Below are 57,671 nucleotides of genomic sequence, written 5' to 3'. Positions count from 1 at the left end.
GCGCGGCGCCTGTCGCGCTCACCGAGACGGAAGACACGCTCGAGGCGTGGGTGCTCGACCTCGTCGCCGACGACGCAGCCGCTTTCGACGGCCTGGTGGCCGGCGTCGAACAGGCCGCAATCGAGGGGGACGCGGACCTGATGCTGCTGGTCTCCGAGGTAGACCCCGGAACGACGTGGGCCCGGATCGACAAACAGGTCATGATGTGGACGTCCTACGGGAGCGACACGCGACCGCTCGAAACCGACTCGCTGTTCATGGGGCTCTACGACGTCGTCTGACGCCGTCCCCCGCGGAGCCGGTTCGGAGGTCGACGCTCCGGCGACTACCGCGACGCCTCGGCCATGGCGCGGAACCACCCCCACGCCGGCAGCACCGTCTCCCTGAACGGGCGGTAGTCGTAGCCGAGCTCCTCGCTGGCCTTGGCGCTGGTATAAAAGTGCGTGTCCGTCGCCAGCTCCGCCATCTCGGCGTTGAACGGGAAGATCCGTCGGCCGGTCCGGCGGTTCACGACGCCCACGGCGGGCCCGGCCGCTCTGATCGCGGCCGCCGGGACCGTGATCCGGGGGGCCGACCCGCCGATCTCCTCGGCGATCACCTCGAGGGCCTCCCGGTACCGCAGGTTCTCGCCCCCGAGGACGTAGTGTTCGCCCGGCTCTCCCCGTTCCATCGCCCGCACGATCCCGTCAGCGACGTCCGCGACGCCGACGAAGCTCGCGCCGCCGGGGGGATGCGCGAACAGCTTCGGGTCGCTCGCGAGCGCGAAGAACCGCGCGGTGAACCCCTCGTCTCCCGGACCGAAGATCGACGTCGGGTGCACGGTGACCGCGTCGAGGCCGCGACCGGTCGCCGCGTCCACGATCCGCTCTGCCGCCGCTTTCGACTGCTGGTAGGCGCCGATCGGGGGCGCCACGTCCGTCTCGTCGGCGACGCCGTCGGCCCGCCGCGTTCCGGCCGTGCTCGTGAACACGAGCCGTTCGACCCCGGTGTCGAGGCACGCCTCGACGACGTTTCGCGTCCCGATCTCGTTGACCGCCCGGACGGTCCGCTCGTCGGCGCTCTGTAATCCGGTCCCGGCGAGGTGGTACACCTCGTCGTGACCGTCGACGACCGCTCGCACGGCCGCCTCGTCGAGCACGTCCAGCCGCTCCCACCGGACGGCGTCGTCGGACTCGTCGGGCGCAGACGAGCGGTGGCGGGTGGCGGTGACGGTCCCGTTCTCGTCCCCTTCCTCGTCCGCGAGCCGTTCCAGGAGGTACGAACCGAGGAACCCGCTCGCGCCCGTGACGAGCGCGTCGGCGGCTCCGGTCATCGATCCATCAGCTGCGGCGGCAGCTGATCCCCCGTGACGCGAGCGTACAGCCGGTACCCCGACTTCATCAGCCTCGACGGCGACCCCTCGCTGACCGACTCGTCCGGGAGCTCGTCGGCCAGCGCGCGGGCGTCGAGGCCGCGAACCCGAGCGGGTCGGTCGTCGCGCGCGGCCCCCCTCGGGAGCGCGTCTCGATCCAGACCCAGCAGATACGCCGTGACCCGTTCGACCTCGAACGGGTCGGCGCTCGCGAGCAGCGCCCGCGTCCGCCGCGGCGCGCCGACGTACGAGTAGGTCGCGTCCAACACCGCACCGATCGGGTCGGCCGCCGCGGCGAAGGAGTCCACCTCGAAGGCGGTCGGGTCCCGACCCAGCGCGGTCGCCGCGAGCCGGTCGAAGCAGCCGGCGAGCGTCGGCTCCTCCCGGCGGCGGAGCGCGGGCACGACGAGCGCGTCGTCCAACAGCCGTTCGGGCGCCGTCACGACCGTCTCCTGGTCGTCGACGGAGACCGTCCGACTCGCCTGCGGCCCGGCGTCTGGGTCGAAGTACTCGACGCCGGACCGCTCGACGAGCCGGTCGTAGCCGAGATACGTCGCGCAGGACGCGTCGTCGGACCACGCGGTCGCGGCGCGGGCGATCTCGACCCCGTCGACGGCCTCCGCCGCGAGCAGGCGATCGACGAGCGCGGAGACCGTGTCCGGGTTCGTCACCGTCCCCGTGCTCGGGTGGTAGGGGTAGTGGAGGTCCGGGACGAGCACGACCCGACCCTCGAACTCGACGTCGGCGTCACCGAGCACCTCGGCGACGCCCTCGGCGATCGCGTCGGGCTCGCAGTCCGGGAGCCGCGCGCCGTGAACGAGCGTCATCGCGTCACCTCGATCGGTTCCTCGACCCCCTCGGCCATCCGGTACGCCTCCGTCACGAGCTCGACGGCTCGCGCGCCGTCGGCGCCCGTGACGGGCGGCTCGCGTCCCTCCTTCACCGCCGAGACGAACTCCGTCAGCGCGTGATAGTGCGCCTGGTAGAAGTACGTCGGCTTGAATATCTCCGGTTCGCGGCCGCGGACCCGGTTCCCGACGTTCTCCAGCGCGGACCGGGCCGCGTGGCCCACGAAGTTCGACGGCATGAACTCCTCGCTCGAAAGCGAGTCCGCGATCCCGTCGAGGCGCATCCCGCCGGTGACGTTCGGCGGGTCCTCCCACTGGAAGAAGCCGCAGGACAGCGTCGCGGTCGTTCCCGACTCGGCCGAGACGACGAGGGTCGCGGCGTCCTCGTACGGGAGCGTCAGCGTCCGGTCGAGGCTCGCGTGCTCGACAGTCAGGTCGCCGAAGAACCACGCGAGGACGTCGAGCAGGTGGACGCCGAGGTCGAGGAGCGCGCCCCCGCCCGTCGCCTCCGGGTCGAGCTGCCAGCCCGCCGGCGTCTCCCTCGCGGGGGGACTCGAAAACGGGCCGTTGTTGAACCGCCAGATCGAGCAGGTCGGCACGTGACCGATCGACCCCTCGTCGTACCGCTCTTTGACCCGGCGAACCTCGGGGCGGTACCGGCTGGTGTGGTCGACGCCGAGGGAGACGCCCGCGCGGTCGGCCGCTCGGAGCATCTCCTCGGCCTCGTCGGGGTTCCGCGCGAACGGCTTCTCGACGAAGGCGTGACAGCCGGCTTCGGCGGCCGCGATCGTCGCCTCCGCGTGCAGGAACGGGGGGAGCGCGACGACGACGACGTCCGGGTCGGCGGTCGCGAGCAGCTCCTCGTACTCCTCGTACGCGTTCGTCGCGCCGAGCGCGAGCGCCCGCTCCCGGTTCTCGTCGACGACGTCGGCGACGGCGACGCGGTCCACGTCGTCGCACGCCAACAGCGTCTGCAGGTGGACGGTCCCGATGTTCCCGACGCCGAAGACGCCCACGTCGACGGCGTCGGTCATCGGCCGTCGGACGACGCCGGCTTCGGCGGCGGTCCGTCGCTCCGGTTCCGGTCACCCGAGGGGGCGCTCCGCTCCGTGGCTCCGCGAACTGTGCTGGGTCGTCCGCCCGGACCGGGGTGTGGACCGCTCGGGTCGGCGTGCGGTCCGTCCGCATCGCCGCGTGGCCTGTTCGGGTTCATCTGTCGTGGAGTAGCGATCGGACCGTATTTGGTATGCGGTGCCTGTGAGGCGGCGATCGGTCGACGGTCCCGTTATATCGCTGCTAACTCCGCGCGGCCGACCTCCGAAGGCACGGCGGGATTCGTGGGTGAGCGACTCACGGTGACGAGAAGACCGAGCCGCGACGGCGGAACAGGTCCTCGTTCTCTCGGACCGCCGCGTCGACCGAGCCGACGGCGTCGGTCCGTTCGACGATGTCGACGATGAGCGCCGTCAGGTTACACTTGTCAGCGAGGAACTCGCGCCGCTTACGCTCCCACTCCGCCGCCGTGTCGTCCCTCGTGAGCAGCTCCTCGGCGGTCGAGACGACCGAGTCGAACTCGGAGAAGTTGTAGACGAGCCCGGCCCGTTCCAGCTGCTTGAAGTTCCCCATGTCGTCGTCGCCGACGAAGGAGTTCGAGCGGATCCCGGGCGTGCCGAGGAGCGCGGCCTCGGTGATCATCGTCTGGGTGTCGGCGATGAGCAGCTCGGCCTCCGCGAGCGCCTCGTGCATCAGGGCCGGATGCGCGTCGTACGGCTCCGCCGCGCTCTCGCCGACGTCGAGCGCGCCCGTCTCGTCGGAGACGAACACCCTCGCGTGCTCGGAGAGCCGGGCTATCAGCTCCTCTTTCTGGGCCGGCGTGAACCCCCGGCGACCGACGTCGTGGTGGCCGTTGAACGCGTTGAACCGGACGAGAACGAACGGGTCGTCGCCGACGCCGAGCTCCTCTCGGACCGTCCCCGTGCTCGCGTAGACGTCGGGGTGGAGGTACGCCGTCTCTTTGAGCCCGGTGAACGCGTAGTGTTTCGGTCCGAGGTTCCGCGTGAACGCGTCGGGCGTGAGGAACGCCTCGACGAACGGTGACATGGCGACGTGCCGCCACGCCATCGGCTCCGAGTCGGTCACCGAGACCGCGGGCGTCCGCGAGACCGCGCCGGCGAACGCCGAGTAGAGACCCATCCCGAAGACGAGATCGAGGTCCTCTTTCTGGAGAATTCGGTAGATGTTTCGCAGGTGGCTCGGGAGCTTGAGGAACAGGTTCCGCTTCGTCGCGTCCCGCCTCGCGTACCGGTAGTGGTCGATTCCGAAGTACTCCAAGAGGTCGAGCGCGCAGCCGTCGTCGCGGGCGAAGACGACGGTCTCGTGGCCCCGCTCTTCCAGTTCCCCTATCGCGTTACGGTACAGGTGGACGTGCGCGGGGGTGTTGGTGAATATGCCGACTCGCATGCTGGTTAGGGTGCCTACGGCGCTTTCGCGTATAGTTACGAAGAATCTACTGTCGGTTGCACGCGTGGTCTCGCCGCGATAACCCACGCGAGGAGTGGCGATCGAAGCGGGTCGCGAGGGAGCGGCACCTGCCGGTTGTTCCGCCCGAGAGACAGAGGAGACGGCCAGTTCCTGCGGTGGTCCGGCCGGGTATGCGAGGTATAACAAAGCCCGCAGGTCGGTTGGTGTCTGGTAATGAAGCGAAGGGCCCTCCTCGGATCCCTCGCGCTCAGCTGCGGCACGCTCGCCGGATGTGGCGGGCGGGAAGACACGACGGAGACGACGGAGACGACGGAGAACTCGTCAGGGGAGCAGCCGAGCGCGGGTTCAAGCGGGGGAGCAACCGAGTGGGAGACGCTACAAGAGCAGTTCGGCTTCGAAGAGCGGGTGGACGCCGTCGACGACCTCGGATGGGATCCGAACGGGCTGTTCCCCGTCGACGACTCCTTAGTCAAGAGCTTCGATCGAGACATTCTCGTCGAAGTTCCGCCTGGGGAGTACAAGCTCCTTGAGACGATCGAAGGCGAGAACGTCTCCAACTGGGGGATGCGTGGAGTAGGCGAAGAACGTACCGACGTGCGGTTCACGACAAACGAGGGCTCTCGCGTTGAATTCCAGTTGATGTATGGGAGCGATTTGCTCCTTGAGAACTTCTCATTTGACCTAGGCGGCCAGTTCGATCGCACGATGGGGATGAGGACCATTATAGAGGACAACCTGCTCATCCGCAACGTAGAGAAAGCCGGCGCGAATCCGACGGAAAACCCAAGCGGGGTCAGTGCCCTCATATTGAGCGTCACCGACCCTAACGGGGCCGCGGTCGTTGACACGTTCATTCGGACGGGACCGCAAATATTCCTCCCTTTTCCGAAGAACGAACTATGCGTCTTTTCTGGACGAACACACAAGGGAACGGTAACATATCGGGATCTCGAGATCCACAACGCCGGAGAGGGCGGCGTCTACGCGTCGAAGTGTCCCGGTGACGTCCACGTAGAAGGGGGGTTCTATAAGAACAATCGTAACGACGGTATTCGTATCTCTGGAAACGGATCGTATATTAAAGACGCGACCGTCGTTATCGATTCCGACGACTTCCACCCAAAGAACGGAGGGGTGGAAGGCCAGATGCGCGGGATCAGAATGCAGTCCGGTGATCAAGGCTTTACTGGCGGCTTCATAGAGGACACGACCTTGGAACTTCGCTCGACTTTTTTGACGCAGTCGCTAGTACACATCACGAACAACCAAGGAGGAATGCAGCTCAGAAACTCGGAACTAAAAAACTGGACGGATCGCTTCTCATTTCGAGCGGTACCACCGTTGGATCACGTCGCCGAACCGTGGAGCGTTACCCTAGACAACGTCCAAATGAAAGAGCATGGGAATAGTGGGTCCGCACTCAAAATAGATGGTCGTCCGAATTCAACACTACGAAACGTAACCATTGAAACGCCACGAGAGTCCGGCCAGCGTCACGGAGTCACCGTTGTTGATAGCCATGGTACCGTCTTCGAGGACGTGACGGTAGAGACCACCGGGGTCCCGCTCAGAATCGAACGGCCCTCCGGCCCGCTCGACGACTACGCCCTCGAGTTCAGAGGTACGAACGAGTTCAGCACGCGAGGGAACTTCGGACTCGGTTCGTCCTCGGTCGAACTGCCGATCGGCGACGACCGGACCGTGTTTCCGTTCCGAGACGCAAGCGAGGACGTGAGCGTGCTTCTTGTTACCGGAGTGGAGGAAGATCGGCTCAAATTCCGCCAGGTGTATGAGTGAATCGAGGCGGAGTTCTGGCGCGCGGGGATCGCGACCGATTATTGTTGCCTTACCGAGCAATTTACTCGACTGTCTCTCTCGGTTTATTGGATGTTAGAGTGAGATGTTAGAGGCACTAGCGGAGAGTTTCATCCTAGTATCGGCGTTAATCAGTGATTAACAGCCTAAGAACACCATAATAAGATTGCTTAGAGACGTTCATGTGTCCGTGAATATCATTTCATATTCAATGAATTAAACAGAAGGTCACAGAAAATTATACATATAATCTAAGAAACAGTTATACCGATTAATGCTCGATTAACAGTTGCGATGGATTCGAAAGCACGACCTAACGAGTGCGAGAACGAAACGGAGCAGCATACTGGTTGCTCGGAAGACGGGCTCCTCAATCGACGCAAATACCTCATGCTTAGCGCAGCGGCGGTCGGCGCCGTCGGCACCGGTGCGAGCGCGACGACCGCCTCCGCGTCGGGGGCTGCGGAACGCAACGGGATCACGTTCGACCGGGTCCTCGACGCGAACGCCGATCTTGGCCTCTCCGACGGCGATCGAGTTGACGGCGTCCTAAACGACGTCGCGGCCGAGGGTAATACCCTCGTGCAGTTCCCCCCGGGAGAGTACCTAGTCGGGGACGACATCGACGTTCCGGCGGACAACTTCGGAATCGAGAGTGAGACCCGAAACCAGGAGGACGTCGTTTTCAAGGCGGTGTCGGGGACGTCGCCCACGCTGGTCATTGCGAGAAACAGACCGTCTGGGCTATACGTCGGGGACGTCACGCTCGATCAACGCGACGAGTGGGACAGTACATTTAGAATCGTTGGAGGAGCTGTATCAGATAAGCTCCATATAAAAAACATTCTCGTAGAAGGGTGGGCCCCCGCAGGCGGCGGGCGGTTACTCACGTTCAATATCGTAGATTCGGACGGTTCCGCGCTCGTTGACGGGGTAACCCGTCGAGGGCCGACACAGTTTATGCGAGATAAAACCTCAATCGCCATTTGGAATGGAAGGGGAACAAACGGCACCATAACGTACCGAAATATTGAGATACATAACGCCACGGAAAGCGGCCTCTACGCCGGGAAAGTGAATGGTACTGTCCGAGTGGAGGATAGTTTCTTTAAGAATTGCTCCCACTCCGGCGTCCGTGTCTCTGGTAACAACTCCTGGATCAAGAATACGACCATCGTAATGGACGTTGACGACATCCACCCGGAAACTGAGGTCATTGATCCGAGAGGGATTGTGCTAAACCGTGGTATCTGGACTCAAACATACGATCTTGAACGGGGCGGCCCGCTCGTTGAGAACTGTGAAATCATCGTTAACAGTGTCGGGCAAGGAGTCGCAGGCATTCTCAACCACGGCGACTGCGGTGGGATCGATATTCGCAACACCCGGGTCGAGTGCAATGAAGATGATATTTATCCGATTCTCATCCAAGACGAATCAACGGATAAAGCTGGGAAACCGTACGAGGCGAATCTGGACGGCGTGTCAGTCACGGGTTCCGGGAGCGGAAGACCGGCTATCACGATCCGTGACCGCGACGGGACGACGGTTAATAATAGCTGTATCCAGATGCCGAACACCGACGGGATCAAATTCAATGGCACGTCGGACGCCACGATCGAGGACACGAACGTGAACGTCGGCGGCCGAGCGACCATCTTCGAGAACGCGGACGTCACGACGACGAACCTCACGTCGACCGAGAGCTGTCCCGCTCCGAACCTCGACTCGTGGCGAGACGGTGACTCGACCTCGGACGGCACCGACTCGGACACCACTGACGACTCGGGGACAACCGACGGGTCGGGAAACGAGGACACGACGACGGACCCCGTGACGAGCGGGAACCGGATCGTCGTCGCGCAGGTGCGCGAAGGCGAAGTCGTCAGATACGATCTGACCGCGAGCGACGGACTCGTGAGCGGCGAGTACGCCGGCGAGGAACCCGACGGCAACACCGTGAGCGGCCGCACCGGGAGCCTCCGCGGCGTCGACGACTACTACCTCGATGGCTACGTCACCGCCTTCAGCGGTGGCAGCTTCGACTACGCGAACGTCTACTTCGCTGACGACGGCGTCGACGTCGACGTCGACAACTACGTCCTCCAGAACCCCGAGGACCTCCGGGAAGTCGACCCCGCCGTGCTCGGCGAAAACGTCCTCACCGTCGAATCCGACGTCGATCAGGCGATCGAGTTCGAGTTCGACGTCACGGGCGACGTGGAAGCCGGCGCGACCGCCGGCGGCGCCGCCGTGGCCGACGGCACTGCGAGTGGGTCTACGACGGACCTCGCGGCGTTCCACTTCACCGGCTCCGTCGGCGAGGTCTCCGTCACCGACCCCGACACCGCCACCGTCACCGTCAACGGCACCGCGCTCCCCGCCGACGAGCTCTCGACAATCGGCGGGTCCGCGGACGACTCCGAGACGGGCAAGAATCGGGTCGTCGTCGCGCAGGTTCGCGAAGGCGAAGTCGTCAGGTACGAGATGACCGCGAGCGACGGGCTCACGTCCGGCGAGTACGCCGGCGAGGAACCCGACGGCAACACAGTAAGTGGTCGCGTCGGCAGCCTCCGCGGCGTCGACGACTACTACCTCGATGGCTACGTCACCGCCTTCAGCGGTGGCAGCTTCGACTACGCGAACGTCTACTTCGCTGACGACGGCGTCGACGTCGACGTCGACAACTACGTCCTCCAGAACCCCGAGGACCTCCGGGAAGTCGACCCCGCCGTGCTCGGCGAAAACGTCCTCACCGTCGAATCCGACGACGGCCGGGCCAGCGGGTTCGAGTTCACCGCGTCGGGCGACGTGGAACCCGGCGCGACCGGCGACGGCGCCACCGTCACCGACGGCACCGTCAACGGCTCGACGACCGACCTCGCCGCCTTCCACTTCACCGGCTCGGTCGACGACGTCGCCGTCACCGACCCCGAAACCGTCACCGTCACCGTCAACGGCACCGCCGTCGACGATCTCTCCACGATCGGAGGGGAAGAGCTTCCCCACACGCTCAGCCTCGTCGGCACCGGCAGCGCCACGAGCTACCGCTTCACCGTGTCGGGGGAGATCGAGGCCGAGAGCAGCCCGAACGACGACATCGCCGACAACATCTCCAGCTCGAGCGCCGAGGGGGCGATCGAGACCGGGACGCACGTGTACGACTTCTCCGGCGAGCTGACCGACCTCACGGTCACCGGAGACGTCGAGGTGTACCTCGACGGCGAGCCGATCGACGGTGACTCCTCGGACCGTCACCTCATCGTCTTCGACGGGTCGAACGACGACGAGGTCAGCTCGTACAAGTTCGCCGTGTCCGGTTCGGTCGAGTCGAGCCCGGAACACACGGTCGCGGCGGACGGCGAGTGGGACGCGCTCGAATCGAAGATCGAGACCGACTCGGCCGTCGGTCTCGTTCACAAGGGGAGGGACGCGTACTGGTTCTCCGGCTACATCGAGGAGCTCGAACTCCGCGGGTCGGCCGTCGCGACGTTCGAGACCATCGATTGAGGACCGGCGAGCCGTCTCTTTTTGAGGAATAACAGGGTGCTTCTGCGGTCGAGTCACGAGTTCCCGCATCGGCCGTTCACGGAAATCGAAGCTACCGGTTGGTCCCCGGCCGTTCCTACCGAAAGTGTGCGACGATCTCGTCGACCACCCGCTCCGCAGCGCGGCCGCCGCCGTACAGCGAGGGTTTCTCGGGGAGGTCCTCCGTCCGCCGGAGCGCCGCCCGGATCGCCTCCGCGTCCGCGCCGACGAGCTCGTTCCAGCCAGCCTCGACGGTCTCGACCCACTCCGTCTCGTCGCGGAGCGTCACGCACCGGGTGTCGAGGTAGAACGCCTCCTTCTGCACGCCGCCGGAGTCGGTCGCCACGCGTTCCGCCCCGTCGAGGAGCCCGACGAAGTCTAGGTAGCCGACCGGCTCGATCACGCCCAGCTCCGCCGTCGCCCGGTCCCAGAGCTCGTGTCGCTTGAGCGCCTCCTCGGTCCGCGGGTGGAGGGGCGCGACGACCGGGCGGGGCGACGACGCCAACCCCTCCACGACGGACGCGAGGCGCTCCGGGTCGTCCGTGTTCGCCTGCCGGTGAACCGTCGCGAGGACGTACTCGCCGTCGCCGTACCCGAGGTCGTCGAGGACCGAAGCTGCCGGGGGGGCGCGATCGCGGACCCGGGTGATCGCGTCGTACATCACGTCGCCGGTGACGGCGACGCCGTCGGTGATCCCCTCTGCGGCCAGCGTCTCGACCGCCCGCTTGGAGGGGACGAACAGCAGGTCGGAACACCGGTCGGTGAGGACGCGGTTCACCTCCTCGGGCATCGCCCAGTTGTCGCTCCGCAGGCCCGCCTCAACGTGGGCCACCGGAACGTTCCGCTTCGCCGCGACGAGGGCCCCGGCCAGCGTCGAGTTCGTGTCGCCGTAGACGAGGAGGAGGTCGGGCCGCTCCGTCTCGACCACTTCGTCGATCCGGCGGAGCATCTCAGCCGTCTGGATCGCGTGGTTCGCGGAGCCGACGCCGAGGTTGTAGTCGGGCTCGGGGATGTCGAGCTCCTCGAAGAACACGTCCGACATGCCGAAGTCGTAGTGTTGACCCGTGTGAACGAGCACTTCGGAGAGACGCTCGCGGAGGAGCCGCGAGACGGGAAACGCCTTGATGAACTGCGGACGAGCGCCGACGACCGAGAGGACGGTTGGATCACTCATCGGTCGGTCCGCCTCCGGTAACATCGGTCAACGCTGGCGGTTCTGACGCCGGTCCGCAGGACGGCCGCCGCCCGCTGAATCGGTCGGTCGACGTCAGGCCGGGTTCGGTTCGCATTACCCCGGCCGTCGTCCGGGAGGCGGATAGTTCATCAGTTCATAACCCGCGTCGGAGGTCGTGTCCGTGTCTGTCAGTTAGCAACTCTCGTCGCGCCGGCGACTCCGAGGGGATGGCCGTAGATCGGCCCCTCGCTGGTTCGAACCGCCGCTCGGCTCCGTTCTGGCGGGGCGAATCCGACAGACGTCTCACAGAACCCTCAGACCGACAGCATTCGAATCGATGACAGCCGTTTTACGCGTTTCGAGCCGCTAAAATACCTTTTTGCGCGTCGAACGCACAGAATGGACGGTTGGAGTTTAAAATAGCACCGGTATCTCAGGTCGGTATATACATTATTACTAAATGACACCGGGGTCGTGTTTCCGGTCAGGGCTACAGGATGTCGACCCAGCGCTGCTCAGTCGCCTGTCCAGGCGTCTTCGACGACTACGAGTTCGGCGTCTGTCTCACCCACGACGTCGATCGAATATATAAGACGTACCAGTCGGTGTACTACGCCCTCACTGAACGGCGACACCACCATCTCAAGTCGCTTTTCTCGAGATCGAAACCCTACCAGCAGTTCGATGAGGTCATGGCGCTCGAAGACCGCCTCGACATCCGGTCCTCGTTTTATTTCTTGAACGAGAAACGCCTTCTCGGGGATAAATCTCCGTCGACGTGGCTTCGGCCGACGAACTGGATCCGGTACACCGGGTACTACGACGTCACGGAGCCGACTGTCGTCGACGCGATCCGAAAGCTCGACCGAGGAGGGTGGGAAGTCGGCCTACACGGATCGTTCGATTCGTTCGCTGAGCCCGATCGACTCGTCTCAGAGAAACAGCAACTTGAGGACGTCCTCGGCCACCCCGTCACGGGCGGCCGACAACACTATCTCAACCTGAACGTCCCGGAGACGTGGCAGAATCACCGCGACGCCGGGCTGCGGTACGACGCGAGTTTCGGCTCCAGTTCGACGGTGGGGTTCGACGCGCCGGTCCCCGCGGCCGAAACCGAAGGCGTGCAGTCGGAGGCCGCGGATACAGATCAGGTCGGAACCGGGGTTTTTCGTCCGTTCGACGACGATTTCCTCGTTTTTCCCCTCACGGTGATGGAGGCACCGCTCGTCGAGGAGGCGGGGAGTATCGGTGCCGCGTGGGAGAAGCTGCAGCGACTGCTCACCGAGGCTCGCGCCAAGGAAGCGATCGTCACGGTCCTCTGGCATCCGCGACTCTTCAACGAGACCGACTTTCCCGGATACCGCCGGTTGTACGAGCGGCTAATCGTCGAAGCGAAGTCGCTCGGCGCGTGGGTCGGACCCGTCGAAGAGGCGTACCACGAACTCGTCGATCATCGGGGGTGTGGTAACGAATGAACGCCGCCGCTCTGCGGACTTACGCGAATACAGCCCTTCATTTCGGGTTGGAGCGCAACTGGGACCGAACGGTCACACCGGCATCGGCCGACCGATTCGAACGACTCGTCGCGGAGTTCGACGACTACGACACGGTTTTCGTCCACGCCGGCTTGAGCGACGTCAAACGGGCGTTTCAGTGTGACCCGTACGAGTTCTTGCTCGAGACGCTCGAAGCGAACTTCGACAGTATCCTCGTGCCGGGGTTCACCCCGTCGTTTCGAAGCTCTGGAGTCTACCACAAGGAGTACTCACGTCCGGAGTTCGGGACGTTCGCCAAACTGTTTCTCGACGACGCGGAGTACCGAACGGACGATCCGATCCATTCGATCCTGGTTAAAGGCGACTACCGGTTCGACGGCTGTGACCACCACGATTCGTTCGCCGAAACCGGTTGCTGGGCGAAGCTCGACCGAGACGACGTGCTCATTCTCAACGTCGGTACCGATTGGATAGTGAGCACGCAACACCACTATATCGAACACTGCTTCGACGTCCCGTATGTCCGGTCCGCTACTCACGACGGGGTCATGTTTGACAGTTCCGGCGATCGACAATCGGTTACACAGACGAATTACGAGTACACGATGCCGATGAAACGGAATGCATTGGGTATTCAATCGTATCTGACGGAGACAGGCGCATTAACGAGACACACCCTCGGGGGACTCAATCTGATGATGATCTCCGCGCGAGATCTGCGAGAAAGTCTGGAGCCCGTGATTGAACGCGATCCGTACTTCATGGTCGCTTGCTCGTCCGAGACGCTTCGATCCGACGAGCTCCTCTCGGCATGTGTAAATTCGCTGTATAACCTCGCGAGATAGGACGTTGCCCGGCGATCAAAGTGGAATACATCGTGTTACAAAAGTCTGTCAAATGGCGCCTGTCACCACTTCGATCTCTTCCAGTCGTCTTCGGAAGGCTAGGTGCCGGGCGTGGGTGGCAGATACCTCTCCGAGTTCGCCTCGCTTCGGGCGACAACATACGATCATAACGAGGGGAACGCCGCAGTTTGAGTGTTCTGCCGGATGTCGAGAAAGCGTACCCCGAGTTGGGATCAGGAGTCCACGACGTCGTACCGTGTTTTAGGAATGACATTACATTGTACCGAAGGCCGTTTCGTACTGCCCAATGAGACAGATAGTAATGTCAAATAATATAATATTACCGGTGGATCCGGTCACTGTTTCCGAACGTCATCGATGAGTCTGCTCGACCGACTGCTTGCGCTGATCAAGCGGATGAAACCGGGGGGCGGGACCGTCGAACGAACGGTCAAGAGCGCGGCCTGGCTGATGAGTCAGAACGTCGTCGGCCGAGCGCTCCAGCTCGGGATGCTGGCGGTGCTCGCGCGGCTCGTCGGCCCGGCCGAGCTCGGGCTGGTGGGGATCGCGATGCTGACGCTGAGTGCGACGAAGAATTTCACCACCATCGGGCTGAACAAGGCGCTGATCCAGAAGGTAGAGGAGAACGTCGACAGTCACCTCAACACGACGTGGGTGCTCGAGATCGGGAGGGGCGTCCTCATCGCCGCGATCCTCTTCGCGATCGCTCCCCTCGTCGGCGAGCAGTTCTTCGGGGAGCCCCGCGCAGTGCAGATGATACAGGCTATCGGCCTCTCGCCGCTGCTCCTCGGGTTCCGAAACCCGGGCATTGTCTACTTTCAGAAGAACCTCGACTTCCACAAGCAGTTCGTCTACAAGGTCGGCGGGGACACCACTCAGTTCGTCGTCGGCGTCGGATACGCGCTGATCGAACCGACCGCGTGGGCGTTCGTCTTCGGCTTTCTCGCGGCCGACGTCGCCAAGCTCGTCGTCTCGTATGCGATTCAGAGCTACCGGCCGTTTCCGTCGTTCGACCTCGAGATCGCCAAGGAGCTCGTCGACTACGGGAAGTGGCTCACGGCCTCGTCGATCCTCTACTTCCTTTACAGCGAGGGCGACGACGCCTTCATCGGGTGGCTGTTGACCCCAACGGCGCTGGCGTACTACCAGTACACCTACCGGTTCTCGAACGCGCCGGCGACGGAGCTGTCACAGGTACTCACAGGCGTGATGTTCCCCGCCTACTCGAAGTTGCAGTCGAACACGGAGGAGCTACGGAACGCGTTCTCCAAGACGCTCCGGTTCACTGCACTCCTCTCGTTCCCCGCAGCGATCGGCATCGCCGCGGTCGCGCCCGACTTCGTCATGACAGTGTTCGGCGAGGACTGGATGCCCGCGGTTCCCGCCATGCAGGTCCTCGCGTTCTACGGACTTATGCGCGCGCTCGCCAAGACGGTCGGACCGGTCTGGCACGCACTCGGAAGGCCGGACTACATCACGAAGCTGTCAGCACTTCGCGTCATACTGATCGCCATCTTCATTTACCCGATGACCAACGCGTTCGGCATCGTTGGGACGGCTCTTACTGTCACCGGAATCTTCGTCTTCCCGATGCTTCCGCTTGACATGTACATCATGTCGCGTTCCGTCGACATACCGATGCGCGAAATATACTACGAGTTCGTCTATCCGATGCTCGCGAGCGTCCCGATGGGGCTCGTCGTCTGGTATCTCGGAGATATTTCCCCGTTCAGCCCGCTCGTCAATCTCGTGCTTCTCATTCCCACCGGGGCGATTATTTACGCCGCACTGGTGTTACTCTTCGAGTTCGCGACAAAGTGGACGGTCACCGACAACTTCGAGATGATCTACCGGAAGCTGGCAACCTAGCTCCCAATGCGCTCGAACTTGGCGGACAGACATTCACGCACTGATCGCCGGAACCGGCCGTGAACCATTAACAACTGCGTTACAATACCCGCGCCGACGCACCGGTCGGGTATGTCACTGCAGGACGAGCGACGGTTGCGGCTCGAACACGAGTGTATCGACGACAGCCCGCCGACCGCTCGAATGAGTTTCTGTCTCACTTCCGACCTCACGGGTAACGGTCGCCCCGACGTCATCGTCGGGGCGGTCGGGAGGAAAGCCCCCGTCACCATTCCGGTCATCGACAAGGAGATATTCCTCGGGAAGCTCGTCGGCACGCGGGAGATCATCAACCGACTCGAGTGGAACGTCTTCTGGTACGAGAACCCCGGCTGGGAGCGACACGAGGTCGCGAAGTCGCCGGAGCTGTCGGTCGGCGCCGCGCTCGGCGACGTCGACGGCGACGGCCGGGTCGAGCTCGTCACCGGACAGAACCTCAACGAACACGAGCTCTACTGGTTCGAACAGGGGGCGGACCCGCGCAGCCGGTGGACGCGCCGGCTCATCACCGACGACTTCGAGAAGTACCACGACGTGGCGGTCGCCGACGTGGACGACGATGGCGAGCTCGAGGTGCTCGCGCTTTCACAGGAGAGCGAGACCGTCTTCTACTACGACATCCCCGACGACCCGACCTTGGAGCCGTGGCCCGTCACCAACCGCCACCTCGTCGCGGAGGACCTGAACGTCGAGGGCGTGCAGGTCCTCGACATCGACGGCGACGGACGCACGGAGATCGTCGCCGGTACGAACGTGTTCCACCGGCGCGACGACGGCGAGTGGGACCGCGAGGTGGTCGCCGAGGGGTGGGAGTGGACCCGGATCGTCGCCGCCGACGTCGACGGCGACGGCGAGGCGGAGCTCGTCGTGACGGAGGGGGACCTCCCGTATCAGGGCGACCGCCGCGCGCGACTCGGCGTCTTCGACCCGCCGGACTGGGAGCTGACGGTACTGCACGACGACATGTCGAACCCGCACTCCCTCCAAGTGGCGGACCTGAACGACGACGGGAACCCCGACATCTTCGTCGCCGAGATGGGGTTAGAGGAGGGACACGAGCCGAGGCAGTTCGTCTTCTGGAACCGAGGCGACGGGACGTTCGACTCGGAGGTGGTCGCGAGCGGCGTGCCGACGCACGAGGCGAAACTGGTCGACCTCGACGGCGACGGACGGCTCGACGTCGTCGGCAAGGGGTACGCGCACCGCACCGTCGACGTGTGGCACCAGGCCTGAGCGCCGATCTCGTCGCGTTCTCTCCCCGCCTCGCCTCCGCCGCTACTCCTCGCCGCCGGGCGTCGACTCGGTTTCGGCGAACTCGTCGGGGTCCGGGATCGAGAGGACGTCCTCTCGCGTTCCCATGTATCGCCCGCGAGAGACACTCTCCTCGAACGCGTCGACGCTCTCGTACTCGCGAACCGTGAGGACGTGGCCGCCCTCGACGTGGAACACGATCTCCGTGGACCCGTTCGGGAGGGCGTACTCGTCTCCTTTCGCCGGGGCTTCGGACTCCGGATCGCTGCTCATACGCGTCCATGGCGGGCCGGGCATTTGAGTAGTCGCCTCGGATTCGCCGGGAGCGGGGTGCGAAAGAGGTGGCCGTCTGTCGGGGTTCGACACTCTCCGAGGCGACGGTGCTGCCGTGCACCCCACCCGAGCGATCGGGCTGCATAGTTATGTCGGCATCAGTATATAAATGCCGGAGCTGTCTCGTTTTCGAACCGTTCGAATCAGTTATACGGTGTTTAATCACCCCCACCACCAGTTTCAAAACCGACAAATAAATACGAAAGAAGGTCCGATCAGGAGTCGTGTGGCCCTGGGGACACCTCGCGTTCGCGTACCTGCTTCACTCGTCGGTCGTGCACCTCTGGTATCGCCGACGTCCGGCGTGGCCCGGCGTCGCACTCGTGGCGCTCGGCTCGCAGATGCCGGACCTCATCGACAAGCCGCTCGCGTGGACGCTTAACATCCTCCCGAGCGGTCGATCGCTCGGCCACTCGGTCCTCGTCGGCACGCTCATCATCGTCGCCGCGGTCGCGCTCTGCAGGCGATACGATCTGCGGGGGTGGCCGTTCGCCCTCGGCTACTACTCGCATCTCCTCGGCGATTCGATCCGGCCCCTGATCGACGGCCGGTTCCACGACCTCGCGTTCCTCCTGTGGCCGTTGTTCGAGGTGGAGACTGGGTCCGGGCCGTCGATCGGGATCGTTCAGTACCTGCTGAACGCGCAGCTCGAGGGGACGGTGTTGGTCGATCTCGGCCTCGCAAGCGCCGTCTTCGTCTGGTGGCTTCTCGACGGCGCGCCCGGCGTCAGAGACCTCTGGAGCACGATTCACGCAAGATTCCTGCGCCCGACCGAGTGAGTTCCTCGCGATCTCGAAGGGTTACCGCCGATTGAGGGCGCCCCGCCGCCGACCCGGCCAGTGCGATACTCTCCCCTGATCTTGTCAGAGGGGCTTAGAAAAGCACGTGTTCCCGGTTATTTTGTGTCTAGTTATGTCTCCATTTCTGTAACTGCGCCTTATGAATACGGGACCGACCAACGTCGTCTGGATAACTCTCGAGAGCGTGAGAGCCGCGAACACGTCCGTCTGTGGGTACGACCGGGAGACGACTCCCAACCTCGAACGGATCGCGTCAGGGCCCGATGGGACGGCGTTTCAGCACTGCTTCTCCCAGTCGATGTGGACGCCGGCGTCGAGCGCCTCCATCCTCACCGGGACGTATCTGTTCGAGCACCGCGTCGGATACGACGGGAAAGCGAACGAGCCGCTCCCGCCGGAGATAGCCACCCTTCCCGGACTGCTCCGAGATCGGGGGTACCAGACCGCGTGTTTCACGCCGAACGCCTATCTCAGCGAGGCGACGGGGCTCGATCGGGGATTTGAGAGATATCACCACGCCTTGCTCCGCCGTGCGTTTCACGAACCGGAAACGCGGACGGCGGCGTTAAAGTACCTCTTGCGCGCCTGGGAGTACGGCCCCGGATTCTCGCTCAACGTGCGGCGGCACAACCAGACGTACATCATGCGCGAGGTCCTGAAGGGATGGCTCGACGAGCTCACGGCCGACGGCGACCCCTTCTTCCTCTACACGCACTGTCCGAACCCGCACCTCCCGTACGCGCCGCCGCGGAAGTGGATCGATCGGTTCACCGACGAGATCGCGTATTCGACCGAGGAGGCGCTGGAGCTCTCGCTGGACACGTACGCGAGCCGGGACCGGATGATCCAGCGCATCGTCGACGGGTGCCCCTTCTCCGAGGACGAGTGGGAGGCGCTCGAAGCGATGTACGACGCCGAGATCGCGTACGCGGACGAGTTCGTCGGGGCGCTGTACGACCACGTCCAAGAGCTGAACGCGGGCAAGACGATTTTCGTCGTCACCGGCGACCACGGCGACCTGTTCGGCGAGCAGGGTGTGCTCGGACACAACCTCGTTCTCGACGACCACCTGACGAACGTCCCGATGGTCGTCTCCGGGATCGAGGGACTGGAGCACGCGCGAGACGACCCCGTCCAGCACATCGACGTCACGCGCACGCTCGCGGAGCGGCTCGGCGTCTCTCACGACCAGTTCAGCGGCGTAGATCTCAGGGAGGCCGCCCCCGACGGCGCGGTCAGCCAGCGGGGGATCCCGCACTTCGACGAGTACCTAGAGGCCGACCCGGCGTTCGACACCTCCCGGTACCACGAGACGCCGATGACGGCGTTCCGCACGGACGAGTTCAAATACGTGAAGGGGTCCGAGAAGGCGGAGCTGTTCAGACTTCCGGACGAGGAGACGGAAGTGGGCGACGAGTATCCGACGGTCCGCGACGAGCTCGACGAGCGCCTAGAGGCGCAGCTCCTGGACATGACCACGCCGGAAACGGGGGAAGCCGAGGCGACGTACTCCGCCGCGATGGAACAGCAGCTCACCGACCTGGGATACCTCTGACGGCGACAGGCCGCCAGTTCGGTCGGTCCGCAGCGCGGCCACGTCCGCCCGAAGCCCGCTATCGTCGCCCGGACCCGATGGTGTACGTCGGGTGGCCGACGTCGCCGAGCGCGTCCCGGCCGTCGACCACGACGACGTCCTCGAAGCCGTCCCACTCGACCGCGTCGAAGGCCTCGTGGGGGGTGACGACGACGACGGCGTCCGGGTCGGAGCGGCCGACCTCGGCCAGCGCGACCGGCTCCGCGCCGAACGACGCGATCGCCTCGTCGTCGAGCATGGGGTCCGTCGCGAACGTGTCCGCGCCGCGCCGCTTCAGGTCGGCGACGAGCGGTCCGGCGGGCGTCGCGCGCGTCTCCTTGACGCCCGGACGGTACGTGACGCCGAGGACGAGCACCCGCGACCCGTCGATCGGTTTCCCCCGCTCGGCGAGCTCGCGCTCGACGATCCCCGCGGTGAACGCCGGCATCGAGTCGTTCACCTCCCTCGCGGTCCGGAGCAGCGGCGTCGGCGTGTCCACCCGGCTCATCACGAAGTACGGGTACCACGGGATGCAGTGGCCGCCGACGCCGGGGCCGGGGCTGTGGATGTGACAGAACGGCTGCGTGTTGGCCGCGTCGGCCGCCTCCCGCACGTCGACCCCGAGGTCGTCGGCCAGGGTCCCGAGCTCGTTCGCGAGGGCGATGTTGACGTCGCGGTAGAGCCCCTCGAACAGCTTGACCGCCTCGGCCGTCGTCGCGTCGGAGACGCGGATGACGTCGTTGTCGGTGACGCGCTCGTAGACGGCCTCGGCCACGCGGGCGCTCTCCGCGTCGACGCCGCCGACGACCTTCGGGTACGCGCCGGTGATGTCCTCGAGCGCCCGGCCGCTCGACGTGCGCTCCGGGCAGAACGCGGCGCCGAACTCGTCGGCGGCGAGCCCGCTCCGCTCGACGAGCGTCGGGACGAGCCGGTCGCGGCACGTCCCCGGGGGAACGGTGCACTCGACGAACACCGCGTCGCCGGGCGAGAGCCCGGAGGCGACCGCGTCGACGACCGTATCGAAGATAGAGAGGTCCGGCTCCTTCGCGTGGGTGATGGGCGTCGGGACGATGACGACGTGAACGGTCGCCCGTTCCGCCGCCGCCCGGGCGTCGGTCGTCGCGCGGAGCGCGCCGTCCCCGACGGTTTCGGCCACCAGGTCGGGTAGCTCCGGCTCCCCGTCGATGTGACAGTCGCCGCGGTTGACCGACTCGACGACCGACTCGTCGACGTCGACGCCGACCACGTCGCCGACCCGATCGGCGAACACGGTCGCCAGCGGGAGCCCCATCTTTCCGAGCCCGTACACCGCGACCGACGCGCCCCGCCCGTCGACGAGCGCGCGCAGTTCCTCGTCGCTGCGGGCGGCGTCGTACAGCGGCTCCGGCTTCGTCGTCGGCCGGGTCATCGGTCCGACGGAACCGCGTGTCCGGCGTCGGTTCGAGGCCCCTCGGTCGCGTCCGCGCGCTCGATGACGGCGTCGGCGAGCTCCACCGCGCGGAGCCCGTCCTCGGCCGTGATCCGCGGCGTCGCGTGCTCCGCGACCGACTCGACGAACGACTCGAGCTCGTATCGCAGCGGCTCGCCCGACTGGACCATCGGGCGCTCCGTGATCCCCTCGTGGTGGTAGCGGATGTTCCCCCCGATTTCCATGTACTCCGGGCGGGACTGGCGGTGGATCTCGATCGTCTGCGTGAGGTAGTCGAGCTCGATGTAACACTCCTCGGCCGTGATCGTGATGTCGCGGACCTTCTGCTGGGTCACGCGGCTGGCGGTGAGCGTGGCGATGGTGCCGTCGCCGAACCGGAGCTGCGCGGTCGCGTGCTGCCCGTCGTCGGTCCGGAGGGCGTTTATCCGGGCGACGTCCCCGGAGACGAGCGACCGGACGATGTCGAGGTCGTGTATCATCAGATCGTGGACGACGTTCTCGTCCAGCGACCGCCCGTCGTCGCTCGGCGGTCCGAGGCGGCGGGCGTCGACGGCGATCGGCGACACGCCGTCGACGATCCGAGTCAGCTCCGCCACCGCCGGGTTGAACCGCTCGATGTGGCCGGCCTGGACGAGCACGTCCGCCGCCTCCGCCCGCTCGATCAGGTCCCGGCCCTCCGCGACCGAGGTCACGAACGGCTTCTCGACGAGCGCGTGGACCCCCGCGTCGATGCAGTCGCGGGCGAGGTCCGCGTGGTATTCCGTCGGGACGGCGATCGACACCGCGTCCACCCGGTCGAGCAGCGCGCCTGTCGCGTGCGACGTCGTGCCGATCTCGGCCGCGACGTCGGCGGCGCGGTCGGCGTCCGCGTCGGCGATCCCGACGAGGTGCGCGCCGGGGAGCTCCGCGTACACTCGCGCGTGGTTCCGCCCCATCGCGCCGACTCCGATGACGCCGACGTCGACGTCGCCGCCGCCGTCGACCGTCATACGATCGCCCCCGCGGTCGCCTCGGCGATCCTGTCGAGGTCCGCCTCGTCGAGTTCGGGGTGAACGGGGAGCGACAGCACCTCCTCCGCGCAGCTCTCCGCGACCGGATACGACCCCGAGACGTCCTCGTACGCCGGCTGCTCGTGGATCGGGATCGGGTAGTACACACCCGACCCGACGCCGCGGCTCTCGAGGTGCTCCCGGAGCGCGTCGCGGTCCGGAACCCGAATCGTGTACTGGTGGTACACGTGCTCGTACCCGTCCGGTTCGAACGGCGTGACGACGCCGGGGACGTCGGCGAGCCGGTCGGTCAACCGGGCCGCGTTCTCCTGTCTCGCCCGGGTGAACTCCGGCAGGCGGTCGAGCTGGGCGCGGCCGATCGCCGCCGCGAGGTTCGTCATCCGGAAGTTGTGGCCGACCGACGCGTGTTCGTAACCGGTCGTCCGACCGTGGTCGACGAACCGGCGCGCCCGCTCGGCGACCGCCTCGTCGTCGGTGAGGATCATCCCGCCCTCCCCGGTCGTCATGTTCTTCGTCGGGTAAAACGAGAAGCAGGCCGCGTCCCCGAAGCTCCCGACGCGCTCGCCCTCGTAGCGCGCGCCGTGCGCCTGCGCCGCGTCCTCGAGGAGCCGGAAGTCGTACTCGTCGGCGAGCTCGCCGATCCTACCGACGTCCGCGGGGAGGCCGTACAGGTGGACCGCGATGACGGCGTCGACCGGCTCGCCGTCGCGGAGCCGCGCTTCGAGCGCGTCCGGGTCGACGTTGTACGTCCGCGGGTCCACGTCGACGAAGTCCACCTCGGCCCCGGCCAAGCGCGCCGCGTTGGCCGTCGCGACGAAGCTGAACGGCGTCGTGAGCACCCGGTCTCCCTCCCCGATGCCGAGCCCGACGAGCGCGGCGTGGAGGGCCACGGTCCCGTTCGCGGTCGCGATTCCGCGGTCGGCGCCGCAGTAGTCGGCGAACTCCGACTGGAACTCCTCGACGACCTCGCCTTCCGCCAACATCCCGGAGTCTATCACCGCCTCGACGCGGCGCTTCTCCTCGGCGCCGAGCGACGGGTTCGCGCTGGGTATCATCGGCTATCGGACCCCGGTTCGTCCCGGATCCGGTTGTCCCCGCTCAGTTCGTCGGGGAGCGGTTCGATCGTCGCGGGACAGCCGACGGCGAGCGTCTCCGGCGGGACGTCCTTCGTGACGACCGCGCCCGCGGCGACGAACGCGCCGCGGCCGACGGTGACCCCGGGGAGCACGGTCGCGTTCGCGCCGATAGAGGCGTGGTCCTCGATCGTCGGCCCGGTCAGCTCCACGTCCTGACGGACCGGGAACGGATCGTTCGTCAACACGGCTCCCGGACCGACGAAGACGTCGTCGCCGATCGTCGTGTTCGACGGTACGTACACCTGGCTCTGGAGGCTGACGCCGGACCCGACGGTGGAGTACCCGTCGATGACCGTCTGCGTCCCGACGAGCACGTCGTCGCCGATCTCGGTCTCCTCCCGGACGAGCACGCCGTGTCCGGTTTGGAACCCGTCTCCGACGACCACGTCGTCGTAGATCACCGAGTCCGAACGAATCGTCGCGTCGGTCCCGATGACCGGCTCGGCTCCGTCCCCGGTTCCGAGCGTCGCGTTCGACGCGACGTCGCCGTCGCCGCCCGACCCGACGTCGCCGCCCGACCCGACGTCTCCGTCCACCGTACCGTTCCCGTCGTCGTCCGACGAGCTCATGTCGTGACCCCGATCTCGTCGCCTGCGTGGCTGTACATCTCGTTGGAACGTTAGGACAGCGACGTTTTGTTATGCTGCGTAAAAACGGAGCGGTAGCAGCGAGCTAACGGACGGGGCGGGTCGGGACCGATCCGACGACCTCACTCGTTCGCCGTCGTCGCGGTCTGGTCGTCGGTTTCGGCCCCGGCGGTCTCGCCGTCGGCGACCTCCCCGTCGGTGGTCTCGTTGCCGTCACCCTCGCCGTCTCGTTCCTGAGATTCGACGAGCGCCTCGAGGGGGTTGTCGTCGATCTCCAGCGGGAGCTCCACGCGGCCGCGCCTCCTGACCGACTCCCACGAGGCGAACGGCAGCTCCGCCGCGTACAGCGACCGATCGCCGCTGGTAACCGGCTCCCGGTCCTCCCGGAGGGCGTCGACGACGTCCTCGATGGCCCGCTCGACGAACGAGGTGGGGACGAACGTGTGTTTATCACCCAACGGAGCTCGTTCGGCGACCTTCCCGAGCCCCATCCGGAGTTTTCCGGGCAGCGGTCGATGGATGCTCTCGCCGGTGTCGACCGTGTTCCACCCGCCGTCGGCGCGGTATCTGAGGTGGGGCCCGTCCTCGACGCCGAGCTCTATCGTCCCGTCGGAACCGATCAGTCGCATGTAACACCCGACGAACTCGGCGCCCATCCCCGGTTCCTCGCCCGAGGAGGCGATGCCGTGAACGCCGCTTTCGGTGTACCACTGCGTGAGCCCCTGATGCTCGTGTCGCGTGCCGAACCACTCGTTCTCCTCGCTGAAGTCGGCGCCCGTCAGCACCCACTCGACTGGCGACCAGTCTGTGAAGTAGCCGGCGAGGTCGAACTGGTGAACGGCGGCGTCGGAGAGGTTCACCTCGCCGAACTCGATCCGGTCGAGGGCGCCGATCACCCCGTCGTCGAGCAGCGACTTCGTCCGCGTGAACGGGGCTCCGAAACGCCGCTGGTGGTTGATCGAGAGCTGCACGCCCTCGCGATCGCACACCTCCACCATCCGACGGCAGTCCCCCCACGTCGTCGCCATCGGCTTCTCGCAGTGGATCGCGAGGGGGACGCCGCTCTCCGCGCAGTCGACGACGATCTGCGCGTGGAGCGCGGGAGGGACGCAGACGCTCACGACGTCGGGCTCCGCGCCGGCGAGCATCGCCTCGTAGTCCTCGTACACGTGCTCGGACCGGATGCCGAACGAGTCGGCGAACGACTCGGCGTTCTCCCGGACGATGTCCGCGCACGCCACCAGCTCGACCCCGTCGAGTCGCTGATAGCCCGGCGCGTGCCGATACGCCATCGCGTAGCCGGTGCGGTCGGGGTCGTCGGTTTTCGCTCCCGTGCCGATGACCGCGGCTCTCATTGCCATTGCTACGTCGTACCAACGATTCGGTCAATAGTATGCGGCTGTTAATCCACCAATGTTTCGACGGCGGCGGCGCGAAGCGGAGCGGCTTCCGGCGTCGGTTCACGGCCGAAGCGGGAGACCGGATTTCGAGAGGCGTCTCAGCACCCGTCGGTGGCGGGATTGTCGACCGAAACCGCCCTGGTAGAAGCGTGTTAACCGCGATTAGACGTATAAATTGGTTTGTAATTTTACTAGACGACCGCGTCCCCACGGTAAAGGTTCAATTCGATGTTCTCCGATACCTGTCCGAAGTCGGCCGACGCGGAATCGACGAGCGTCGTGAGCGTGTCCAGACGGACACTTCTCAGAGCCGTCGGGGCGGGGGCCGCGACGCCGCTTCTAGCGGGTGGATCGAGCACGATATCGAGTGCAGACGACGGGTCGTGGACGATAGTCGCACTCCCAGACACGCAGTATTACGCGGAAAGAGATTCGCTGAACAGGTATGCCTACGCACAGACCGACTGGATCGCCGAGAGCGTCGACGCAGAGAACATCGTCTTCGTCACTCACGAAGGTGACCTCGTCCAAGAGGGTGACGAGACGGACCAGTGGGACGTTATGGATCAGGCGATGTCCACACTGGACGAGGCCGCCGTCCCCTACAGCGTGCTTCCCGGCAATCACGATTACGCCGTCACCCGGGACCGGAGCTCCGGGCTCGTAAACTACACCGACTACTTCGGCGCGTCGCGGTTCGACGATGACGACTGGTACGGCGGGACCGGGCCCGGCGACGAGGAGTCGAACTCCTACCAGCTGTTCACCGCTGGCGGGCACGACTTCCTGCACCTCGCGCTGGAGTGGGAGGCCCGAGACTCGGCGCTCGAGTGGGCACAGGGCGTGCTCGACCAGTACCCCGAACGACCGACGATCGTCACGACGCACGCTTACCTGACGGACGGCGACAAGTACGACGACACGTGGGACGAGGTGAATCCCGGACGTACGCAGTTCCTCGAGGAGGAGGACGGCGACGGCAACCCGGGCGAACAGATCTGGCAGCGGCTCATCGAGCCGAACCCGCAGGTGTTCATGGTACTCAACGGCCACTTCCACGAGAATGGCGGTGAGTACCACCAGACGTCCGAAAACGTGGAGGGTCAGCAAGTATTCGAGATGCTCGCGAACTATCAGCGCAGAGAGAAACGAGGCAACAGCCTCCTCAGACTGATCGCGTTCGAGCCGGGCGAGGGTGACCCGGACCGAATTCGGGTCAGCACGTACAACCCGTATAAAGACGAGTACGAGGAGGATTCGAACAGCGAGTTCGCGTTCAGCCTCGACTTCGCGGGGCGGTTCGCGCCCGCCTCCTCGACAGAAACCGTCTCGTTCGAACAGGGCACCGACGGCTACGAGGGGACGAGTGACACCAACCTCCGGGAAGCGGATCCTGAAGAAGGATACGGAGACGCCCCGACGGTGACGGTCGACACCGAGGACCCGCAGAACACGGACAACCGAGCGCAAGCACTGGTCCGGTTCGACGGCGTCGTCGGAGACGGAGACGGCCAGGTGCCCCCGAGCGCGACCGTGAAATCGGCGACGCTAACGGTCGAGACCGTCGACGAAGGAAGCGGCGGGAGCGTCCATCGACTGCTCAGAGACTGGAGCGAGAGCGACACCTGGGCGTCGCTCGACGACGGGATCGCCGCCGACGGCTCCGAGGCGGTCGCGGACCCCGAGACGGAGACGGGAGCCGTCTCGACGGGGCAGACGACTATCGACGTCACTGCCGGGGTCCAAGCGTGGGTCGGCGGCGAACCCAACCACGGGTGGGCGATCCTCCCGCTCGGCGACGACGGATGGGACTTCTCGACCGTGGAGGGCGAGACGCCGCCGCGTTTGACCGTGACCTTCGAACCCGACGACGGCGATGATGGCGGCAGTGGGGACGAAGGTAGTGACAGCGGTGATGGCGGTAGCGACGGTGGAGATGGCGGTGGAGACAGTGGAGGCGACGGCGACGAGTCCAGCGAGACCCTCGCCGGTGACGCGGACGGCGACGGCGACGTTGACGACGATGACGTCGGCCTCGTCCAGCGCCACATCAACAACGATGACGTCGACATCGACCGCGAGGCGGCGGACATGGACGGCGACGGGGACATCGACATCACGGACGTCGTCGAGATCGTCGGCGAGACGGGGGCAGAATGAGCCGACGAATCGACGGCGGATCGCGACGCGCGACGGTGGTCGTCGCGGCGACGGCGTTGCTCCTCGGAGCGGCCCTCGCGGGCGCCGCCGTCGGCGCCGCCAGCGCGGACGCGCCGTCGGTCGCGCTCACCAACGAGACGGGCGGCAGCACCGCCAGTGCCCCCACCGGAGAGACGGTCACGGTCGCGGTCGGCGCGAACGCGTCGAACGTGTCTGCCTACCAGGCCAATCTCACCTTCGACCCCGACGTCGTGCGAGTCGTGTCCGTGTCGGGGACCGACCAGTTCGGCGACCCAGTGACCAACGTCGACAACGAGAGCGGCTGGGTCGCGTTCAATCAGTACCGCGCGTCGAACGTCACCGATCCGCGGCTCGCGACAGTGACGGTCGAACTCGTCGGGGAATCCGGAAACGAGACCACGCTCGCGTTCGTGAAGTCCGACACCAAGCTCTCCGACGCCGCGGCGCAGGAGCAAAACCCACAGCGGTACGACGGCCTGACGGTCACCGTCGAGCCGGAGTCGGACGACGGCGGTGACGGCGGGTCAGACGATGACGATGGCGATGATGGGAGTGGTGGCGACGGTAGTGATGGAGGAGACGGAAGCGACGGTAGTGATGGAGGAGACGGAAGCGACGGTAGTGATGGAGGAGACGGAAGCGACGGTAGTGATGGAGGAGACGGAAGCGACGGCAGCGATGATGGAGATGGGAGCGATGGCGGCGACGGGAACGACGACAGAGACGACGCCGACGACGACCGCGATAACGGCGGCGGGAGTTCGGGGGAGAGCGCGAACGGTGGGGGAACCGGCGATGCCGGCGAGGGAGACGAGCCGCCCGCGGACCCTCCGCGCGTCGCCTCCGACACCGCGTCGCCGAACGGAACCGCGTCGATCGTCACGACGTTCAACGGGAGTAGCCCGACGATCGACCGAATCGAACTCCTGCTCGAAGCCGGCGCCTCCGGCGACTACGTCGCGACCGAGTTCGAGCGGCCCCCAGGCAACGCCGCCGACTCGAGGGATGACAACGCCAGCGAGGTAGTCACCGTGATGAGGTTCACTTCGCCCGAGGCGTCCGACAGCGCGCCGAACCAGCTGACGCTCGCGCTCAACCGGAGCGCGGTCGAGGCGTCGGACACGAATGCTACGCGGCTGCGGATCGAGCGCTACGACGCGGTGACGGAGGAGTGGGAGACGCTCGCGACGACGGTCGACGAGTCGGACGAGCGGACTGTGACGCTCACCGCCGCGCCGCCGCGCCTCGGGTGGTTCGTCGTCGCGGCGGGGAACTCGTCTCGGGCGGACCACGCAGTCCGCCCTGCGAACGGAACGAACGCGACGACGCCCGGATCGGACGAGAGTCCGAACGGAACGCCGACCGACTCTTCGGGGGCAGGAGACGTCCCGGCGGACGGCTCCGACGACGACGCAGACGAAGCCGACGTGACGGAGGACGACTCCGAGACGATGAGTTCCTCGTCCACCGAAGGAGCCGGCATCACGCAGTCGGAGGTTCCGGGGTTCGGCGTGACCAGCGTTCTCGCCGCCCTCGCGGTGCTGTACGGAGTGCTGCGCGTCGGGCGACGCGAGCGATGACAGCGGCTCGAGAGGAAGACAGTCGGTCGGCGATTCGAGAGGGCGACCGCGACGTGGTTAGCCGGAGGACGGCTGCGTCGAAGTTCAGTCGGTGGCGGGAGCCTGCGTCCGGGTAGAGAGCGATTCGATGCGGTCGACGACTTCTCGGTCGATTCCGTCCGCTTTCCAGTCGGCGGTGCGCGGGATCCACGCCTGATAGGTGTCGACGCCTTCGCACAGTTCTCGGAATGCGTCCTCCTCGGCCTCGACCACGTCGTCCAACTTGTCGGCGAAGGAGGGGCCGGGACAGAGCACGTCGTATGCCAAGAAGTACTCCTTGAGGACTTCGTTCCACTCGTAGTAGCTGATCGCGTCGATTTCTCTCACCATCTGCTCGGACGGCATCTCCTCGACGGCGACGTGGGCGCTGTTTGGCGCCGCTCTGAGCGCGACGACGTTGTCCACCGTCGACTCGGGGACGTGCTGTGAGCCCGGGAACACCGTCGAGACGTCGGTGAACTCCCGGCTGTTCTCCTGCAGATACCGCTCGTTCAGGAAGCTGATGACCTTCTGAACGACGCCGTCGCTGGCGTTTACGTTCATCTCGACGAACTGGCTCACCTCGTCCCGGACGTAGTCCTGAAGGTCGTCGTGTCCGACCTCGATTTCGGGGAACGACCGGATGTTGTACGGTTGAAGGTTAACCGATAACGGGTAGCCGAGGGCGGTGCCGTCGGTGCCGACCCACAGCCGGTCGTCGGAGAGGTAGCCCGCGCCCTCCCGCAACAGCGACAGGAGCGTGTTCGTTTTCCCGCCGCCGCGCCAGGCCGGGAACAGCGTCGTCTCTCCGTCGAGTTCGATTCCGGACGCGTGGATCAGCGCGCGCCCCTCCTTCGCGAGCTCCTGTCTGATCCGGAACTCGACGGGGTAGGTCGCCAGGAACGGCTCCCAGTTCGGCGACACGTAGATGTGGTCCCACCCGGGTTCGACGGTCATGAAGTTCGACCCGTTTCGGACGACGAACCGGTCACCGGTCCAGCCGTAGTGGTCCGAGGGGTCGCCGAGGACCGCGTCGAGGTCCGGTTCCTCGGTCGTCCGTTCGACCACGACGTCCGGCTCTCGCCCCGGATCGTCGACCGCGAAGTGATCGAACATCGTGTAGAACTGTTGGGTCGAGCGGCCGCCGTCGCCGCGAACCTCCAGGAGCACCGATCCGAAGAAGTCGAATGATTGTCTCTTCATATATTTGATACTCCGAGAAGACGTGGTCGAATCGGCGAGGCGGACAATTGTTGACGGAAGAGGTTTCTTCGAAGCATTTGACATGAACTGCACCGCGTTCGATCGGGTTTGTTATAGAGCTGCTATCCCGCTGTATCGCACGCCGGCTCTCCGATAAACTCGCCGCGTGCGACCGTGGCCGGCGAGCGGCAGCGGCGCCGTGTGGGCTTCGGTTCGGTCGTCTTCGCCGCCGAGCCGGAGTCAGGTCGCGGTTTCAGTCGTCGTCGACTCGCGATCGTCCCGTACTGCGAGTCGACTCGGTAAGTACGGAATAACAATTTACTCGTCAGTCGTGGGCGATACCATCCACCCGATAGACGGACTGACCGACGGTGACAGATGGAATCCATGCCCGAACTGAGCATAATCGTCCCGACCCTCAAGCCGAAAGACGAGATCGAGTCCGTCGCGAGGCTCGAACAGCACGAGTTCTCCGACTACGAGGTGCTCGTGCAGAGCGAGAATTCGGCGACGAAGGCCCGGAACGAGGGGATTCGGCGAGCGAGCGCGGAAAAGCTGGTGTTCCTCGACGACGACTCGATGCCCGTTGAAGGATACCTCGACCGAGTCTCCGACCTGCTGGAGCGCGAGGCCGTCGTGACGGGGAAGATCATTCATCCGCGAAACGACGTTATCAAGCGACTGACGGCCCACTACGATCAGGGATCCGATCCCCGCTACGTCACTCGGTTTTGGGGATGCAACGCGGCCTGCCGAAAGGAGGTGTTCGACGACGCCGGGATGTGGAACGAGGACATCACTTGGGGACACGAGGAGAAAGAGCTCGCGGAGCGGATACTGAATCACTATCCGATCTACTACGACCCCGAGCTGCTCGTGTATCACGCCTACGCCGACTCGATCACCGACTACTGGCGCAAGCAGTACGAACTGGAGCTGCAGACGCCGCAGCTCTGGGAGATGAACGACGTCCCGTCGTCGAGTCAGTACTTCCGGACGCTACAGACGGTGCTGAACCCGATGAACTACGTGGGAGTCACGCCGAAACACGCGCTCGTCCGCTCGGGCGCGAACCTGATGCGGTTCGCGGGGCGTGCGGTCGGAATGTACCGGCAGTCAGACGACCGGGACTGACGCCGAGAGCCGCTCGGCGGCCACTCAGGACGCCGCTTCCGGGGAGTCACGACCGCGGTCGCACGTCCGTCGGTCACTCCATGTATCCCAGCCCGCGCAACCTGTCTTCGACCTCGTCGAAGTCGCCGTCGACCTCCGCTTGCGACGCCTCGCGCGGCTCTCCGGCATCGTAGTCCGCGGTCCGGACCGGCCTGTCCGCCGCGAGTACCTCTTCGAGGACGGTCCCGTCGACGTGCGACGGCACCGGCCGGTCGAGCAGGTGCAAGAGCGTGGGAACGAGATCGACGACCGAGGCGCTCGCCGGCCGCGACCCCGCCTCGATTCCGGGACCGTGCGCGAAGAAGATCCCCGCCGATTCGTGGTCCGCGGCCTTTTCCGGGACGGTGAACGGATCGTCGGCGAACTGCCAGTTAACCGTGTAGCCGTTGATCGACTCGACCAGGAGGTCCGGTTCGAGCGCGTCACCCTCGGCGGACGCGCCGCGGGCTGAGTCGTCAGGTTCCCCGTGGTCCGGGTCGAGCACGACGAGCGGCCGTTTCCCCGTCTCCGGGTCCCGGACGTTCTCGAGGAGCTCCGTCACGCGGCGTTTGACCGCCGGAACCTCCGAGGGGGGAACGGTCCCCGACGCGAACCGTGCGGTGTCGTTGACGTAGACGCTCCCGAGCCCGTGGAGGAACGCCTCGGTTCGCGAGAAGTCGGCGTCGTACAGCGCGTGGTTGCCGGGGATGCGGGTGGCCGCCTGGTTTATCAGTCCCTCGGGGAGGTATCGAACTAGCGTCTCCTCGTCGACGCCGATCCGCCGCAGCGCCGCGAGGACGTCGTCCTTGTCGAGGCCGGCGGTCGACATGAGGCCCCGCACTCCCTCCTGTTCCTGTCGTGCGATGAGCCCCTCTCGTCGGAGGATCTCGTTGACGTTCGCCTGCCGCGTCACGGGGCCGAATCCGTGGTCAGAGACGACGAAGAGGACGGCGTTGGCCTCCTCACACCTCTCGACGACCTCGGCGAGCACGTCGTCGAGTTTCTCGTAGTGCGCCTTGAGTACCGCCTCGTCCCAGATGAGGTGCTGGAGTCGGTCGGGCGCGGTGTAGACGAAGAACGAGAGCCGCCAGTCGGTCCGTTCGAGAAGGAGCCGCATGAGTTCCCGACGGTTCGACAGCAGCCCGTCGAGAGCGTCGAGGAACGCCTCCTGCCGGCCGAAGTACTCCTTCCAGTCCAGCCCGATGGAGTAGTCGGGGATCCGGTGGTCGATCGCCTCTCCGAGCTCCGAGGGGTAGGTAAACGCGGCGTCGCCCTCGGGCGTCATCATGCCGGTGGCCATCTCGCCGTCGAACTCCCTCGCCGGGAACGTCATCGGGACGTTGCCGACGACGGCGGGCGAGACGATGTCCCATATCGCCGGTCGGGTTCGATCCGCGGCGGTGTTCGGTCGATGGCCGTACTGTCGGTTCAGCTTCGTGAACTCGAACAGCCCGTGGCCGGCGGGGTCACAGCCGGTCGCTATCGACGGCCACGCGACCGGCGTGTTGGCCGGAACCGTGCTCTCGAACGGCCCCGCGGCGCCCTCTCGTCGGAGCCGCTCGAACGTCGGGAGGTCCCCTTCGTCCATCCACTGCTCGACCAGGTACCACGGCACTCCGTCCAGCCCGAGGACGAACGCCCGCTCGGGTTCGCCCGCGGTCATCGTGTCAAGGCCCCGGTCAAGCGAGCCCACTCTACGGAACCAATAGGATTGGGTATCAGTCGCGTAGATCTCCGTCCGAGGCCCGCTCTGTGGGTGCGTTTGTTCCAACTTGCTCTGGATAGGTGCATGTCTACTCCGACCTCACTATCTTCAGCCACATTGTTACTCCTGACCTATCGCGTGGAATCGACCGGACGGTTGACGATCGTTAGCCGAGGCGTGTTCATAAGCCGAAGAACCGGAGCGTCGATACGTAGCCGAACCAGAATAGATCAGTCTAACCTCACGCAGATATGATCGAATTGGCTCTTTCCCGGACACAATCGCATCTCGAATTAAACGCGTTATCTGGAAAACGCGGAATACGACGTTGTTAACGAAGTAGTCGATGTAGCCATATATGATAAATGATGAGCGACAGAAGGGTCAGCGTTGTCCTTCCAACGTACGGCCGTCCTGAGTATTTAAAAGAGGCGGTCACCAGCGTTGTCGAGCAGACGTACCCGGCAGTGGAGTTGGTTGTCGTCGACGACTGCTCGCCCGAGCCGGTATCTGCTCTGCTCGACGAGATCTACACGGCAGATATCGACGTTACCCTCGTTCGCCACGAGGAGAACCGTGGCGCATGCGCCGCCCGAAATACGGGGATCGACGAGGCGGATGGAGAGTACATCGCGTTCATCGACGACGATGATATGTGGTTAGAGAGAAAAGTCCAACGGCAGATCGAGGTCATGGAGTCTGCCGGACCAAACGTCGGCGCCGTGTACACCGGACAGCGCTTCGTCAAGGACGGCAAGACAACGAACATCCGAACGCCAACCACCAGTGGAGACGTCACCGAGGCGATCCTAAAGGGAGCGTCACTCAATCCTTTCTCTTGTATGCTGGTGGATGCGGCTGTGGCCGAAGCAGCCGGGCCGCTCGACGTACGCTTCCCAAGCTGGCAGGACCGCGAGTGGTACTTCCGTCTATCGACCCACTGTGAGTTCGCCGCGATTCCCGAACCGCTCGTTGTCAGGCGGATGGGTCACGAACAGATCAGCGGCGACTACGAGACGAAACGCGACGTGTCGTACCCGCTGTTGCTGGAGAAACACCGTGGGCTCGCCAAGGAATACGGCTGTGAGGACGAGTTCTTGGCCTACCTGACCCAGTCGCTCGCCAGATCTGCTCTGCAGAGCGGCCGCTACGCCACTGCGATGCGCCACGCGCTCGTATCGCTGCGATACCGACCAACGTGTGGGGCTACCTGGACGACAATGGTAGCCGCGGCCGGCGGGCCGGTAACGCTCGGGGTCGCTCGGCGGGTGAAACGGCTCGGAGCTGCTCGGTGACGGAGTCTAGCTGGAACCCGACCCGATTCAGATCGTCTACAAAAGAAAGAACTGGGTCAGGCGTCGAGATTCTCTACCTTCGAGACAACGTGTTTTTTTTCTGCCTCTGTCGCCCACTCTCGTTCGACAATCGGGCGTCCGATATCGTAAAGCGGGTGATCAGTACCCTGCTGTTGCCATCTCCCGTCCGTCCGGACAGAGACCGATTCGTCCTCAGTCGTCCGTTGATACCGCCAGTCGCGACCTCGGACGACGCGCATCCCGTCGTTGTTCCGCGAGGTCACGTACGGGCGTTCGACCGTCGGTCGATCCCCGACGGCGACCCCGGTGAGCAGCTCCGGAAGGGATTTGAGCGAGACCGGGTCCTCGACGCGCTCGCAGGGGACGTTACCGACGACGAGCGGGACGTTGATAACCGACTCGTGGAGGTATCCGTGACCGTACCGGTCCGCTTCGCCGAACAGCTCTCCGTGGTCCGCGTGGACGCAGACGACGGAGTCGTCGCCGACGTCGTTGAGGAGGGTAGCGATGAACTCATCGGTGTATTCAACCGTACTGTCGTACGCCGAGAGGAGTCGGTCGCGGAGCAGCGGGCTCAGCCGGTCGTCCGCGCCGCCGAAGAGCCAGGCGTTCGCCGCGTAAGTCAGCGGCCACATGGACAGGTACTCGCTCGGGGGGATGTACGGCATGTGGACGTCGACGAGGAACACCCAGAGGAAGTACGGCTCCTCGGCCGACCGTCGCCACTGTTCGATGTCGTCGTAGAACGACTCCCACGACATGAACATCTCCTGGCCCCCCCACCAATCCGAGAGCCGCGTCGCCATCTCTCGGACGGCTCCGGGGTCACTGCCGCCGTCGCGGAATCGATTCGCCATCGTCTCCTCCATGAAGTCCTCGAAGCGATCGAAACCCTTGTCGAAGCCGAACGAGCGTGACGTCCACGGGTTCGCCGTGAATGCGGCCGTCTCATACCCCATGCGTTTGAACTGCTCGGCGATGGTGTCACGAGCGCGAATCTGACCGCGGAGGGACTCCTGTCGGTCGGCTCCCGGGCGCGAGAAAGGGTATTCACCGGTCATAAACGAAGTTGAGGAGCCGCTGGTCGCCCCGGCGGGGGCGATCGCGTTGTCGAACTGAAGGCCCTTTTTTGCGATGTCGTCGATAGTCGGCGTGAGATTTCTATCGCACCCGAGGTAACCGCATCTGTCGGCGCGGAGACTGTCGATCGTGACGAGCACGACATTCCGTGGATCTGCCATCATACCGGTGTTCCTCAGCGCAAGTATTGTTATAGGCGACTTACCCTATGCAGTCTGTGGGTCTCTGATAGGACGGTGTTTCATCGTCTGAGATCCGAAGTCGTGACCGCCGAATCGGCGAGTCGATAAAAGCTTTCGCGCGTGTCAGAGACGACAACCCCGGTGGTCAGGGACGACCGATCACCCTATTAGCGGGGAGATACTGAAGGCCATCTCCCCGCTAGGATCCGTGAAGGAGATTCAGAATGAGCACCGAGATAGACAGCCAGACCGTGGCGATAGAGCAGCACCTCTACGAGCGCGTCGAACGCCGTATCGCGAAGACAAACTTCGAATCAGTAGACGAATACGTGACGTTCGTTCTTGAAGAGATCGTCGCCGGCGACGAGGTAGACGAGACGCACGAGGAGGTCAACGAAGACGACATCCAAGCGCGGCTGCGTTCGCTGGGCTATTTAGACGCGTAGGGTTCGTCCGTCGCCGGGGGAGCCTCGGCGATTCCCCGCGAGGCCGCCGCGAGCGAGTCGTACAGTTCCGCCAGATCGTCGGCCACCGTCTCCCACGAGTGGGACGCTTCGACGCGACGACGGCTCTCCTTGGCCATCGAGTGGATGCGATCCGGATCCGCGAGGAGCGTCCGGAGCGCGTCGGCGAGTTCGTCCTCGTCGCCGGGCTCCACGAGAATCCCGTTCTCTTCGTCCACGACGCTCGGGATGCCGCCGACATCGGTCGAAACAATAGCGTTTCCGCCAGCCATCGCTTCCAGAATGGCAATCGGTACGCCCTCGGCGTATGTGGGAAGGACGTACACAGCGGACTGGTTGAGGATTTCTCGCTTCCGTTCCTCGGAGACGAACCCCACGTACTTCACCCCCGCTCGCGAATTCGCGACATCCTCGACGAGGTGCGACAGTGACCCCTTACCCGCGATCGTGATGTCTACCGGTTTCTCTTCGGCCAGTCGGTCGACGGCGTCGACGAGCTCCCGGATTCCTTTCCGTTCGATGTGATTCGATACAAACGAGATCCGCACTGGTGAGACGGAGAACGACGGGTCGTATTTGGGGATGTCGACCGCGTTGTGGAGAACGACTACCTTCCGGGAATCCACATGCTCTTCGAGTACGTCCGCCCAGCCGTCCGAGAGGGCCACCACGACGTCGCTCGCACGGAACACGGCGGACTGGAGCAGTTGAATTGGAGCCGAGTTCACCTCCAAGAACTCGTCAAAGGACGACCCGTGAACGTGGAGGACGACCGGGCGACGCCACACGAACGCCGCGAACAACACGTACCATGCCGACTGGTAAAACGAGTTCCACTGGGCCGAGTGGACGTGAACGACGTCCGGCGGGCGCCGAAACGGAAACAGCAGCATCTGCTTGAGGGCGACAAGCATCGCGAGAGCAAACCGAAGCAGTCCGCTTCCTGACGGGACCGCCACGCTGTACACGCGCGTCCGGATGCGTTCCGGTAGGTGCTGACACTGTTCTGAGATGTATTGATTCATTCCGCCGCCGCCTCCGGGACGGAACGGCCCGATGACGAGCACATCGACCCCGTCGTCGGCCGACCGAGAGCTCATGCTACCACCCCTCTCTGCGGGGCCCTCGCCGCCCGGTTGAGCAACGGACCGGAGGACGCGATCCGCGGATCTCCGATGATCGGCCCGTCGGCGTACTTTACGTGATAGACGTCGACGCGACCGTTGGTCATGACCTGACTCACGCCGGCCGTTTCGCCAACGCTCGTAAAGTCCGACTCGTTGTACCGAACACCCCTGAATGCAACCAACTCCTTCTGCACTTCTTGATCTGTCTGGATGTAGTAATAGAACTCTCTCGTCGGGAAGTCGTCGCCTCGAAACCGACGCAAGTCAGAGGGTAGCGCCTCAGGTGGGACAGCCCAACTGAGTCTTCGGTCAAGATCCAGTCCCATTGCTCTCGGATACTGACGGGAGGGAGCGCGAGACGACGCCATCGCCGCACCCTCCGCTCGGTACTCCATCGCCGTCCCGTGACCCGCGTACATCTGTTCTGAAACGTGCTGCGTCGGTTGGGCCATGTACGGGGAAGGGAACACGACGAGAATTGACAGTGCCAACGCGATCACGAGCGCGGAGACGGAGACTATCTTTACTAGCTGCGAGGGCGAATGACGCATTTCATCGACATGGTCGCACGCCCTCGTCAGTCCAATCCCTGCGAGGATCGTGACAAGCACCATCCCGAACCCGATGTGTCGGAAAAAGTAGCCGGACACATCACCCACGAAATGCGCCAATGAGTAGATAGCGAGCGCGATCCCCGCGAGCGAAAACGTGGTCGTTATCATCCGGCTATTCCTGTCAAATTCATCTGAGAGAAGGTTTGCTACCACGACAGCTCCTGCGACGAGGGTGTAGAACGCCGGCACCAGAAATAATTTCACGAACAGCTCGCCGATACCGACTCCGACCGACTGTGCGGAGTTCGTTCGCTGTGTCACGACCTCTCCCCCATACGCAGTCCCGAGTAACCAAGCGTTCAGCGAGGCGAGTAGGGTTGAGCCCATCGCAAATATCTCTTGATGCTGGAGGTTCCACAGCACAAAAACCGCGATCAGGAACAGTAACTGGCCGTAGACCGGCGGAGAACCGCCCAAGGTGGTGTCGGAGAAGTACCGACCGTTGAGCCGCTGCATCGCCGCGATTGCACCCAGCACGATGATGACGTTCAGTGCGACTTGCGGGTGGTATAAGACGATCGCGACCGCGGCCACGGCGAAGCCGAGGTCTGTCGAGGAGAGCCGCCGAGGGATCGTCTCGTCCGTACCGCGGTCAGTGATGTGTTTGATCACCACGTAGAGGAGTATCGGGGTCAGGAACGTCGTCATCGAGAACGTGTGGAAGTGCGGGTGGAAGCTGACGTGGTTCAGCGGGAGGAACATAAGCGCCGAGAGCGACGCAATGGCGACCGCGCGTCTGCGGGGCAGTATCGCTCGCACGCAGAGGACGACGAAGACCACGTAGAGGACCGACGTGATGAACACGACGAATAACATCGACTGCTCCAGCGAGATGTCCGAGAGCGTGCTCAAGAATCCGCTGAAGCTGTACGCTGCGGGATACACCTCAGCGAAGAATTCCGTCTCGCCGCTCACAAGTCCTCGGGCGTTCCCTAAGTGCCGAAGCGCGTCGCCGAGGCCGTAAAAGAAGTAGCCGCGGACGAGTGGGAGCGCGGGGACCGACAGCATCGAGAGCGCCGTCAGGACGAGTCCGCCGGCCCACTGTATCCACGAGGCGGCCAGCACCAGCGCAGCGACGCCGACCAGCAGCGAGACGGAGACGCCGAACCAGTAGAGGAGCGGCGTACTGCGATAGATCGACACCTCGTACGCGGTGGCCGGGTTCGCTTCCGCGACGATCACCGCACCTACAAAAGAGAGGCACCCGACCACCAGCGCTATCGACACCGCGGTTCTGTCTTCGCCGGTCGGCGAGAGTCCTCGTGACATCAGCGCGCCCCCGTGACGGTCGCCGCCCGAATCGACTCAGTCACAGTGCGCTCGCTGGCGAGCGAACTGGAGTCGATGCGATCCGCGCTCACCGCCGACGCCGAGGGCCGTTCGAGCGTCCCCGTGACGCGCGCTTGGGCTCCGGCCTGTTCCGACCCGACCCAAAGGGTGAGATTCCGGTACGAGTTGCTGAGAGTCGGCTCCGCGGGGGCCTCTCCCTTATAAATGAGGTAGACGAGCCGGAGCCGCTCCCCCGACATGTCGGAGGTGACTCGGTGGTCCTGCTCCCACGCCGAGCCGGGGTCGACGGTTTGCCCGAACTGGTCGCGGACGGAGACCTCGGTGACGGTCCCGTCGGCGCTCACGCGCTGGAGTTGGACGACGACCTCGTAGTCCACTGCCTGCGACTCGTGGTTCTCGACGCGCAAGATGAGGTCCGCGGTCTCACCGGCCCGGAGCTGGTCCGGGTATCCGTCCGCGACGAGTTCGCCCTCGTCCGTCTCGGTCAGCAACACGGCGGTGGTGTACTCGGGACTCTCGGCCGGGGACGCCATCGCGGCGGTCAGGGTCGCGGTCGCGAGGATGAGCATCACGACCACCGCGACGTTCAGCGCCCGCTTCCCCGGTGTCGGGGCGGAAACCTCGTCAGTGACGGTTTCCGCCAGATACACGAAGGGCGACGGAGGGTCGATCTGGGTCGGAGAGATTCGGTGTCTGATGGCCGCGAGGGCGGTAAACAGCGTCGTCGCGACCGACACGAGAACGATCACGGTCCGCGGTTCGTATCCGGCCCCCGCCACGCCGACGACGTAGCCGTACACCGGCATCAGGCAGACGCCGAATCCGAACGCCAGCGCGATCCGCTCGAACGGATCGAGCGCCGACATCGTCGACTCGGAGTAGCGGCGGTTCAGCGGCGTCTGAGCCTCGTTCTCTTCGGTTCGGCTCTCCGGGAAGACCGCGAGCGTGAGCGCGTATCCGGGGAGGAACAGCAACGCGACGCCGGCCGTCACCAGCCGGAGCGCGGACCCCTCGGGCAGTCCGATCACGAGGAGGCAGCTCAGGAGAACGGCCGGCACCGGCCATAAAAATCCGAGGTTGAGCGCGGATCGAGAGGCTTGACGAGCCGTCATTAATTGTCCACACGTCAGCGTCAGCGTGGCATAGTTATACCTCGTCTAATGGCCCGTTGACGGCGTGTACTCTCGATTATCGGTTTTCCGTGCGAGCTCCGAGATCGGGAGCGTCGCGCTTGTCGCCGCATAACTATGCCGTCCGAACGGGATCCTCTCCGGTAGAAACGCCCGATGAACGTGTTACAGGTCGACGTCGAACCGTGGTACTGCGACCTCCCGAGAGAGCGGTGGGACGCGCGTACCGACCGGGTGGTCGAGAACGTCGACAGGATCCTGGCGATGCTCGCGCGGACGGACAACGAGGCGACGTTCTTCGTGCTCGAGGACGTCGCGACGAATCACCCGGACCTGATCGGACGCATCCGCGACGCCGGCCACGAGATCGGCTCGCACGGGGTCTCGCATCGGCTTCTCTCCGAGCTGTCCCCGGCGGAACTCGACTCCGAGATCGAGCGCTCCGTGGACGCGCTCCGCGACGCCGGCGTCGACGGCGTCGAGGGGTTCCGAGCGCCGAAGTTCTCCCTCAACGAGTCCACGGCGTGGGCGATCGACGTCCTCGAAGACCGGGGGTTCCGGTACGACTCGAGTGTCTTCCCCGTGAAGACCCCGCTGTACGGCGTGCCCGACGCGCCGAGAGGGCCGTACAAGATCGGCGCCGACGACCTGACGCGCCCCCGCGGAGACGGGCTGTGGGAGGTGCCGCTCAGCGCGTATCGGGTCCCCGGTATCGACGTCAACGTGCCCGTCGCGGGTGGGTTCTACCTCCGAGCGCTCCCGTATCGCTTCCTCAGGCACGCGCTCGAACGCCGGGGCGCGGCCGGACACCCGGCGGTCTGTTACATCCACCCGTGGGAGCTCGATCCGACGATCCCGCGCGTCGACGAGTACGCCTGGTTTTACTACCACCGCCTCGGCGGAGCGGCGCGGAAGTTCCAGCGGCTGCTGAACGACTTCGAGTTCACGACGACCGAGCGGTACCTCGATTCGATAGAGGGCCGCTCCGAGCGCGCGGCCGCGGACCTCGAAGCGTAGCGACGAACGCGGAGAGGTCAGCTTCGCCCGGGTTCAACGGAAGGGGGAACTCGAGAGGGAGCCGTCGCGGCGACCGGCCTCACATGTAGCCGAGGTCGCGGAGCCGCTCCATGAGGTCCTCTTTGTCCTGGGCGCGGCCGGCGCGCTCGGTCGTCCCTTCGAGGTCCTGGAGCCACGCGGGCTCTTCGGTCGTCTTGTCGGTGCTGACTTCGCTGCCGAGCGAGCGGAACCCCGCGAAGTACTTCGGCGAGATCGGGACGTCTTCCCGGCTGACCCCCTCGGGCAGGTCCTCGGCCGAGTCGGGGACGTACCCCTCGTCGGGGAAGGCGTCGACGGTGTCGGGGACGACGTAGTTCCAGAACGCCTCCCACACGTCGGCCTCGGCGAACTGCAGGATGGGTTGGATGCGGTCGTGCGGCGGGAACAGGTCCGGGTCGTGGCGCGGCGAGAAGAACGTCTCGTCCGCACGCGCCTCCTGCTCGTCCCACCGCACGCCCGAGATGACGCCGTCGATGTCGTACTCCTCGAGGGCGTCGTTGAGCGCGACCGTCTTCAGCAGGTGGTTGCCCACGTAGGTGTCCAACAGGAACGGGAACGTGTCCTCCTCGTACTCGAGGATGTTCCGCACGTGGTGTTGGTTGTGCTCGGAGAGCGCGTCGACGGGGATGTCGTCGCCCGGTTCGAGCCCGTGTTCCTCGACGTACGCGCCCACGTCCTCGTTGCGGGCGTACACGACGTCGATCTCCCACTCGGCGGCCCACCGCTCCACGAACTCCGTGATCGACTCGAAATGCTGGAAGTGGTCGATGAACACCGCCGTCGGCTTCTCGTAGCCGTACTGTTCGGCCACCTGATTGATGAAGTACAGCGTCAGCGTCGAGTCCTTCCCCCCCGTCCACATCACGGCGGGGTTCTCGTACTGCTCGAGCCCCGTCTTGGTGACCTCGACCGCCTTCTCGAGCTTGTGCTGCAGCGACGGGTAGTCCGCCGGATCCTCGCCCTCGCCGTCGGTGTAATCGACCGCCACGGAGTCCGGAAAGCTTGCGTCCATGTACGGCGGCATCTCTCGACCGACCGGGCAAAGTTAATCCCACGATATTCCCCCTGGGGACCGTCACCGCGCTCGACGCGCGCAGCGACGACCTCCCGTCGAGGCGTCAGTGTTCGTCGTTTCAGCGGTCCGATATCGGTACATAAATGTATCGGCGTGAACGAGACACAGTCACGGAGAAATCGACAGTGAAAGGCGCGTCTCCCGGCCCGATTCGCGAAGTATCGCCCGCGGAGGGGATCCGCTCGTAGAATGTCGGATCGCTCGATGACAAGACGGTGCGACTGGTCGGAGTTGCCGCCGAGCGTCGCGGTCGTGGAAACGGTCGCCGACGTCGACGACGCCGCGGTCGAAGCCCTACCCCCGTTGGGCTACGCCGTGGACGTCGACGCGCTCGACGAGCTGCTTCGCGGAACCGCGACGGCGGACCCGGAGGGGGTCGTCGTCTCGCTCCGGTACCACGGGTACGACGTGTCGCTCTCGTCGTCCGGGTGGCTCGAGGTCGACCGGTAGCCGGGAGTTCGCGCGGCCCCCGAACGCGCCCGACGCCGATCGACTGCGCCCGAACGCGGAGACGCGGTGACCGGCCTCCCGAGCCGTAATGTCCGCTTTAAATGATACCAGAATGACTATTATGCTGGAGTACCATTGTGGTACAATGATGATCGGGGGGGTCGAGAGAGGACGACTCGGGGAGCGGGCCGCCGCCGGAGACGACGGTCGGTTGACGACGACCGACGTGTTCGACGTTCTCAAGAACGACCGGCGACGGGCGGTCATCCGGTACCTCCACGAGCACGGCGGCTCCGCGGAGCTCTCCGACCTCGCCGAACACGTCGCCGCGCGCGAGAACGACACCTCCGTTCGACGGCTCACCTCGCAGGAGCGGAAGCGCGTTCGCATCGCCCTCTATCAGTGTCACCTCCCGCGGATGGACGCGATCGGGGTGATCGAGTTCGACAGGAACCGGGGGACCGTCTCCCTTCGGGACGCCGCGTCGCAGGTGCGGGTGTACCTGGAGTTGGACCCCGAAACCGGCCGGAGAGACGCCGCCTCAGAGCGGACCACGTTCGTGATCGCCGTCGGCATCGCGGCGCTCGTGACGGCGGGGACGCTCGGCTTCGGAGCGCTCTCCGCGATCCCGCCTGCCGGATGGACGGCGGTGAGCGTCCTCGCTCTCGTCGGGATCGCCGGCCGACAGTGGCGGGGCTGAACGGGCACGCCGGATCGGCGACCGCCTCGACCGAGGCGACGGACGCGTGGTGGGTGAGCGGCGGCGCCACTCGGGTGCGCGCGCAGCGGTGAAACCGGGTTTGAATCTTCATAACAAAGCGACGAACCGCCGAACCCCCGGCCATGCCCGATCCCCTTTTCGAACTCACGAGCTTCCAACGGGATCTCCTCTACGTGATCGCGGGCGCCGAGAGGCCGTCGGGACAGGAGATCAAAACGGAGCTACAGGCGTCGATGGAGGAAATCACCCACGGCCGGCTGTATCCGAACCTCGATACGTTGGTCGAGCGGGAGTACGTCGAGAAGGGCGAGAGCGACCGCCGGACCAACTTCTACGAGCTGACGGAGAAGGGACTGAGCGGGCTCCGTGATCGGCGCGAGTGGGAGGACAGGTACGTCGACCTGTCGACGAACGGCTGACGCCGTCGACGCCGCCGTGGGCCGGTCGACCGTCCCGCCGGCGGAGCCGGCCCTCGTTCGCGGCGCGGCGCAGCGGTCGAACGGGGGCCGAAGCGATCAGTCGTCGGCGTCGATGTCGCCCAGCACGCCTCCGAGGAGCTTCCGCTCGGCCGTCCGGAGGTGCCGATTGAACGTCGGTTGGGTGATGTCCATCGCCGTCGCGATCTCCTCGCCGGTGCTCGCTCGCGGCCACTCGAAGTAGCCGCCGAGGTACGCCGTTTCGACCGCTTCCCGCTGTCTGTCGGTGAGTTCGTCCGAGAAGCCGGGACGAGTACCGGAACCGCCGCCTCCCGATCGGTCCCGACGAGAGCGGAGGTCGACGCGGTCGTACCGCTCCTCGAGGTGTTCGACGATCCGCCGCACGTCCACGGGTCGCGGGAAGGTGACCGTCAGGTCCGCGCCGTCGGCGTCGGCGACCATCCGCTCGATGCTTCCCCCGTGTGCGCTCACCCTGTCGGCCACGGTCTCGTCGGTCACCGACGCCTCGAATCGCCCGGTCCGTCCGCCGCCCGTCTCGCGGAGCGACTCCAGGGCGGCCACCGACTCCGTTGCGCCGGACCCGTCCCCGTCGGTGGTGAAGTACACCAGCGACCGACCGTCTCCCCGCGGGACCGTCCCCTCGACGTGGAGCGGTTTTCCGAACGCGGACGCGGTCCGCGACAGGAGCGCGTCGGGGTCGTCGAGACGCAGCTCCAGTTCCACGAGGGAGCCGGTCCGGAGCGATCGCCTGGTTTCGAGGTTGCTGATCGCGTTCGCGACGTTGTCCCCGAGCTCGACGAGCAGGTCGCCGAACTCGCCGTCGAACACCGACCGCCGGTCGGCGTACACCGACATGACGCCGTAACACAGGTCGCCGTACGAGAGCGGGACGCTGAGGACCGAGCGGTACCCGCGCGCGAGGGCGCGCTCCCGCCACCGCTCCTCCCGCAGCCCGTCCGACACGTCGGACACGCGGACGGGCTCGCGCGTCTCGACGGCGCGGACACCGGGGAGTCGGGCGGTATCGGCCGGGCTGGCGTCCCCCTCGCCCGCCGGAGACGGGGGGCCCTCGTTCCGAAGCGAATCGAGGAACCCGTCCGACTCCCCCGCCTGCGCGATCGGGGTCGGATCGCCGCCGGTTCGGTACGTCTCCCCGACCCAGACGAACTCGACGGGACCCGCCTCGACGAGCGTGTCGCAGACGGCCGCCGCGATCTCGTCGAGCGTGTCCGCGTCGACGAGCTCGCCGTTGATCCGCCTGAGGAGGTCGTTGAGCCCGTGGAGGCGCTCGAGTCGCTCTCGGTTCCGGGAGAGCTCGGTCTCGCGTTCGACGCCGTCGAGGGCCGCGACGGCGTTCGCGGCCAGCAGCCCGACCGGCTCCTCCAGGTTCCCCGCCGGCTCCGCCGAGTCGAACTCGACGCGGAACAGGCCGTGGCCGTCGAGCGTCGCGTACAGGGTGCGACCGGACGAGTCGTCCGAGTCGTCCGAGTCGCCCGACCGCTCGACCACGCGCCCCGTCGGCGGGACCGCGTCCGCGTCGTCCGGCGGCTCCGTCCCCGCGGAACCGGGGACCCGCCGGAGCGGCGGGGACCCGTCTCCGTCCGTTTCGATCGAGCGCGCCGGGTCGACCGTCGTCTCGGCGGCGTCGGAGCCGGCGGTGAACACCTCCCAGAGCAGGCTTCCCGGTCCGCGTTCGTCGTGGTCGCCGTCGGACGCGGCCGCCGGGACCAGCCTCGCTTCGGTCGGGTCGAACGAGTACGCCACGACGGTGGCCTCGGGCCAGACCGAGGCGGTCACGTCGACGACGGTTTCGAAGACCGACGCCGCGTCGTCGGCGCGGAGGAGCCGCCGAGCGGAGCGGCTCAGCTCGCGGAGGGCGCTCTCGTTGCGGCGTCTGTCGGTCACGTCCCTGACGACGCCGACGCGCCCGTGACGGCCGTCGTCGAACTCGACCGAGGAGAACTGCGTCTCGATCGGCAGCGACTCCCCGGACGCCGTCCTGATCGACGACTCGATCATGCCGATGTCGGAGCCGTCGCCGCGGAGCATGGCGAGGATCTCCTCGGCCTTCTCGAGCGTCTCGCTCCCCGCGAGCATCGACGCGTGCGACCCGACGAGTTCCTCGCGGTCGTAGCCGGTCATCTCCGGGACCGCCTCGTTGACCGACGTGATGACGAACGCCTCGTCCAGCGTGTACACGCCGTCCTCCAGCGTCTCGAGGACGCGGTTCGACCGGCGGAGGTCGTGTCGCATCTCGGAGTTCCGGGTGACGTCGCGGACGAGCACGCCGACGCCGCCGCGACTCGGGACCGCTCGGAAGCGGAGCGTCGTCCCGTCGTCGAGCGCGACCTCCGCCTCGGCGGTCCGGCCGCTCTGGTCGGCCGCCTCGACGGCGTCCCGGAGCTCCGGACCGAAGCTCGGGTCCGCCTCGCGCAGGTCGATACCGACCGGCGAACCGTCGACGCCGAGCAGTTGGTCGACCGTCGCGTTCGCGTCGGCGACCGCGTGCGAGCCGTTCACGTACAGAAAGCCGACCCCCGCCGAGGCGAGGAACTGCCCGACCGCCGCCCGGTGGTCGGCGTCCGTCAGATCCGTCGTCTCACTGCCAGGAATCGGTCTTCACCTCGGCCCGCGGTCTGAACACAGCGACACGAGCGCCCAGACACATATAAATCTCTCGTCACTTTCACGGAACACTATATTTCCCAGTGACACAAGTTCGAGATACGATCTGAGACAAAAATTGAATTTGAATAAAAATGAATTAAATAGACCGGCCGAGGAGTATGTTCTCAGATATTCATACAAAATTTCGTGATTGTCTCGATTTAACGGTTATTACCACAATATAAACAAGGAACAAAAGGCTTAACATGGTTATGATAATATTTACTGGCATGGCAAACAAGGCTCAAACGGCGGCGGCGAACGACGGGTGGGGGAGACAGGGACCGGGAGAGTATACGCGCCGTGTAAACGAGGTTACGCTACCCCCAACGGCAGGGAAATTCGCGGATCGCTACGCTCGCGTCGTCGGAGGCCGGGATCGGTTCCTCTGGAAATGGATACACAATCTCTTCGATAAGTTTACGTTAACGTCGGTACCCGACCGGGAACGCTCCGCCGTCTACGAACACAAGACGCTGTTGACGATGTTCGTGACGGTGCTCGACGACCTGGCGGAGAGCGAGGGCGATCAGGGGACGTTCACCGCCGGCCGCCGCATCCCGTTCGGCGACGATGCGACCGAACACACGGACGCGGCGACCGACGGGATCGACTACGACGTCCTCGAATACCTCGCGGATCTGTGGGACGAGATCGACGCGGCGATCAGGGACGCGCCGCGACACGGGGAGTTCGTCGACGTCTTCGAGTACGACCTCCGACAGACGTTCAACGCGATGGAGTACTCCGGGCTCGTGAACGACAACCCGACGATGGCGAACCGCGCCGAGACCGAGCGCCACGACGCGTACAACATGACGATGTTCCCGTACGCCGGCATCGATCTCATGCACTCGCCCTCGTTCGACCGGGCCGAGCTGGGAGCGCTTCGAAGCATCCTCTGTGACCTCCAACAGATGGCGCGGATCGGGAACTGGGTCACCACCTGGGAGCGCGAGCTCGGCGAGGGGGACATCAGCTCCGGCGTCGTCGTCTGCGCGCTCCGGCGCGGCGTGGTCGACTACGAGGAGATCGTCGCTGCGGACGGAAGCGACGTCGAGCGACTGGTCGACCGGATCCGGTCTCGCGGTATCGAATCGGAGTTCACCCGCGAGTGGGAGCTCCGCGACCGGACGGTCCGGAAGCGGACCGCCGAGGTGGAGAGCGTCGACGCGGAGAAGATCGTCGACGGCATCGAGGCGGTGATGAACCACCACCTCGCCAGCGAGGGGTACAAGTAACCGCGACGGTCGGCTCGGCCGGGCGACCCGTCAGTTCTCTGCGACCCGTCAGTTCTCTGCGACCCGTTCAGCGTCCGCGTCCGCCGCGGCGTCGGCGTCCGTCGACTCCGAGAGCCGTTCGGCGGCCCGATCGCGGTCCTCCGGATAGCCCACGTCGATCCGCCAGCCGTCCAGTCGGATCGCGTCGATGGTGCGGCCGGACTGGATGAGGAGGTCGATCGCGTCCGGGAGCTCGTACTCGCCGCGGTCGGAGGGCTGGACGAGGTGACAGGCGTGGAAGATCGCGTCGGTGAACGTGTAGAAGCCGGTCATGACGAGGTTGCTCGGCGGGTCGTCGGGCTTCTCGACCACCTCGACGACCTCGCCGTACTCGTTGGTGTCGAGGACGCCGTAGCGGGACGCCTCCTCGTACGGGACCTCCTCGACGAGGAAGGCGGCGTCCGCGCGCTCCTCCCGCTGTCTGTTGACCACGTCGGCGAGGTTGCCCCGGAAGACGTTGTCGCCGAGCATCAGCATGAAGTCGTCGTCGACGTGGGGCTCCGCCTGGAGGATGGCGTGCGCGAGGCCCAGCTGCTCGCGCTGGTGAGCGTACGTGATCGGGACGCCCTCGTAGGCGTCGCCGTAGCGGTCGATGATCTGCTCTTTCTTGTAGCCGACGACGACGACGAACTCGGTCGCGCCGCAGCCGATGAGGTTGTCGAAGACGTCTTCGACGAGCGGCGTCCCGTCGACCTCCACGAGCACCTTCGGCTTGTCCTCCGTGAGCGGGCGGAGACGCGTCCCCTTGCCGGCGGCGAGCACGACTGCTTGCATACTTCCCCCGTCTGATCGTTCGGCCAAGAGTATACGCCGGATAACCGGCGAACGGCCTGCCCGGGCCCCGAGCGATCCGGCGGATACTCGCCCGGCGCGACCGCGACGGCCGGAGTGGGGGAAAGGGCCGGCGGTATCCGGCCGAAGACGCGGGGGCCGAACCTTCGACGCGCCGCGCCGGACCGACGGGGAGACCGCTCCCGATCGGTTCGGAGTTCGCCGACGCGGTAATCCGCCGTTGACCTCGGCGAACGGACGGGTATGAAACGAATAACGATGAGGGATGTCAGCGTAGTTATCAGTATGAGCGGAGGAGCGAACGACGACCGCCGGACCGACGGAGGGGCGGCGCGACCGAGCGCGGAGGTGCCCGACCGGCGCCCGATGCTCGAGGGAACCGTCGTGCGGTACGACGACAAGCCGGACGAGTGCACCCTCCACCCGTCGGAGCCGACGGAGCGGGAGTGCACGACCGCGTGGATCACCGCCAAAGAGGGGAGCTACGTCTCCGCGGTCGCGTGGCGGTGAGCGGTCGGGGGCGCCGCTGAGTCGGTCCGACAGTCTGGGGGGGTACTCAGCGTTCGGAACCGGAGCGCCAGTCGTCCGGGAGCCGCGCGCGGTCGCCGTCGAGCCGGTCGACGAACGGCTCGATCTCGCCGAACGCCGGCCCCGCGGAGACGGTTCCGGCCTCGCGGTCCCATCGGATGAGATCGTGCTCCCGGAGCTTCGGTAGGTGGTTGTGGTCCAGCGCCACCGCCACGGGCTCGGAGGTCGAACCTGGGACGGCCTCCTCGACGGGGATCGGTTCGTCTGGGGCCGGGCGGTCGTAAATCGACAGCAACACCGCCCGCCGGTGCGGGTTCGAGAGGAGCGTCAGGCAGACGTCGGCCGACAGCCCCTCGCCGGCGTCTCTCGCGTCGGTCACCGGCGTTCACCCCCTCCGCGGGCTCGGCCCGCCGAGAGGGGCGCTCCGACGGCACGAACGCCCGTTATTCTCCGCGAAACGCGAGTTTCCATGTTCGACGCGACGGGATCTGCGCTGATTAGTAACCGCCGCGTATCGCGTCGGAACGGGGCCGGCGAGCGGCGGTTGTAACTGCTTAACAATATCGCTACTCTCCCTAGGAGAGAGATCATGAGCGCGAGGTTCCCCGCGATCGGACGGAGAGAGGGGTCGGCGACCGCGCCGCCGGAACGGGACCGCTCCGGGAGGTGGCCGTCGTGACGGAGTTCCTCGAGGTCAGGAACGGACGGGTCGTCACGCCGTCGGGCGTCGTCGAGAACGGTCGCGTCGTCGTGGCCGGCGAGCGCATCGTCCGGGTCGATCGGGCGGAGGACGTCTCGGCGGACGGAGGCACCGTCATCGACGCCGACGGCCGCGTCGTCATGCCGGGGCTGATCGACCTCCACGGGGACGACATCGAGGGGCAGTTCGCGCCGCGGTCCGGCGCCGAGACCGACCCGACGACCGCGCTCGCCACGACGGATCGGATGAACGTCCTCCACGGGGTGACCACGAAGTTCCACGCCCTCGCGTTCGAGGAGGCGCCCGACGACGGTCGGAGCCTCGAGAACGCGGCCCGCCTCGCCCGGGCCGTCGAGCGCGGGGCGGACACGCTCGGGGACAACCGCGTGCACGCGCGCTGCGAGCTCGCGGACGCGAGCGCCGCCGCGGTCGAGGAGCTGACGGCAGAGGTCGACGTCGACCTCGTGTCGGTGATGCACCACGCCCCGGGCGACGGCCAGTACGACGCCGAGTCGTTCGAGCGGCACTACGTCGAGGACCGGAACTGGCCGGCCGACGCCGCCGAGACCGCCGCGGAAGAGCGGGGCGGGATGGACGACGCGAGCCGGAACCGGCGGATCGACCGGGTCGCCGGGCTCGCTCGGCGCGTCGACGCCCCGCTCGCGTCCCACGACGACGAGTGCCGGGCGGACGTCGAGACGATGGCGGACCACGGGGCCGCGATAAGCGAGTACCCGCTCACGCTCGACGCGGCCCGGCGCGCGAAGGCCCTCGGCCTCGCGACCGTGATGGGCGCGCCGAACCTCGTGCGCGGCGGGAGCCTCTGGGACAACCTGAGCGCCGCCGAGGCGATCGAGGCGGGCGTTCTCGACGTCCTCTGTTCGGACTACCACCCGGCGTCGCTGCTCGCGGCGCCGTTCGTCGACACCGGGGAGCCGCTGTCCACTCGCGTCAATCGAGTCACGCGGAACCCGGCCGACGTCGCCGGCCTCCCGGACAGGGGACGGATCGAGGTGGGCGCCCGCGCGGACCTCGTCGTCGTCGACCCGTCGCCGACCCCGACCGTCGAGCGAGCGCTCGTCGCGGGGGCGGAAGCGATCCGAACCGGCGACGCGACGGCCACCAGATCCGCTCCTCGGCCGGTCGGGCGCTGACCGCCTCGGCCGGGGGCAGACGCCGACCGACCCGGCAGGGAGCGAGCGCGAGCCGGTCGGCGGGCGAACGTGTCGAGTTAACGGGGGACAAATCCGCGTTCGCGTTCGACCGGCCCCGCTATCCGGCGTATAGTAAAATAATCTCCTTTCCCTCCGAGAGGTATGACAGAGCCCGAGACCGCGACGGACGTCAACCGTCGCTGTGGTCGGTGCGGGGCGGCCGTGAGTCGGAGATTCGTTCGCGTGTTCGGGATGGGAGACACGGTTCACGGCTGCCTCGACTGTCTCCCGCGGAACCGGCTCTCGAACGGCGAAGCGGCGCGGCGAGACGACGCGGACCGAGAGCGGTCCCTCCGAGCGCCGTAACGGCCCCACCGAGCGCCGTCGGCGTCCCGGACGCCCCCGGACGACCTCGCCGGGTCACCGGTCGCGGCGGACGATCTCGCCGGGCTCCGTCCGCGCGCCCGCAGAGAGCGTCACGCCGGCGTTGATCCCCGTCTGAATGCCGGTCTTCACGCCGGGGCCGAGCACCGCGCCGAACTTCCTGCGGCCGGTCGATACGCGCTCTCCCTTCACGGTCGCGGCGACCGGCTCCCCGTCGTGCCGCAGGTTCGCGACGTTCGTCCCGGCGCCGAGGTTCACCGACGGACTGAGGAGGCTGTCCCCGACGTACGAGAGGTGTCCGACCGTCGCGTCCGCCATCAGGACGCTGTTTTTGATCTCCACCGCGTGGCCGACGCGCGCTCCCTCACCGATCAGCGTCGCGCCGCGGACGTACGCGTTCGGCCCGACGGAGCAGCCGGACCGGAGCAGGGCCGGCCCCTCGACGACGACGCCGGGACCGACCGTCGCGCCCTCCTCGACGACCACGTCGCCGCGTATCGTCGCGTTCGAATGGACGTCGCCGCGTATCGCCGCGTCCGGACGGACGCCGTCGTGGCCGCCGCGCGTCTCCGAGTCGCCGCCGGGGAGTCGCCGCTCGTTGGCCTCCAGCAGCTCCCACGGCCGGCCGACGTCCATCCACTCCTCTAAGACCGCGTAGCCGAGCTCCTCGCGGGCCATCACTCGGGCCAGCACGTCGGTGAGCTCGCGCTCCCCCCGCTCGCTCTCCGACACGTCGAGCAGGTCGACCGTCTCGGCGGAGAAGGAGTACGCGCCGGCGTTGACGAGGTCCGTCGCCGGATCGGACGGCTTCTCGCGGACCTCGGTCACCGCGTCGCCGTCGACGGTCAACACGCCGTACTGGGAGGGGTCGTCGACGCGGAACGCGCCGATCCGCGGCGGCGACTCGAACAGGCGGGCGAGGTCCGCGCCGCGGTACAGCGAGTCCCCGTTCAGCACGGCGAACGCGCCGTCGACGTGGTCGGCCGCCGCCGCCAGCGCGTCCGCGGTCCCGCGCTGTGACTCCTGTACCGCGTACCGAACCGGGACGCCCCGATGGGCGTCACCGAGGTGCTCCCGGAGCCGGTCGGCGCCGTAGCCGACGGTCACCACGAGCTCGTCGGCGCCGGCCTCGACGGCCGCGTCGGCGACGTGTTCGACGAGCGGGGCGTCGGCCACCGGCAGCATCGGCTTCGGCGTCGTCTCCGTCAACGGGCCCATCCGCGTGCCCCGTCCCGCGGCGAGAATGACTGCTTGCATGGGCCGCCGATACCGCGGAACGGGAGTTTAGTATGCGGCCGCTATCGGGGACCGCCGCGCTCGCCGTCGCGACGTCCACGTCGCGTTCGACTCTCAGATGAGATTCTGGCTCGACGTCAACGCGACTCGGCCCGCCGACGCGAACGACTCCGGCGACCGACCTGCACGCGGTCGCGACGAGCGGCGACGAAGCGTCTCCGAGGCGTCTGCCGGTGGAGCCGACGTCACGAAGAAACGGAGGCGGGGGCCGTACCGCAACTGACGCGGGTGTCCGGGGTCATGGGACAGTCTACCTCAGCCACGGTACGGTCGAGACGTCTTCCCGCCGGATATTTACTATACGCGCCATACTCGGAGTACGCTCTAATTATCAAAAACGACCGTGACGTGCACCGCGAAAATGTCAGCGTTTAACACGAACAAAACGACCGCTCGGACGGGGTCGTGCGCACGAAACACCCGCTCGGACGGGGTCGTGCGCACGAAACACCCGCTCGGATGGGGTCGTGCGCACGAAACGACGATCGATCGGGGGTGACGCGAACCGACGGCCGAACTATCGAGAGCGACGCGAACCGACGGGCGAGCGATCACGCAGACCCGGCGCTGTCGGGGCCGCCGATACGGGATCGACACTATTTATAGAATCGGCGACGTGCCGTGTTCAAGGACTCAAAGCACACGATGTCCCACGCCAATAACCACCGTACACTCGCCGGAACCGACACGACTATCATCGAGCGCGCCCCGACCGAGGCCGACACGTCGACGACGGTGACGATAGTCCGGGCGGTAGCCGAAGCCGAGTCCGTCAACCCGGGCGAGCTGCCGGTTCTGGCCGACGTCATCGACCCCGAATCGATCGAGGGGCTCTTCGATTCGGACCACGCCGTCGGGCGGTCCGGCGTACGGCTCTCCTTCGATTACTGCGGCTACGTGGTCGAGATCACCGACGACCTGGTGACGCTCCGCCAGTAGCGACGGGACCGCGGTCGCCGCCGACGCCCTCTCGATCTCCGCCGCCGTCGATGCCGCTTTTCGTCGCCGTCGATTTCCTCTTCGTCGCCGTCGATTTCCTCTTCGCCGCAGTCTCCCCTCCGTCCGTCGAAACCCGTGTCGGACCGACAGCCGCGGTAGGACGGACATAACGGACGTTCTGCGTTTCGGTCGTTCGACCTCCCGCTCGGCGGGTTCCGAAAGGTTCCGCATTACAATGCTCACCCGTACGGCAAGGGATGGCATGGATCGATACGTCCTCCACGGCAGGGAAACGCAGGCGAACGTGCGCGTTAGCGGTGCGAGCGTGCTCGTCGGCGGGGCGTCGGCGGGCGACGTCGCGGCGCGCGACGCAGGGGTCGAGAGATGAGCGCCCTGGATCAGGCGGTCGTCCTCGCGGCCGGCGAGGGTCGGCGTGTCAGGCCGCTCACTCGCTACCAGCCGAAGCCGATGCTCCGGGTCGCCGGACGACCGATACTGGAGTACCCGCTCGACGCGGTGGTCGAGACCGGCGTCGACCACGTCGTCCTCGTGGTCGGCCACGGGCGGAACCGGATCCAGAACCGGTTCGAGAACTCCTACCGCGGGGTCGACCTCACTTACGTCACGCAGTCGACGCAGCTGGGAAGCGGCCACGCGCTGCAGGCCGCGGCCGATCACGTCGACGGGGAGTTCCTCGTGGTGAACGGGGACAACGTCATCGACGAGACGATGGTGCGCGTCACCGCCGAGCGGTACGCCGAGTCGGACGCCGCCGCCTGTCTCGCGGTCGCCACGTCGGAGCGGACCGACGAGTACGGCACGGTGGGCGTCAAAGACGGGCTCGTCGACCGGATCGACGAGCGCGGCGACGGCGTGTCGGCGCGGATCAACGCCGGCGTGTACGCGTTCGACGAGTCGGTGTTCGACGCGCTCGAGCGGACCGAGTTCGAGGACGGGGAACGACCCCTGACCGGAGCGATCGCCGGGCTGGACGGCCCCGTGATCGCCGCGACGCCGAACGGCGTCTGGTTCGACCCCTCCTACCCGTGGGACCTCCTCCGAACGAACGAGCGGATCCTCTACGCGCACCCGACGCTCGCGGACGCGGCCGAGCGGGTGAAGGCGTCGGCGCGGGTCCACGAGTCGGCCGTGATCGGCGAGAACGTGCTGATCGGCCCCGACTGCAAGGTGTCGGCCGGCGCCGTGGTAAAGGGCGGCACCTGTCTCCTCTCCAGTACGATCGTCGGCGAGAACGCGGTGATCGAGGGGTCGATCGTCGGGCCCGACTCGCGGATCGGCGCGAACGCGCTGCTCCGAGACACCATCGTCGGCGGCGGGGCGACGATCGGCGACGGGACGGTCTCGCCGGGCCGGTCGGCGACGCTCGTCGTCGACGGCGTCGAGTACGCGGACCGCCGGCTCGGGGGCGTCGTCGCCGACCGCGCCACCGTGGGCGCCAACGTCACGATCACGCCGGGCTGTCGGATCGGGCCGCGGGGGACGGTGGCGCCGGGAATCGCGCTCCGTCGCGACGTCCCCGAGAACGCGGAGGTGGTGGCGTAATGTGCGGGATCACCGCACGCGTCGGCGAGGGGCCCGCGATCGCGGAGCTCCTCACCGGGCTCCGCAACCTGGAGTACCGCGGGTACGACTCCGCGGGGGTCGCCACCGTGACGCCCGACGGGATCGAGGTGGTGAAACACGAGGGCGAGATCGACGTCCTCTGCGACGCCGTCGACCAGTCGGCCGTCCGCGGGGCGACCGGGATCGGACACACGAGGTGGTCCACGCACGGGCCGCCGACCGACGCGAACGCGCACCCGCACACCGACTGCCTCGGCCGGGTCGCCGTCGTCCACAACGGGATCATCGAGAACTACGCCGAGCTGAAGACGGAGCTGACCGCACACGAGTTCACGAGCGACACCGACACCGAGGTGGTTCCGCACCTCCTCGAGGAGTTCCTCTCGGCCGGATACGGACCGGAGGCGGCGTTCAGGCGAACGGTCGATCGGCTCTCGGGGAGCTACGCCATCGCCGCGGTGTTCGAGGGCTCCGACACCGTGTTCGGCACCCGAAGCGGGTCGCCGCTCGTGCTCGGCCGCGCGGACGACGCGTACTACCTCGCGAGCGACGTGCCGGCGTTCCTCGAGTACACCAACGAGGTGGTCTACCTCCGCGACGGCGACGTGGTCGCGATACGTCCGGACGGGTACTCGATCACCGACACGGACGGGGAGCCCGTGGAGCGCTCGTTCGAGACGGTCGACTGGGACCCGAACGACGCCGGCAAGGGCGGGTACGACCACTACATGCTCAAGGAGATCCACGAGCAGCCGGCCGCGCTGCGACAGACCATTCGGGGTCGCATGGACCCCCTCGAGGGTCGCGTCGAGTTCGAGGAGCTCCCTGAGGACGCGTTCGACGGGGTCGAGTCGGTACACCTCGTCGCCATGGGCACCTCCTACCACGCGGCGGTGTACGCGACGACGCTGCTCGCGGACCGCGGGATCCCGGCGCAGGCGTTCCTGTCGGGGGAGTACGGCTCGAACCCGCCACCCGTCGACGACGGCACGCTCGTCATCGCCGTCACCCAGAGCGGGGAGACCGCCGACACGCTCTCGGCGATACGGAGCGTCCAGGGGACGGGCGCCCGCACGCTCGCCCTGACGAACGTGGTCGGGTCCACGATCACGCGGGAGTGCGAGCACACCGTGTGCATCCGCGCGGGACCGGAGATCGGCGTCGCCGCGACGAAGTCGTTCTCCTCGCAGGTGGCGGCGCTGATCCTGCTCAGCGAGCGGCTGAGCTACGACACGAACGGCGCGAGCCCCCGCGAGTCGAGCGAGCTGCTCAGCTCGCTCGCGGCGCTGCCGGACGACGTCCAGCAGATCCTCGACGAGCCGGCCGCGGAGTCCGTCGCCGCCGCGTATCGGGACGCCGACTCGTACTTCTTCATCGGCAGGGGCGTCGCCCATCCGGTGGCGCTCGAGGGGGCGCTGAAGTTCAAGGAGATCACGTACGACCACGCGGAGGGGTTCTCGGCCGCCGAGCTCAAACACGGTCCCCTCGCGCTCGTCACCGAGAACACGCCGGTGTTCGCCGTCTTCACCGGACGGAACGACACCAAGACCCTGCACAACGCCAAGGAGGTGAGCGCGCGCGACGCGCCCATCATCGCCGTGAGCGCCGACAACGACGCGAGGATCGACGACTACGCGGACCACGTGCTTCGGATCCCGGACACGCACCACGACGTCGCCGGCATCCTCGCGAACGTCCAGCTCCAGCTGGTGTCGTACATGGCCGCGGACGAGCTGTCGCGCGCGATCGACAAGCCGCGGAACCTCGCGAAGAGCGTCACCGTCGAGTGAGGCGGCGGCCGGGGACGAATCGCGGCCCCTCGGTGCCAACGCGCGGTCACGCCGTACGAACGCGCGATCCCGGCGGAGAACCGGAATCGGCCGGAACCGGGGGAACCGGACGGACGCCCCCGATGACCGAGAACGGGTCGGAGAAACGTCATATTAACAACGCATTATACGGTTTCAAGGCTCGGAGCGCCGGCAGCGGAGCGGCTCGGGTTCGGTCGCGATCGACGTTCTCACTGCGAGATAACGCCGACGAGTAAGGTCAACGAGAGTTAATTTCCGTATATCTAAGGTAGGGGTACGTGTAACGCAGGTCAATGTCAGCGGGAAAATCGGGGTCACCTAGCGGGCAATCGACAGGGGGTACAGTCGCCGAATCGTCGGGGACGGACGTCGCTAACTTGGACGATATCGGCAAGACGTCACGCTCGGGCGGCGCGGAGTTAACCAAGGGGGAAATATTCGATCTGCTGAAGAACAAGCGGCGGCGGACGGTTATTCGGTACTTACGGGAGAACGACGGAGAGGCGGTGCTGAACGACCTCGCGGAGCACATCGCCGCGAAGGAGAACGACACCACCGTCCGACAGCTCTCCTCCGACCAGCGGAAACGCGTCTACATCGGGCTCTACCAGTGTCACCTCCCGAAGATGGACTCGCTCGGGGTGATCGAGTACGACAAGAACCGCGGGACGATCGAGCTGCAGGCGTCCGTCGCGCAGCTGCTGGAGTACATGGACCTCGACGAGGACGACGGGGAGACGGCGGAGGGGACCGAGAGGGCGTGGGCGAT

General features: G+C 66.0%; 49 protein-coding genes (2 of these 49 running past the window's edge). 27 read left to right on the top strand and 22 right to left on the bottom strand.

Going from position 1 to position 57,671, the window contains the following annotated elements; all coding sequences use genetic code 11:
- Positions 1-281 carry the end of a GNAT family N-acetyltransferase gene (locus B4V04_RS10775; protein ID WP_498231521.1) on the top strand. 943 nt of this gene lie to the left of the window's left edge, so 281 of the gene's 1,224 nt are visible here — the last part of the coding sequence; its start codon lies beyond the left edge, outside the window; the stop codon is at positions 279-281.
- Positions 282-325: 44 nt separating this feature from the next.
- On the opposite strand, the gene B4V04_RS10770 is transcribed toward B4V04_RS10775, so the two are convergent.
- The 4 genes from B4V04_RS10770 to B4V04_RS10755 form a co-directional block, all read right to left on the bottom strand.
- Positions 326-1,312, bottom strand: coding sequence for an NAD-dependent epimerase/dehydratase family protein (locus tag B4V04_RS10770; RefSeq protein ID WP_498231519.1), 987 nt, complete (start codon positions 1,310-1,312; stop codon positions 326-328).
- Complete coding sequence (locus B4V04_RS10765; protein WP_498231517.1) at positions 1,309-2,178, bottom strand: DUF362 domain-containing protein; 870 nt, start codon at positions 2,176-2,178, stop codon at positions 1,309-1,311. Before B4V04_RS10765 ends, B4V04_RS10770 begins: the two co-directional genes overlap by 4 nt.
- A complete protein-coding gene (locus B4V04_RS10760) occupies positions 2,175-3,233 on the bottom strand; it encodes a Gfo/Idh/MocA family protein (protein WP_498231515.1) in 1,059 nt (352 codons plus the stop codon). The genes B4V04_RS10765 and B4V04_RS10760 overlap by 4 nt, the downstream gene beginning before the upstream one ends.
- Before the next feature lie 316 nt (positions 3,234-3,549).
- Positions 3,550-4,659, bottom strand: a complete 1,110-nt coding sequence (locus tag B4V04_RS10755; protein WP_498231513.1) for a hypothetical protein — start codon at positions 4,657-4,659, stop codon at positions 3,550-3,552.
- A gap of 234 nt (positions 4,660-4,893) precedes the next feature.
- Between B4V04_RS10755 and B4V04_RS10750 the strand changes: the two genes are divergently transcribed.
- The gene (locus tag B4V04_RS10750; RefSeq protein WP_498231511.1) at positions 4,894-6,477 is read left to right on the top strand and encodes a hypothetical protein; all 1,584 of its coding nucleotides are present in this window, start codon (positions 4,894-4,896) and stop codon (positions 6,475-6,477) included.
- A gap of 1,587 nt (positions 6,478-8,064) precedes the next feature.
- Complete coding sequence (locus tag B4V04_RS10745; protein WP_498231509.1) at positions 8,065-10,005, top strand: hypothetical protein; 1,941 nt, start codon at positions 8,065-8,067, stop codon at positions 10,003-10,005.
- Positions 10,006-10,120: 115 nt separating this feature from the next.
- On the opposite strand, the gene wecB is transcribed toward B4V04_RS10745, so the two are convergent.
- On the bottom strand, positions 10,121-11,197 hold the full coding sequence (gene wecB, locus B4V04_RS10740) for a non-hydrolyzing UDP-N-acetylglucosamine 2-epimerase (RefSeq protein ID WP_498231507.1): 1,077 nt from the start codon (positions 11,195-11,197) through the stop codon (positions 10,121-10,123).
- Between the two features lie 497 nt (positions 11,198-11,694).
- Between wecB and B4V04_RS10735 the strand changes: the two genes are divergently transcribed.
- The 4 genes from B4V04_RS10735 to B4V04_RS10720 all read left to right on the top strand — a co-directional run bounded on the left by B4V04_RS10735 (position 11,695) and on the right by B4V04_RS10720 (position 16,700).
- Positions 11,695-12,672, top strand: coding sequence for a polysaccharide deacetylase family protein (locus B4V04_RS10735; protein ID WP_498231505.1), 978 nt, complete (start codon positions 11,695-11,697; stop codon positions 12,670-12,672).
- Complete coding sequence (locus tag B4V04_RS10730) at positions 12,669-13,538, top strand: AAC(3) family N-acetyltransferase (protein ID WP_498231503.1); 870 nt, start codon at positions 12,669-12,671, stop codon at positions 13,536-13,538. Before B4V04_RS10735 ends, B4V04_RS10730 begins: the two co-directional genes overlap by 4 nt.
- 378 nt (positions 13,539-13,916) lie before the next feature.
- Positions 13,917-15,428, top strand: a complete 1,512-nt coding sequence (locus tag B4V04_RS10725; protein ID WP_498231501.1) for a lipopolysaccharide biosynthesis protein — start codon at positions 13,917-13,919, stop codon at positions 15,426-15,428.
- Positions 15,429-15,539: 111 nt separating this feature from the next.
- Positions 15,540-16,700: an FG-GAP repeat domain-containing protein gene (locus tag B4V04_RS10720; protein WP_498231499.1), complete on the top strand. Its 1,161-nt coding sequence runs from the start codon at positions 15,540-15,542 to the stop codon at positions 16,698-16,700.
- Positions 16,701-16,742: 42 nt separating this feature from the next.
- On the opposite strand, the gene B4V04_RS10715 is transcribed toward B4V04_RS10720, so the two are convergent.
- Positions 16,743-16,991, bottom strand: a complete 249-nt coding sequence (locus tag B4V04_RS10715) for a hypothetical protein (RefSeq protein WP_498231498.1) — start codon at positions 16,989-16,991, stop codon at positions 16,743-16,745.
- Between the two features lie 284 nt (positions 16,992-17,275).
- On the opposite strand from B4V04_RS10715, the gene B4V04_RS10710 reads away from it, so the two are divergent.
- Both B4V04_RS10710 and B4V04_RS10705 read left to right on the top strand, forming a co-directional pair.
- Positions 17,276-17,830: a metal-dependent hydrolase gene (locus B4V04_RS10710; RefSeq protein ID WP_498231497.1), complete on the top strand. Its 555-nt coding sequence runs from the start codon at positions 17,276-17,278 to the stop codon at positions 17,828-17,830.
- 160 nt (positions 17,831-17,990) lie between these two features.
- Positions 17,991-19,406, top strand: a complete 1,416-nt coding sequence (locus B4V04_RS10705; RefSeq protein ID WP_498231496.1) for a sulfatase — start codon at positions 17,991-17,993, stop codon at positions 19,404-19,406.
- A gap of 58 nt (positions 19,407-19,464) precedes the next feature.
- Here B4V04_RS10705 and B4V04_RS10700 read toward each other — a convergent pair whose 3' ends face one another.
- The 5 genes from B4V04_RS10700 to B4V04_RS10680 all read right to left on the bottom strand — a co-directional run bounded on the left by B4V04_RS10700 (position 19,465) and on the right by B4V04_RS10680 (position 24,947).
- Positions 19,465-20,832, bottom strand: a complete 1,368-nt coding sequence (locus B4V04_RS10700) for a nucleotide sugar dehydrogenase (protein WP_498231495.1) — start codon at positions 20,830-20,832, stop codon at positions 19,465-19,467.
- Positions 20,829-21,842, bottom strand: coding sequence for a Gfo/Idh/MocA family oxidoreductase (locus tag B4V04_RS10695; protein WP_498231493.1), 1,014 nt, complete (start codon positions 21,840-21,842; stop codon positions 20,829-20,831). The genes B4V04_RS10700 and B4V04_RS10695 overlap by 4 nt, the downstream gene beginning before the upstream one ends.
- On the bottom strand, positions 21,839-22,918 hold the full coding sequence (locus B4V04_RS10690; RefSeq protein WP_498231491.1) for a DegT/DnrJ/EryC1/StrS family aminotransferase: 1,080 nt from the start codon (positions 22,916-22,918) through the stop codon (positions 21,839-21,841). Before B4V04_RS10690 ends, B4V04_RS10695 begins: the two co-directional genes overlap by 4 nt.
- A complete protein-coding gene (locus B4V04_RS10685) occupies positions 22,915-23,568 on the bottom strand; it encodes an acyltransferase (RefSeq protein WP_498231490.1) in 654 nt (217 codons plus the stop codon). Before B4V04_RS10685 ends, B4V04_RS10690 begins: the two co-directional genes overlap by 4 nt.
- Before the next feature lie 140 nt (positions 23,569-23,708).
- A complete protein-coding gene (locus B4V04_RS10680) occupies positions 23,709-24,947 on the bottom strand; it encodes a Gfo/Idh/MocA family protein (RefSeq protein WP_498231488.1) in 1,239 nt (412 codons plus the stop codon).
- A gap of 267 nt (positions 24,948-25,214) precedes the next feature.
- Here B4V04_RS10680 and B4V04_RS10675 point away from each other — a divergent pair, with 267 nt between their 5' ends.
- The gene (locus tag B4V04_RS10675; RefSeq protein WP_498231486.1) at positions 25,215-27,146 is read left to right on the top strand and encodes a DNRLRE domain-containing protein; all 1,932 of its coding nucleotides are present in this window, start codon (positions 25,215-25,217) and stop codon (positions 27,144-27,146) included.
- The gene (locus B4V04_RS10670; protein WP_498231484.1) at positions 27,143-28,747 is read left to right on the top strand and encodes a cohesin domain-containing protein; all 1,605 of its coding nucleotides are present in this window, start codon (positions 27,143-27,145) and stop codon (positions 28,745-28,747) included. The genes B4V04_RS10675 and B4V04_RS10670 overlap by 4 nt, the downstream gene beginning before the upstream one ends.
- An 84-nt stretch (positions 28,748-28,831) precedes the next feature.
- Here the strand turns inward: B4V04_RS10670 and B4V04_RS10665 are convergent, their stop codons facing one another.
- Entirely contained in the window at positions 28,832-29,968 is a 1,137-nt protein-coding gene (locus tag B4V04_RS10665) for a hypothetical protein (protein WP_498231482.1), read from the bottom strand.
- 378 nt (positions 29,969-30,346) lie between these two features.
- On the opposite strand from B4V04_RS10665, the gene B4V04_RS10660 reads away from it, so the two are divergent.
- Complete coding sequence (locus B4V04_RS10660) at positions 30,347-31,102, top strand: glycosyltransferase family 2 protein (protein ID WP_498231481.1); 756 nt, start codon at positions 30,347-30,349, stop codon at positions 31,100-31,102.
- A 73-nt stretch (positions 31,103-31,175) separates the two neighbouring features.
- Here B4V04_RS10660 and B4V04_RS10655 read toward each other — a convergent pair whose 3' ends face one another.
- Positions 31,176-32,783, bottom strand: coding sequence for an alkaline phosphatase family protein (locus B4V04_RS10655; protein ID WP_498231480.1), 1,608 nt, complete (start codon positions 32,781-32,783; stop codon positions 31,176-31,178).
- Between the two features lie 407 nt (positions 32,784-33,190).
- On the opposite strand from B4V04_RS10655, the gene B4V04_RS10650 reads away from it, so the two are divergent.
- Complete coding sequence (locus B4V04_RS10650; protein ID WP_498231479.1) at positions 33,191-34,120, top strand: glycosyltransferase family 2 protein; 930 nt, start codon at positions 33,191-33,193, stop codon at positions 34,118-34,120.
- Between the two features lie 56 nt (positions 34,121-34,176).
- Here B4V04_RS10650 and B4V04_RS10645 read toward each other — a convergent pair whose 3' ends face one another.
- A complete protein-coding gene (locus B4V04_RS10645) occupies positions 34,177-35,382 on the bottom strand; it encodes a sulfatase (RefSeq protein ID WP_498232454.1) in 1,206 nt (401 codons plus the stop codon).
- A 245-nt stretch (positions 35,383-35,627) separates the two neighbouring features.
- Here B4V04_RS10645 and B4V04_RS10640 point away from each other — a divergent pair, with 245 nt between their 5' ends.
- Positions 35,628-35,849: a hypothetical protein gene (locus B4V04_RS10640; RefSeq protein ID WP_498231477.1), complete on the top strand. Its 222-nt coding sequence runs from the start codon at positions 35,628-35,630 to the stop codon at positions 35,847-35,849.
- Here the strand turns inward: B4V04_RS10640 and B4V04_RS10635 are convergent.
- From B4V04_RS10635 to B4V04_RS10625, 3 genes are read right to left on the bottom strand one after another with little or no spacing between them, the layout of a single operon-like run.
- Positions 35,834-36,967 carry a glycosyltransferase family 4 protein gene (locus B4V04_RS10635; protein WP_498231475.1) on the bottom strand — a complete coding sequence of 378 codons (1,134 nt, stop codon included), beginning with the start codon at positions 36,965-36,967 and terminating at the stop codon, positions 35,834-35,836. The two genes, B4V04_RS10640 and B4V04_RS10635, sit on opposite strands and share 16 nt — an antisense overlap.
- Complete coding sequence (locus B4V04_RS10630; protein ID WP_498231473.1) at positions 36,964-38,877, bottom strand: hypothetical protein; 1,914 nt, start codon at positions 38,875-38,877, stop codon at positions 36,964-36,966. Before B4V04_RS10630 ends, B4V04_RS10635 begins: the two co-directional genes overlap by 4 nt.
- Positions 38,877-39,956, bottom strand: coding sequence for a DUF1616 domain-containing protein (locus B4V04_RS10625; RefSeq protein ID WP_498231471.1), 1,080 nt, complete (start codon positions 39,954-39,956; stop codon positions 38,877-38,879). The genes B4V04_RS10630 and B4V04_RS10625 overlap by 1 nt, the downstream gene beginning before the upstream one ends.
- 228 nt (positions 39,957-40,184) lie before the next feature.
- On the opposite strand from B4V04_RS10625, the gene B4V04_RS10620 reads away from it, so the two are divergent.
- A complete protein-coding gene (locus B4V04_RS10620; protein WP_498231470.1) occupies positions 40,185-41,045 on the top strand; it encodes a polysaccharide deacetylase family protein in 861 nt (286 codons plus the stop codon).
- A gap of 79 nt (positions 41,046-41,124) precedes the next feature.
- Here B4V04_RS10620 and B4V04_RS10615 read toward each other — a convergent pair whose 3' ends face one another.
- On the bottom strand, positions 41,125-42,096 hold the full coding sequence (locus B4V04_RS10615; protein WP_498231469.1) for a phosphoadenosine phosphosulfate reductase family protein: 972 nt from the start codon (positions 42,094-42,096) through the stop codon (positions 41,125-41,127).
- Between the two features lie 267 nt (positions 42,097-42,363).
- Here B4V04_RS10615 and B4V04_RS10610 point away from each other — a divergent pair, with 267 nt between their 5' ends.
- The 3 genes from B4V04_RS10610 (at position 42,364) to B4V04_RS10600 (ending at position 43,749) form a co-directional block, all read left to right on the top strand.
- On the top strand, positions 42,364-42,609 hold the full coding sequence (locus tag B4V04_RS10610; RefSeq protein ID WP_498231468.1) for a HalOD1 output domain-containing protein: 246 nt from the start codon (positions 42,364-42,366) through the stop codon (positions 42,607-42,609).
- Positions 42,610-42,754: 145 nt separating this feature from the next.
- Positions 42,755-43,309, top strand: a complete 555-nt coding sequence (locus B4V04_RS10605; protein ID WP_498231466.1) for a DUF7344 domain-containing protein — start codon at positions 42,755-42,757, stop codon at positions 43,307-43,309.
- A gap of 143 nt (positions 43,310-43,452) precedes the next feature.
- Positions 43,453-43,749, top strand: a complete 297-nt coding sequence (locus B4V04_RS10600; protein ID WP_498231464.1) for a PadR family transcriptional regulator — start codon at positions 43,453-43,455, stop codon at positions 43,747-43,749.
- Positions 43,750-43,845: 96 nt separating this feature from the next.
- Here the strand turns inward: B4V04_RS10600 and B4V04_RS10595 are convergent, their stop codons facing one another.
- Positions 43,846-46,287, bottom strand: a complete 2,442-nt coding sequence (locus B4V04_RS10595; RefSeq protein WP_498231463.1) for a bacterio-opsin activator domain-containing protein — start codon at positions 46,285-46,287, stop codon at positions 43,846-43,848.
- Between the two features lie 632 nt (positions 46,288-46,919).
- Between B4V04_RS10595 and B4V04_RS10590 the strand changes: the two genes are divergently transcribed.
- Positions 46,920-47,675, top strand: a complete 756-nt coding sequence (locus B4V04_RS10590) for a hypothetical protein (protein WP_498231461.1) — start codon at positions 46,920-46,922, stop codon at positions 47,673-47,675.
- 48 nt (positions 47,676-47,723) lie between these two features.
- Here B4V04_RS10590 and aglF read toward each other — a convergent pair whose 3' ends face one another.
- Positions 47,724-48,488 carry a UTP--glucose-1-phosphate uridylyltransferase AglF gene (gene aglF, locus B4V04_RS10585; RefSeq protein WP_498231459.1) on the bottom strand — a complete coding sequence of 255 codons (765 nt, stop codon included), beginning with the start codon at positions 48,486-48,488 and terminating at the stop codon, positions 47,724-47,726.
- Between the two features lie 303 nt (positions 48,489-48,791).
- Between aglF and B4V04_RS10580 the strand changes: the two genes are divergently transcribed.
- Positions 48,792-49,016, top strand: a complete 225-nt coding sequence (locus tag B4V04_RS10580; protein WP_498231457.1) for a DUF7511 domain-containing protein — start codon at positions 48,792-48,794, stop codon at positions 49,014-49,016.
- A 46-nt stretch (positions 49,017-49,062) separates the two neighbouring features.
- Here the strand turns inward: B4V04_RS10580 and B4V04_RS10575 are convergent, their stop codons facing one another.
- The gene (locus B4V04_RS10575; RefSeq protein ID WP_498231455.1) at positions 49,063-49,413 is read right to left on the bottom strand and encodes a DUF7344 domain-containing protein; all 351 of its coding nucleotides are present in this window, start codon (positions 49,411-49,413) and stop codon (positions 49,063-49,065) included.
- A gap of 296 nt (positions 49,414-49,709) precedes the next feature.
- Here B4V04_RS10575 and B4V04_RS10570 point away from each other — a divergent pair, with 296 nt between their 5' ends.
- Positions 49,710-50,888 (top strand): alpha-D-ribose 1-methylphosphonate 5-triphosphate diphosphatase, encoded by a 1,179-nt coding sequence (locus B4V04_RS10570; RefSeq protein ID WP_498231454.1) that lies wholly within the window; start codon positions 49,710-49,712, stop codon positions 50,886-50,888.
- 162 nt (positions 50,889-51,050) lie between these two features.
- Entirely contained in the window at positions 51,051-51,254 is a 204-nt protein-coding gene (locus B4V04_RS10565) for a DUF7563 family protein (RefSeq protein WP_498231452.1), read from the top strand.
- Positions 51,255-51,308: 54 nt separating this feature from the next.
- Here the strand turns inward: B4V04_RS10565 and glmU are convergent, their stop codons facing one another.
- The gene (glmU, locus tag B4V04_RS10560) at positions 51,309-52,529 is read right to left on the bottom strand and encodes a bifunctional sugar-1-phosphate nucleotidylyltransferase/acetyltransferase (protein WP_498231450.1); all 1,221 of its coding nucleotides are present in this window, start codon (positions 52,527-52,529) and stop codon (positions 51,309-51,311) included.
- A gap of 684 nt (positions 52,530-53,213) precedes the next feature.
- Here glmU and B4V04_RS10555 point away from each other — a divergent pair.
- The 5 genes from B4V04_RS10555 to B4V04_RS10535 form a co-directional block, all read left to right on the top strand.
- Positions 53,214-53,507, top strand: coding sequence for a HalOD1 output domain-containing protein (locus B4V04_RS10555; protein WP_498231449.1), 294 nt, complete (start codon positions 53,214-53,216; stop codon positions 53,505-53,507).
- A gap of 262 nt (positions 53,508-53,769) precedes the next feature.
- Positions 53,770-53,895, top strand: coding sequence for a hypothetical protein (locus B4V04_RS10550; RefSeq protein WP_498231448.1), 126 nt, complete (start codon positions 53,770-53,772; stop codon positions 53,893-53,895).
- A complete protein-coding gene (locus B4V04_RS10545; RefSeq protein ID WP_498231446.1) occupies positions 53,892-55,070 on the top strand; it encodes a sugar phosphate nucleotidyltransferase in 1,179 nt (392 codons plus the stop codon). The genes B4V04_RS10550 and B4V04_RS10545 overlap by 4 nt, the downstream gene beginning before the upstream one ends.
- Complete coding sequence (gene glmS, locus B4V04_RS10540; protein WP_498231445.1) at positions 55,070-56,881, top strand: glutamine--fructose-6-phosphate transaminase (isomerizing); 1,812 nt, start codon at positions 55,070-55,072, stop codon at positions 56,879-56,881. The genes B4V04_RS10545 and glmS overlap by 1 nt, the downstream gene beginning before the upstream one ends.
- 398 nt (positions 56,882-57,279) lie before the next feature.
- On the top strand, positions 57,280-57,671 hold the 5' portion of the coding sequence (locus B4V04_RS10535) for a DUF7344 domain-containing protein (RefSeq protein WP_498231444.1). 145 nt of this gene lie beyond the right edge of the window; only the first 392 of its 537 coding nucleotides appear in the window; it begins with the start codon at positions 57,280-57,282; the stop codon falls past the right edge of the window.

This window comes from Halorubrum sp. B52 (assembly GCF_059752555.1).
The sequence above is the reverse complement of the archived record's forward strand: the minus strand, read 5'-3'. Positions and strand labels throughout refer to the sequence as shown.

Bases quoted from the DNA above. Each gene is read 5' to 3' on its own strand.
- B4V04_RS10550 (WP_498231448.1), top strand. From the start codon at position 53,770: ATGGATCGATACGTCCTCCACGGCAGGGAAACGCAGGCGAACGTGCGC.
- glmS (WP_498231445.1), top strand. From the start codon at position 55,070: ATGTGCGGGATCACCGCACGCGTCGGCGAGGGGCCCGCGATCGCGGAG.
- B4V04_RS10650 (WP_498231479.1), top strand. From the start codon at position 33,191: ATGATGAGCGACAGAAGGGTCAGCGTTGTCCTTCCAACGTACGGCCGT.
- aglF (WP_498231459.1), bottom strand. From the start codon at position 48,488: ATGCAAGCAGTCGTGCTCGCCGCCGGCAAGGGGACGCGTCTCCGCCCG.
- B4V04_RS10605 (WP_498231466.1), top strand. From the start codon at position 42,755: ATGATGATCGGGGGGGTCGAGAGAGGACGACTCGGGGAGCGGGCCGCC.
- B4V04_RS10590 (WP_498231461.1), top strand. From the start codon at position 46,920: ATGTTCGTGACGGTGCTCGACGACCTGGCGGAGAGCGAGGGCGATCAG.
- B4V04_RS10680 (WP_498231488.1), bottom strand. From the start codon at position 24,947: ATGGCAATGAGAGCCGCGGTCATCGGCACGGGAGCGAAAACCGACGAC.
- B4V04_RS10770 (WP_498231519.1), bottom strand. From the start codon at position 1,312: ATGACCGGAGCCGCCGACGCGCTCGTCACGGGCGCGAGCGGGTTCCTC.
- B4V04_RS10600 (WP_498231464.1), top strand. From the start codon at position 43,453: ATGCCCGATCCCCTTTTCGAACTCACGAGCTTCCAACGGGATCTCCTC.
- B4V04_RS10690 (WP_498231491.1), bottom strand. From the start codon at position 22,918: ATGATACCCAGCGCGAACCCGTCGCTCGGCGCCGAGGAGAAGCGCCGC.
- B4V04_RS10610 (WP_498231468.1), top strand. From the start codon at position 42,364: ATGACAAGACGGTGCGACTGGTCGGAGTTGCCGCCGAGCGTCGCGGTC.
- B4V04_RS10745 (WP_498231509.1), top strand. From the start codon at position 8,065: ATGCCGAACACCGACGGGATCAAATTCAATGGCACGTCGGACGCCACG.
- B4V04_RS10715 (WP_498231498.1), bottom strand. From the start codon at position 16,991: ATGAGCAGCGATCCGGAGTCCGAAGCCCCGGCGAAAGGAGACGAGTAC.
- B4V04_RS10640 (WP_498231477.1), top strand. From the start codon at position 35,628: ATGAGCACCGAGATAGACAGCCAGACCGTGGCGATAGAGCAGCACCTC.
- B4V04_RS10580 (WP_498231457.1), top strand. From the start codon at position 48,792: ATGAGCGGAGGAGCGAACGACGACCGCCGGACCGACGGAGGGGCGGCG.
- B4V04_RS10660 (WP_498231481.1), top strand. From the start codon at position 30,347: ATGGAATCCATGCCCGAACTGAGCATAATCGTCCCGACCCTCAAGCCG.
- B4V04_RS10730 (WP_498231503.1), top strand. From the start codon at position 12,669: ATGAACGCCGCCGCTCTGCGGACTTACGCGAATACAGCCCTTCATTTC.
- B4V04_RS10630 (WP_498231473.1), bottom strand. From the start codon at position 38,877: ATGTCACGAGGACTCTCGCCGACCGGCGAAGACAGAACCGCGGTGTCG.
- B4V04_RS10705 (WP_498231496.1), top strand. From the start codon at position 17,991: ATGAATACGGGACCGACCAACGTCGTCTGGATAACTCTCGAGAGCGTG.
- B4V04_RS10765 (WP_498231517.1), bottom strand. From the start codon at position 2,178: ATGACGCTCGTTCACGGCGCGCGGCTCCCGGACTGCGAGCCCGACGCG.
- B4V04_RS10700 (WP_498231495.1), bottom strand. From the start codon at position 20,832: ATGACCCGGCCGACGACGAAGCCGGAGCCGCTGTACGACGCCGCCCGC.
- B4V04_RS10750 (WP_498231511.1), top strand. From the start codon at position 4,894: ATGAAGCGAAGGGCCCTCCTCGGATCCCTCGCGCTCAGCTGCGGCACG.
- B4V04_RS10615 (WP_498231469.1), bottom strand. From the start codon at position 42,096: ATGGACGCAAGCTTTCCGGACTCCGTGGCGGTCGATTACACCGACGGC.
- B4V04_RS10735 (WP_498231505.1), top strand. From the start codon at position 11,695: ATGTCGACCCAGCGCTGCTCAGTCGCCTGTCCAGGCGTCTTCGACGAC.
- wecB (WP_498231507.1), bottom strand. From the start codon at position 11,197: ATGAGTGATCCAACCGTCCTCTCGGTCGTCGGCGCTCGTCCGCAGTTC.
- B4V04_RS10755 (WP_498231513.1), bottom strand. From the start codon at position 4,659: ATGCGAGTCGGCATATTCACCAACACCCCCGCGCACGTCCACCTGTAC.
- B4V04_RS10685 (WP_498231490.1), bottom strand. From the start codon at position 23,568: ATGAGCTCGTCGGACGACGACGGGAACGGTACGGTGGACGGAGACGTC.
- B4V04_RS10645 (WP_498232454.1), bottom strand. From the start codon at position 35,382: ATGGCAGATCCACGGAATGTCGTGCTCGTCACGATCGACAGTCTCCGC.
- B4V04_RS10655 (WP_498231480.1), bottom strand. From the start codon at position 32,783: ATGACCGCGGGCGAACCCGAGCGGGCGTTCGTCCTCGGGCTGGACGGA.
- B4V04_RS10670 (WP_498231484.1), top strand. From the start codon at position 27,143: ATGAGCCGACGAATCGACGGCGGATCGCGACGCGCGACGGTGGTCGTC.
- B4V04_RS10545 (WP_498231446.1), top strand. From the start codon at position 53,892: ATGAGCGCCCTGGATCAGGCGGTCGTCCTCGCGGCCGGCGAGGGTCGG.
- B4V04_RS10760 (WP_498231515.1), bottom strand. From the start codon at position 3,233: ATGACCGACGCCGTCGACGTGGGCGTCTTCGGCGTCGGGAACATCGGG.
- B4V04_RS10665 (WP_498231482.1), bottom strand. From the start codon at position 29,968: ATGAAGAGACAATCATTCGACTTCTTCGGATCGGTGCTCCTGGAGGTT.
- B4V04_RS10675 (WP_498231486.1), top strand. From the start codon at position 25,215: ATGTTCTCCGATACCTGTCCGAAGTCGGCCGACGCGGAATCGACGAGC.
- B4V04_RS10555 (WP_498231449.1), top strand. From the start codon at position 53,214: ATGTCCCACGCCAATAACCACCGTACACTCGCCGGAACCGACACGACT.
- B4V04_RS10720 (WP_498231499.1), top strand. From the start codon at position 15,540: ATGTCACTGCAGGACGAGCGACGGTTGCGGCTCGAACACGAGTGTATC.
- B4V04_RS10620 (WP_498231470.1), top strand. From the start codon at position 40,185: ATGAACGTGTTACAGGTCGACGTCGAACCGTGGTACTGCGACCTCCCG.
- B4V04_RS10565 (WP_498231452.1), top strand. From the start codon at position 51,051: ATGACAGAGCCCGAGACCGCGACGGACGTCAACCGTCGCTGTGGTCGG.
- B4V04_RS10725 (WP_498231501.1), top strand. From the start codon at position 13,917: ATGAGTCTGCTCGACCGACTGCTTGCGCTGATCAAGCGGATGAAACCG.
- B4V04_RS10635 (WP_498231475.1), bottom strand. From the start codon at position 36,967: ATGAGCTCTCGGTCGGCCGACGACGGGGTCGATGTGCTCGTCATCGGG.
- glmU (WP_498231450.1), bottom strand. From the start codon at position 52,529: ATGCAAGCAGTCATTCTCGCCGCGGGACGGGGCACGCGGATGGGCCCG.
- B4V04_RS10695 (WP_498231493.1), bottom strand. From the start codon at position 21,842: ATGACGGTCGACGGCGGCGGCGACGTCGACGTCGGCGTCATCGGAGTC.